The 57,671-nt window shown below is 66.4% G+C and carries 47 protein-coding genes and 1 pseudogene (1 of these 48 cut by a window edge); 29 read left to right on the forward strand and 19 right to left on the reverse strand.

The features are described 5' to 3' along the window. Nucleotides 1-3,970: DUF4011 domain-containing protein (locus W5W_RS14510; RefSeq protein ID WP_017194327.1), on the forward strand; the 3,970-nt coding region annotated here is incomplete at its 5' end. 148 nt (nucleotides 3,971-4,118) lie between these two features. On the opposite strand, the gene W5W_RS15990 is transcribed toward W5W_RS14510, so the two are convergent. Continuing rightward, complete coding sequence (locus W5W_RS15990) at nucleotides 4,119-4,601, reverse strand: hypothetical protein (RefSeq protein WP_017194328.1); 483 nt, start codon at nucleotides 4,599-4,601, stop codon at nucleotides 4,119-4,121. 472 nt (nucleotides 4,602-5,073) lie between these two features. On the opposite strand from W5W_RS15990, the gene W5W_RS14520 reads away from it, so the two are divergent. Both W5W_RS14520 and W5W_RS0103255 read left to right on the forward strand, forming a co-directional pair. Next, nucleotides 5,074-10,455: a DUF3320 domain-containing protein gene (locus W5W_RS14520; protein WP_017194329.1), complete on the forward strand. Its 5,382-nt coding sequence runs from the start codon at nucleotides 5,074-5,076 to the stop codon at nucleotides 10,453-10,455. 25 nt (nucleotides 10,456-10,480) lie between these two features. Further along, complete coding sequence (locus W5W_RS0103255; protein WP_154650228.1) at nucleotides 10,481-11,125, forward strand: SMI1/KNR4 family protein; 645 nt, start codon at nucleotides 10,481-10,483, stop codon at nucleotides 11,123-11,125. 392 nt (nucleotides 11,126-11,517) lie between these two features. Here W5W_RS0103255 and W5W_RS16855 read toward each other — a convergent pair whose 3' ends face one another. Together W5W_RS16855 and W5W_RS0103265 are read right to left on the reverse strand one after the other, a co-directional pair. Continuing rightward, nucleotides 11,518-11,868, reverse strand: coding sequence for an RloB domain-containing protein (locus W5W_RS16855; protein ID WP_017194331.1), 351 nt, complete (start codon nucleotides 11,866-11,868; stop codon nucleotides 11,518-11,520). A gap of 3 nt (nucleotides 11,869-11,871) precedes the next feature. Next, nucleotides 11,872-13,191, reverse strand: coding sequence for an AAA family ATPase (locus W5W_RS0103265; protein ID WP_017194332.1), 1,320 nt, complete (start codon nucleotides 13,189-13,191; stop codon nucleotides 11,872-11,874). A gap of 267 nt (nucleotides 13,192-13,458) precedes the next feature. Between W5W_RS0103265 and W5W_RS0103270 the strand changes: the two genes are divergently transcribed. After that, nucleotides 13,459-15,183, forward strand: a complete 1,725-nt coding sequence (locus tag W5W_RS0103270; RefSeq protein WP_017194333.1) for a cation:proton antiporter — start codon at nucleotides 13,459-13,461, stop codon at nucleotides 15,181-15,183. A 184-nt stretch (nucleotides 15,184-15,367) separates the two neighbouring features. Here W5W_RS0103270 and W5W_RS0103275 read toward each other — a convergent pair whose 3' ends face one another. The 3 genes from W5W_RS0103275 to W5W_RS0103285 are packed head-to-tail and all read right to left on the reverse strand — an operon-like array spanning nucleotide 15,368 to nucleotide 16,247. Beyond that, nucleotides 15,368-15,796 carry a HipA domain-containing protein gene (locus W5W_RS0103275; protein ID WP_081486189.1) on the reverse strand — a complete coding sequence of 143 codons (429 nt, stop codon included), beginning with the start codon at nucleotides 15,794-15,796 and terminating at the stop codon, nucleotides 15,368-15,370. Further along, nucleotides 15,739-15,963, reverse strand: coding sequence for a hypothetical protein (locus W5W_RS0103280; RefSeq protein WP_008730139.1), 225 nt, complete (start codon nucleotides 15,961-15,963; stop codon nucleotides 15,739-15,741). Before W5W_RS0103280 ends, W5W_RS0103275 begins: the two co-directional genes overlap by 58 nt. Continuing rightward, the gene (locus W5W_RS0103285) at nucleotides 15,960-16,247 is read right to left on the reverse strand and encodes a helix-turn-helix domain-containing protein (protein WP_008730136.1); all 288 of its coding nucleotides are present in this window, start codon (nucleotides 16,245-16,247) and stop codon (nucleotides 15,960-15,962) included. The genes W5W_RS0103280 and W5W_RS0103285 overlap by 4 nt, the downstream gene beginning before the upstream one ends. A gap of 356 nt (nucleotides 16,248-16,603) precedes the next feature. Between W5W_RS0103285 and W5W_RS0103290 the strand changes: the two genes are divergently transcribed. Genes W5W_RS0103290 through W5W_RS0103300 form a run of 3 tightly spaced genes read left to right on the forward strand, consistent with a single transcriptional unit; the run spans nucleotide 16,604 to nucleotide 17,655 of the window. Next, nucleotides 16,604-16,846, forward strand: coding sequence for a DUF4244 domain-containing protein (locus tag W5W_RS0103290; RefSeq protein WP_008730131.1), 243 nt, complete (start codon nucleotides 16,604-16,606; stop codon nucleotides 16,844-16,846). A 36-nt stretch (nucleotides 16,847-16,882) separates the two neighbouring features. Then, nucleotides 16,883-17,236, forward strand: a complete 354-nt coding sequence (locus W5W_RS0103295; protein ID WP_008730132.1) for a TadE family type IV pilus minor pilin — start codon at nucleotides 16,883-16,885, stop codon at nucleotides 17,234-17,236. A gap of 23 nt (nucleotides 17,237-17,259) precedes the next feature. After that, nucleotides 17,260-17,655: an Rv3654c family TadE-like protein gene (locus W5W_RS0103300; RefSeq protein WP_017194334.1), complete on the forward strand. Its 396-nt coding sequence runs from the start codon at nucleotides 17,260-17,262 to the stop codon at nucleotides 17,653-17,655. Between the two features lie 397 nt (nucleotides 17,656-18,052). Here W5W_RS0103300 and W5W_RS0103305 read toward each other — a convergent pair whose 3' ends face one another. The 3 genes from W5W_RS0103305 to W5W_RS0103315 form a co-directional block, all read right to left on the reverse strand. Next, nucleotides 18,053-18,925 (reverse strand): NAD(P)H-binding protein, encoded by an 873-nt coding sequence (locus W5W_RS0103305; protein ID WP_017194335.1) that lies wholly within the window; start codon nucleotides 18,923-18,925, stop codon nucleotides 18,053-18,055. Further along, on the reverse strand, nucleotides 18,922-19,581 hold the full coding sequence (locus W5W_RS0103310; RefSeq protein WP_050980368.1) for a TetR/AcrR family transcriptional regulator: 660 nt from the start codon (nucleotides 19,579-19,581) through the stop codon (nucleotides 18,922-18,924). Before W5W_RS0103310 ends, W5W_RS0103305 begins: the two co-directional genes overlap by 4 nt. A gap of 240 nt (nucleotides 19,582-19,821) precedes the next feature. After that, nucleotides 19,822-22,554 carry a DEAD/DEAH box helicase gene (locus W5W_RS0103315; RefSeq protein WP_017194337.1) on the reverse strand — a complete coding sequence of 911 codons (2,733 nt, stop codon included), beginning with the start codon at nucleotides 22,552-22,554 and terminating at the stop codon, nucleotides 19,822-19,824. A 190-nt stretch (nucleotides 22,555-22,744) separates the two neighbouring features. Here W5W_RS0103315 and W5W_RS0103320 point away from each other — a divergent pair, with 190 nt between their 5' ends. The 3 genes from W5W_RS0103320 to W5W_RS0103335 all read left to right on the forward strand — a co-directional run bounded on the left by W5W_RS0103320 (nucleotide 22,745) and on the right by W5W_RS0103335 (nucleotide 25,188). Further along, a complete protein-coding gene (locus W5W_RS0103320) occupies nucleotides 22,745-22,993 on the forward strand; it encodes a type II toxin-antitoxin system Phd/YefM family antitoxin (protein ID WP_008731023.1) in 249 nt (82 codons plus the stop codon). Further along, nucleotides 22,990-23,247, forward strand: coding sequence for a Txe/YoeB family addiction module toxin (locus W5W_RS0103325; RefSeq protein WP_008731027.1), 258 nt, complete (start codon nucleotides 22,990-22,992; stop codon nucleotides 23,245-23,247). Before W5W_RS0103320 ends, W5W_RS0103325 begins: the two co-directional genes overlap by 4 nt. Nucleotides 23,248-23,790: 543 nt before the next feature. After that, nucleotides 23,791-25,188 carry an MFS transporter gene (locus tag W5W_RS0103335; RefSeq protein WP_017194339.1) on the forward strand — a complete coding sequence of 466 codons (1,398 nt, stop codon included), beginning with the start codon at nucleotides 23,791-23,793 and terminating at the stop codon, nucleotides 25,186-25,188. Nucleotides 25,189-25,260: 72 nt separating this feature from the next. Here W5W_RS0103335 and W5W_RS15995 read toward each other — a convergent pair whose 3' ends face one another. Continuing rightward, nucleotides 25,261-25,497, reverse strand: coding sequence for a hypothetical protein (locus W5W_RS15995; protein WP_008731008.1), 237 nt, complete (start codon nucleotides 25,495-25,497; stop codon nucleotides 25,261-25,263). 85 nt (nucleotides 25,498-25,582) lie between these two features. After that, nucleotides 25,583-27,161: pseudogene (locus tag W5W_RS16900) on the reverse strand (IS1634 family transposase). A 309-nt stretch (nucleotides 27,162-27,470) separates the two neighbouring features. On the opposite strand from W5W_RS16900, the gene W5W_RS0103360 reads away from it, so the two are divergent. From W5W_RS0103360 to W5W_RS0103385, 7 genes are all read left to right on the forward strand, one after another. Next, complete coding sequence (locus W5W_RS0103360) at nucleotides 27,471-28,772, forward strand: AAA family ATPase (RefSeq protein WP_017194344.1); 1,302 nt, start codon at nucleotides 27,471-27,473, stop codon at nucleotides 28,770-28,772. A 61-nt stretch (nucleotides 28,773-28,833) separates the two neighbouring features. Next, a complete protein-coding gene (locus W5W_RS0103365) occupies nucleotides 28,834-29,376 on the forward strand; it encodes an RloB family protein (RefSeq protein WP_017194345.1) in 543 nt (180 codons plus the stop codon). 341 nt (nucleotides 29,377-29,717) lie between these two features. Beyond that, nucleotides 29,718-29,978: an AP endonuclease gene (locus tag W5W_RS0103370; protein WP_008731006.1), complete on the forward strand. Its 261-nt coding sequence runs from the start codon at nucleotides 29,718-29,720 to the stop codon at nucleotides 29,976-29,978. A gap of 10 nt (nucleotides 29,979-29,988) precedes the next feature. After that, entirely contained in the window at nucleotides 29,989-30,642 is a 654-nt protein-coding gene (locus tag W5W_RS0103375) for a TetR/AcrR family transcriptional regulator (RefSeq protein WP_238533240.1), read from the forward strand. Further along, nucleotides 30,639-31,013 carry an ATP-binding cassette domain-containing protein gene (locus tag W5W_RS16585; protein WP_274517136.1) on the forward strand — a complete coding sequence of 125 codons (375 nt, stop codon included), beginning with the start codon at nucleotides 30,639-30,641 and terminating at the stop codon, nucleotides 31,011-31,013. Before W5W_RS0103375 ends, W5W_RS16585 begins: the two co-directional genes overlap by 4 nt. Continuing rightward, on the forward strand, nucleotides 30,898-31,548 hold the full coding sequence (locus W5W_RS16590) for an ATP-binding cassette domain-containing protein (RefSeq protein ID WP_017194347.1): 651 nt from the start codon (nucleotides 30,898-30,900) through the stop codon (nucleotides 31,546-31,548). Before W5W_RS16585 ends, W5W_RS16590 begins: the two co-directional genes overlap by 116 nt. Beyond that, nucleotides 31,545-32,318, forward strand: coding sequence for an ABC transporter permease (locus W5W_RS0103385; protein WP_017194348.1), 774 nt, complete (start codon nucleotides 31,545-31,547; stop codon nucleotides 32,316-32,318). Before W5W_RS16590 ends, W5W_RS0103385 begins: the two co-directional genes overlap by 4 nt. 77 nt (nucleotides 32,319-32,395) lie before the next feature. Here the strand turns inward: W5W_RS0103385 and W5W_RS0103390 are convergent, their stop codons facing one another. Then, nucleotides 32,396-33,286: a hypothetical protein gene (locus W5W_RS0103390; protein ID WP_238533241.1), complete on the reverse strand. Its 891-nt coding sequence runs from the start codon at nucleotides 33,284-33,286 to the stop codon at nucleotides 32,396-32,398. Nucleotides 33,287-34,668: 1,382 nt separating this feature from the next. Between W5W_RS0103390 and W5W_RS16000 the strand changes: the two genes are divergently transcribed. The 3 genes from W5W_RS16000 to W5W_RS0103405 all read left to right on the forward strand — a co-directional run bounded on the left by W5W_RS16000 (nucleotide 34,669) and on the right by W5W_RS0103405 (nucleotide 38,739). Further along, the gene (locus W5W_RS16000; RefSeq protein ID WP_154650231.1) at nucleotides 34,669-35,406 is read left to right on the forward strand and encodes a hypothetical protein; all 738 of its coding nucleotides are present in this window, start codon (nucleotides 34,669-34,671) and stop codon (nucleotides 35,404-35,406) included. A 391-nt stretch (nucleotides 35,407-35,797) separates the two neighbouring features. After that, nucleotides 35,798-36,934, forward strand: a complete 1,137-nt coding sequence (locus W5W_RS0103400) for an ISAs1 family transposase (RefSeq protein WP_017194350.1) — start codon at nucleotides 35,798-35,800, stop codon at nucleotides 36,932-36,934. A gap of 200 nt (nucleotides 36,935-37,134) precedes the next feature. Next, entirely contained in the window at nucleotides 37,135-38,739 is a 1,605-nt protein-coding gene (locus W5W_RS0103405; RefSeq protein ID WP_017194351.1) for a hypothetical protein, read from the forward strand. A 72-nt stretch (nucleotides 38,740-38,811) separates the two neighbouring features. On the opposite strand, the gene W5W_RS0103410 is transcribed toward W5W_RS0103405, so the two are convergent. The 6 genes from W5W_RS0103410 to W5W_RS0103435 form a co-directional block, all read right to left on the reverse strand. Further along, nucleotides 38,812-39,312 carry a hypothetical protein gene (locus W5W_RS0103410; protein ID WP_008732003.1) on the reverse strand — a complete coding sequence of 167 codons (501 nt, stop codon included), beginning with the start codon at nucleotides 39,310-39,312 and terminating at the stop codon, nucleotides 38,812-38,814. Between the two features lie 268 nt (nucleotides 39,313-39,580). Next, on the reverse strand, nucleotides 39,581-41,278 hold the full coding sequence (locus W5W_RS0103415; protein WP_008732009.1) for an alpha/beta hydrolase: 1,698 nt from the start codon (nucleotides 41,276-41,278) through the stop codon (nucleotides 39,581-39,583). 378 nt (nucleotides 41,279-41,656) lie between these two features. Next, the gene (locus W5W_RS0103420) at nucleotides 41,657-43,231 is read right to left on the reverse strand and encodes a serine hydrolase domain-containing protein (RefSeq protein ID WP_008732005.1); all 1,575 of its coding nucleotides are present in this window, start codon (nucleotides 43,229-43,231) and stop codon (nucleotides 41,657-41,659) included. 171 nt (nucleotides 43,232-43,402) lie between these two features. Continuing rightward, nucleotides 43,403-43,786 (reverse strand): hypothetical protein, encoded by a 384-nt coding sequence (locus W5W_RS0103425; protein WP_008732007.1) that lies wholly within the window; start codon nucleotides 43,784-43,786, stop codon nucleotides 43,403-43,405. A gap of 171 nt (nucleotides 43,787-43,957) precedes the next feature. Continuing rightward, nucleotides 43,958-44,101, reverse strand: a complete 144-nt coding sequence (locus tag W5W_RS0103430) for a L+-tartrate dehydratase subunit beta domain protein (RefSeq protein WP_008732010.1) — start codon at nucleotides 44,099-44,101, stop codon at nucleotides 43,958-43,960. Nucleotides 44,102-44,595: 494 nt separating this feature from the next. Further along, nucleotides 44,596-45,222, reverse strand: a complete 627-nt coding sequence (locus W5W_RS0103435) for a helix-turn-helix domain-containing protein (RefSeq protein WP_008732014.1) — start codon at nucleotides 45,220-45,222, stop codon at nucleotides 44,596-44,598. A gap of 313 nt (nucleotides 45,223-45,535) precedes the next feature. On the opposite strand from W5W_RS0103435, the gene W5W_RS0103440 reads away from it, so the two are divergent. The 5 genes from W5W_RS0103440 (at nucleotide 45,536) to W5W_RS16905 (ending at nucleotide 49,799) form a co-directional block, all read left to right on the forward strand. Then, nucleotides 45,536-47,491: a ribonucleoside triphosphate reductase gene (locus W5W_RS0103440; RefSeq protein ID WP_017194352.1), complete on the forward strand. Its 1,956-nt coding sequence runs from the start codon at nucleotides 45,536-45,538 to the stop codon at nucleotides 47,489-47,491. A gap of 29 nt (nucleotides 47,492-47,520) precedes the next feature. Beyond that, nucleotides 47,521-47,790 (forward strand): type II toxin-antitoxin system RelE family toxin, encoded by a 270-nt coding sequence (locus W5W_RS0103445; protein WP_017194353.1) that lies wholly within the window; start codon nucleotides 47,521-47,523, stop codon nucleotides 47,788-47,790. A 149-nt stretch (nucleotides 47,791-47,939) separates the two neighbouring features. Next, nucleotides 47,940-48,176, forward strand: a complete 237-nt coding sequence (gene relB, locus W5W_RS0103450; RefSeq protein ID WP_008732106.1) for a type II toxin-antitoxin system RelB family antitoxin — start codon at nucleotides 47,940-47,942, stop codon at nucleotides 48,174-48,176. Next, on the forward strand, nucleotides 48,169-48,930 hold the full coding sequence (locus tag W5W_RS0103455) for an anaerobic ribonucleoside-triphosphate reductase activating protein (protein ID WP_017194354.1): 762 nt from the start codon (nucleotides 48,169-48,171) through the stop codon (nucleotides 48,928-48,930). Before relB ends, W5W_RS0103455 begins: the two co-directional genes overlap by 8 nt. 215 nt (nucleotides 48,931-49,145) lie before the next feature. Further along, entirely contained in the window at nucleotides 49,146-49,799 is a 654-nt protein-coding gene (locus W5W_RS16905; RefSeq protein WP_369423532.1) for a 4'-phosphopantetheinyl transferase family protein, read from the forward strand. On the opposite strand, the gene W5W_RS0103460 is transcribed toward W5W_RS16905, so the two are convergent. After that, the gene (locus W5W_RS0103460) at nucleotides 49,771-50,382 is read right to left on the reverse strand and encodes a TetR/AcrR family transcriptional regulator (RefSeq protein WP_008732095.1); all 612 of its coding nucleotides are present in this window, start codon (nucleotides 50,380-50,382) and stop codon (nucleotides 49,771-49,773) included. The genes W5W_RS16905 and W5W_RS0103460 overlap by 29 nt on opposite strands. A 120-nt stretch (nucleotides 50,383-50,502) precedes the next feature. On the opposite strand from W5W_RS0103460, the gene W5W_RS0103465 reads away from it, so the two are divergent. The 4 genes from W5W_RS0103465 to W5W_RS15535 form a co-directional block, all read left to right on the forward strand. Beyond that, complete coding sequence (locus tag W5W_RS0103465; RefSeq protein ID WP_008732097.1) at nucleotides 50,503-52,116, forward strand: MFS transporter; 1,614 nt, start codon at nucleotides 50,503-50,505, stop codon at nucleotides 52,114-52,116. 120 nt (nucleotides 52,117-52,236) lie between these two features. Then, nucleotides 52,237-53,274: an ACP S-malonyltransferase gene (locus tag W5W_RS15525; RefSeq protein WP_081486191.1), complete on the forward strand. Its 1,038-nt coding sequence runs from the start codon at nucleotides 52,237-52,239 to the stop codon at nucleotides 53,272-53,274. A 39-nt stretch (nucleotides 53,275-53,313) separates the two neighbouring features. After that, the gene (locus tag W5W_RS15530; RefSeq protein WP_008732094.1) at nucleotides 53,314-56,313 is read left to right on the forward strand and encodes an SDR family oxidoreductase; all 3,000 of its coding nucleotides are present in this window, start codon (nucleotides 53,314-53,316) and stop codon (nucleotides 56,311-56,313) included. Nucleotides 56,314-56,315: 2 nt separating this feature from the next. Next, nucleotides 56,316-57,671, forward strand: partial view of a beta-ketoacyl synthase N-terminal-like domain-containing protein gene (locus W5W_RS15535; RefSeq protein WP_008732089.1) — the 5' portion only. Its footprint extends 1,185 nt past the window's final position; only the first 1,356 of its 2,541 coding nucleotides appear in the window; the start codon lies at nucleotides 56,316-56,318; its stop codon lies beyond the right edge, outside the window.

Below are 57,671 nucleotides of genomic sequence, written 5' to 3' on the forward strand. Positions count from 1 at the left end.
CGCTTCGCCCGCCGCCCCGGCCGGCGCCGAGCTGGAGCCCGCCCCGGCCGCCGCCGAGCTGGAGCCCGCCCCGGCCGCCGCCGAGGCTCTTCCCGCCCCGCCCGCCGCCGTCGAGAACTGGAAGCGGAGCCTGCTCGACCTGTCCCGGCGCAACCCCCTCATCAGTCGTACCTCGCGCGACACGGTCAAGCTGTGGGTGCCGCCCGATCTCATCGGCCGGCTGGAGGACTTCGTCAACGACCGCAGCCTCGTGACCCTGCGCCCGGACCCCTATGGCGCTGCGAACCGCGCGTCTGTGAGTTCCGATGACCGGGCCGTGCTGCTGACCGAGCAGCGGACGGCCTACATCAACCTCTCCGGCAAGGAGTGCGCGCAGCGCCTGCAGACCATGGCGGCCTCCGCCCGCACAATCCTGGCGGAGACCGGGGCGAACAACCTCTACCTGGCCATCGGCACGCTCGCATGGCGTCTTGATGGCGTCCAGGTGCGCTCGCCGCTCATCCTCATCCCCGTCAATCTGGAGCAGGAGGGCGACACCTACGGGATCGTCCTGGATGAGGCCGGTGCCTCGACTCCCAACCACTCCCTACTGACACGTTTCAAGGCGGATACCGGCATTGATCTGGTCGAGTTGCGCGAGCCGGTGCGCGACGAGCACGGCATCGATGTCAAGGCCACCCTGCAGAGGGTGCGTCGTCGGCTGAGCAGGGCGGGCCGTTGTGATGTTGTCGAGCGCACCGTGCACTTGGGGCTGTTCGGTTTCTCCACCTACCGCATGTGGCAGGACTTGGAGGAGAACTGGCCGACCATCACCTCCAACCCGCTGGTCGGTCACCTCCTGGAGGCCCCGGGCGCCGCCCCGACGGCGTTCCCGGATCCGGTCGATCCGACCGGCCCGGTGGACGATCTTGACGAGGTTGTTGAGAACCTGCCGCTGGTCGCCGACTCCGATCAGGCGCGGGTGGTGGCCGACGCCGCGGCCGGGCGCAGCCTCGTGGTCGAGGGGCCTCCGGGGACGGGCAAGTCGCAGACCGTGGCGAACCTGATCTTCCGTGCCCTGGCGCAGGGGCGGACCGTCATGTTCGTGGCGGAGAAGGCCTCTGCCCTCGATGTCGTCGCCCGCCGACTGCGCGAGGAGGCGGGCATCGGCGACCTGCTGCTCAACCTTCACGACAACGGCATGAAGCCCGCCGAGGTCTGCGAGGCGCTGCGGCGCGCGCTCGACCTGCAGGCCCCCGACGTCGGCGCTGCCGAGGTGGACGAGCTGCGCGGGCGGTTGGCTCAGCTTCGCGGGCGTCTGGGGGAGTACCGGGAGGGGCTGCATGATCCGCGGGATGGTGCGTCCTATTACCGGGCGCGTCGGGAGTTGATCGAGGAGCGCGACGCCGAGAGCGGCGACGGGGCGACGCAGGCTCACCCCGCCGAGAGCGAGCAGGGCGAGCTCGAGCGGGCCCGCTCCGCTTTCGAGGCCCGGGCCCGGGAGACCGGGCTGGATGCCTTCGATGCGGTTACTCAGTCCCGGCTGCTCGAGGACTACCGCACCACCCTGGAGCAGCTGCGCGCCGCCTTAGCGCCCGAACTGCTGAGCAGCGTTCTGGCCCACCGCGATCGGGTGCTGCGGGAGGCCGGCTCACGTGCTGAGGAGCTGCGCCGCGAGGTCCGCCGTCGGCGTGGGAGCCTGAACGTCCGGGAGCTCATCGACTCCTACTGGGATCTCGTGGTTGCGATCACCCCTTGTCTGCTGGTTTCGCCGGATTCGGCGGCGCGTTTCTTCCCGGCCGATCGTCGTTATGTCGATGTGGTCATCTTCGATGAGGCCTCCCAGATCACGGTGGCCGGCGCGGTTGGCGCCATGGGGCGGGGCCGGTCGGTGGTCGTCGTCGGGGATCCCAAGCAGATGCCGCCCGCAGCCGCTCCCGGTACAGCCCGGGGAGGCGGTGACCTGGAGGGCGCGGGCCGTAGCGAGAGCGGCTCGATTCTGGACCGTTGCCTGGCCGGTGGTGTGCCGAGTCGTCGGTTGACGTGGCACTACCGCAGTCGGGTGGAGTCCCTGATCGCCTTCTCCAACCGCCACTACTACGACGGCGGTCTGCTGACCTTCCCCAGCCCGCTCACCCTGTCCGACCGCTCCGACGACGGCCCCGACGGGTACGGAGTCTCGCTGAGACGGGTGGACGGCACCTACTACCGGGAGAAGGCGCGAGCCGGGCGGCCGGGGGTCCGGCCCAGCACGAACCCGGTTGAGGCGCGTCAGGTCGTCGAGGAGGTGGTCCGGCGCTTCGAGGCGCACCCGAGCGTGCCGTCAGTGGGAGTCATCACGTTCAACGCTCGTCAGCGTGACCTGATCGAGGAGCTGTTGCGCAAGGAGCTCGGTTCGCAGCGGGTTGATGAGGCGCTGCGGGTGCGCGATGGCCTGTTCGTGCGGAATCTGGAGAATGCGCAGGGCGAGGAGCGGGATGCGATCCTGTTCTCGTTGACCTTCTCCGCCAATGAGCGCGGCGACGTGCCGCTCAGCTTCGGCTCGCTCGGTCATGCCGGTGGGGAGCGGCGGCTCAATGTGGCGATCACGCGGGCGCGGCGTCAGATCGTGCTGTTCGCGAGCTTCGACCCGGAGGACCTGCACGCCGAGCGCTCGGCCCATCAGGGGGTGAAGGACCTGCGGGCCTACTTGGAGCAGGCGCGCAGTGGCAGTGCGCCGCGGGCGCTGCCGGCCTCGCGCAGTGCGGTGGATCTGCACCGCAATGAGATCGCCGAGCGTCTGCGGGAGACGGGCCTGGAGGTCAGCGTCGGCGTGGGCCACTCCTCCTTCGAGATCGACCTCGTGCTCGGCGCCTCGGGGCGGCCCGGGGTGGCGGTGCTCCTGGACGGTCCCGGATGGGACAGGCGGGGAAGTACGACAGATCGCGACCTGCTGCCGATCGATGTCCTGCGGACCATGGGGTGGGAGCGGGTCGAGCGGGTCTGGATGCCCGAATGGGTCGCCGACCCCGACGCCGTCGTCACCCGGTTGGTCGAGGCCGCCGGCGGGAGCCTCGCAGCGATGGAGGACCAGGCGGAGCAACTGGAGGTCCCCGAGGCCGACGGGGGCGATGAGCCCGAAGCGATGCCGTCCGAGGATGAGGCAACGTCGTCGGATCCGGGCGCCGTGGCCGCTGTCGTGACTGCCGTGGACTCTCCAGTACCCGATGCGCCCAGCGCGCCGGACGGTACGGCGGTCCTCGTCGCACCGAGTGCCCCGAGTGCGCCAAGTTCCCCGAGCGAAGCGGGCGCACCCGCTGCACCTGCCGCCCCGGTCGCGTCCAGCGCCTCGACTGCTCCGTCCACGCCGGACGGCTCCGCGCCCGCCACCCCGACGGCACCCGCGACTCCGACCGACTACCGGGAGTGGCGGCTTGAGGGGACGCGTCCGCTGGACGTGCTCGACCGCGCTGAGAATGATCCGGAGGCCGAGGCCCGCGTCATCGAAGTGGCCCGGGCCATTTGCGACGTCGAGTCCCCACTGACCCGGCACCGACTCATCGTCAAGCTCTGCCGCACCTTCAACCTGTCGCGAACAGCCAGGTCCCGGGAGGAGAGGGTACGCCGCGTCCTGGGGGAGTCGTTCGCCTACATCGACGAGCACGACTTCGTGTGGCGCACTTACGACGCCTCGTTGCTTCCGGTGTCCTATCGGCGCGGCGCCCTGGACCATGTGGACTCCATCGAGGAGATCCACCCGCGCGAGCTGGTCGCGCTCATGGCCGATCTCCGGGCCAATAGCCCCGAGTGGCGGTCGCCCGACGATCTGTACCAGAAGGCACTGCGGCGGCTCAGCTCCAAGAAGCGCAGGCTGGGCGCGCGCGGCATCCTGCCCGCCCTTGAGGCCGCCCTCAAGGAGGCCGAGCGCGAGGGGGCCGAGGGCGAGGGGGCCGAGGGCGAGGGCTGCGAGGGCGCTGGCAGCGCAGACGAGCAGGAGGCGCCGCCCGCCTGAAACGCCGAGATCGGTCGAGTTCCGCGTCGAGATCGGTCGCAGTCCGCGTCGAGATCGGTCCAAGCGCCGGACCCGGCCGCCAGCCCCGCGAACGGGCCATGCCCGAGCCCGCCCCTGAGGGCGCGATCCGAGCCGCCCGGCGCGTTGCCTACCTGTCCTGACGAACCTGGCGGTCGCCGAGCTCCCGTTCGAGGGTGATGGTGCACTTCGACGTGATCGCCATCCCCTCGCACTCGGTGACGCCCGGCAGAGCGCCGACGCTCAGATTGATCGTGACGTCCTGATCGGTCTCGGTGACCTCTGCGGAAACGCCGTCGCATTTGTCCGGGCCACTCCAGAAGACAACGTCCACAGTGGTGGGGGAGGACAGCGACCAGGAGCCCCAGGTCACGGGATGCGTGTGCGTCAGGTCGTCGCGAATCTCGAGCGTTTTGGCATTCGATGGGTCACTGAGACGGTCATCGGTTGTTGTCTCTTCGGGGCTGCTGGTGGAGTCCGTGGCCTCCGCCGTCTTCGTATTCGACTTTGCAGTCGACGGCTCAATGGGAGGCACCGCAGTAGGCTTACCCGAGCCGGGGCGGTAGCGGCAGCCGCTTGCCGCAAGAGCGGCTGCCAGGAATGTCGCTTTCATGCTTGTGCGTCGTCTCATGCGTCACTTCCGGTCTCGTCTGCGGGCTTGCCGGGCTGGCCGCCGTCGGCGGCTTCTGTCGCTGTCCACCGCGGCGGTTTAGAGCCCCGGGCCGGACTCAGTGAGGCTCAGCGAGCGCCCGATATGGGCGTGACCGCGTGAGAGCCCTGCGCGTTGCCGTCGCCGGCGACGGTTCTAAACCGCCGCTATGGACAGGTTCCCGCCGCCCCCGCGATGCGATGGACAATCCCGGCTACAGCGGAGCGTTTGTGGGATACATTAAGCGCCATCCCAGCATTAACCAGACGAACCATCCAGACCAACTACCCGCCTATGGACTTGCCGTCGATGCTTCCGCTGCCCCCGACCGTGTCGTGGGGCGCCGCGGTCTGCGCATTTCGGCCTCATTCCGCCTGGTCGTGGCTGTCCTCCGACAGCGCCCCAGCCGATTCCCTACCTGAGCTATCTGAGCCTCATGAAACTCAATAATCGCGATCTTGCCCTTCGAGGACTCCTCGGTGTCCTCCCGCCCCATCTGGAGCGCTACCTCCGCAGCACCCTGGGTGACCGCTGCACGCCCGAGGGACTGCGCGCCCTCCTCGCGGACAGCGACGCCTCAGACCCTCCCGACCTGGCGGACCTGTCCACCCAGATCCGCGTCCTGACCGTCCACAGCGACGGCTCCGACGGACTGGACCTGTCGCCGGAGTTGAGGACTGCGCTGCGCGAGGTCGGCCGCCTGCGCGACGAGGTCGTCAGCGGCGGCGCCCTCAACGCCGACAGGACCCTGGCCGTCCTCGACGCGGTGGGCGAGACCCTTCGACTCATCGGTGCCGAGTCCGACCAGGCCGAGGTGCGCGAGCTCATCGCCGCCATCGACGGCGGTCAGGGCGCCGGCAGCGGCCCTCTGGACGCCGTCGGCGTCGAGGTGGTCTGCGTCCCGGTGCTCAGCTACGCCCACGCCGTGGCGGGGGCCGCGCCCGCGGTCTCGATCCGCCTGTCCCTGCCGGGGTATGCCTTCAGCTCGGGTGCGCACGCCTCCGGCCTGGACGCGTCCGGCGACGATCAGCAGCGGCGCACTCTGGTCTCCGAGGCGCGCGGCTCCCAGGAGCTGCCGCCGGGGCCCCTGGAGGTGACGCTCACGCTCATCGAGGACGACGGCGGACGCCAGATCGCCGAGCCCTGGCACCTGACCTGGGACACCTCCCAGCCGGTGCTGACCGAGACCCGCACGCTTGCGCTGGACCGGGCCAACCTGCTCCAGGTGGAGCCGGGGGCCGCCCATGTGCGGGTCGAGCTGCGCGCCGGTGATGGCGCCACCGCCGTGCGCAGGCTCCCGGGGCTGACCGTGCTGCCCCCGCGCCAGTGGCGGCTCGACGGCGGCGGGCGCTGGGCGGGCGCGGCGCTGGCGACCTTCGTCCAGCCCGACCAGGCCGCCATCGGCGCTCTCGCCGCTGAGGCGCTCCGCCTCGTCCGGCGCGACGAGAACGCTGAGAACGCCGATCCCGACGGCTCTCCCGGTCCCGATGCCCTGGCCGTGGCCGCGTGCGCCGCCCTGCGCGACCGCCGCGTGATGATCAAGGCCGCGAGCGATCCGTGGCAGGCCGGTTCGCACCCCATTCGCACCGCCTCCGGACTGCTGGAGGCCTGCACCGGCAGCGTCCTCGACATCGCGGTCCTGCTCGCCGGAGTCCTGGAACGGCTGGGCGTGGTCCCTGTCCTCCTGCTCGCCCCCAAGGCCGTCTTCCTCGGCTATCGCAGGCCGCAGGGGGATCAGGGAGATCAGGAGGACGCGGACGGGGAGCCGCACGTCAGCGCGCAGGATGCCGCCGATCTCATCCAGCGCGGCGTCATGGGCATGATCGACCCCGATCTGGCGGTGGGCGCGTCGATCGCCGTCCTTCACGAGCTGCCCGACACAGTGCGCAGCGTGGCGCTGGAGACCCTGCCCGACCTGACTCTCGCCGTCCCGTTGGACGTCGCCCGGGCCGACGGCGCGGAGCCGCAGCCCATGCTGGATCGCGACGAGCACGACGTCGTCATTGAGCTCGCCGCGTCGACCCGCCCGGGCTCGCCCGACGACGCATCCGTTCTCGCTCCGGATGCCCCGGATGCTCCGGAGGCCGACCGGTCGTCCGCCGAGGATGAGCCCGACTCTGAACCTGGACCCGATTCCGGTTCTGATGCGGGCTCCGACTCCGGGGCCGAGCCCGCTTCGGCCGCTGCCGAGGCTCTTCCCGCCCCGCCCGCCGTCGCGGAGTGGAAGCGGAACCTGCTCGACCTGTCCCGGCGCAACCCCCTCATCAACCGCCCGATGCACGATTCCATCGAGCTGATGGTGGAGCCCGACCTGCTCGGCCGGCTCGAGAGCCTCATCAACGCCGGAGACCTGGTGGTCCTGCGCTCGATGTACGACGCCGCGGACGACGCCTCCGCGGATGCCGGAGACCAGGGGGCGCTGCTGACCGAGCAGCGGACGGTGTGCATCGACCTGCCCGCCGAGGAGTGCGCGCGGCGCCTGCAGACCATGGCGGCCTCCGCCCGCACCACTCTGGTGGAGACCGGGGCGAACAACCTCTACCTGACCCTCGGCTCCCTCGTGTGGTGCATCGACGGCTACTGGGTGCGCTCGCCGCTCATCCTCATCCCCGTCAACCTGGAGCAGGAGGGCGACACCTACGGGATCGTCCTGGACGAGGCTGAGGCCTCGACCCCCAACCACTCCCTGCTCGCCCGCTTCAAGGTCGATACAGGCGTTGATCTGGTCGAGTTGCGCGAGCCGGTGCGCGACGAGCACGGCATCGACGTCAAGGCCACCTTGGACAGCCTGCGCCGCCGGCTGCGCAGGGCCGGGCGCCGCGGCGTCGTCGTCGAGCCCTCCGTGGGCCTGGGCATGTTCCGCTTCTCCACCTACCGCATGCGCCAGGACTTGGAGGAGAACTGGCCGACCATCACCTCCAACCCGCTGGTCGGCCACCTCCTGAAGGTCCAGGGCAGTGCCTTCGTGGAGCCGGCGAACGACGACCCTGTGGAGGACGACGACCAGGTGGTCGAGAACCTGCCGCTGGTCGCCGACTCCGATCAGGCGCGGGTGGTGGCCGACGCCCTGGCCGGGCGCAGCCTCGTGGTCGAGGGGCCGCCCGGAACCGGCAAGTCCCAGACCGTCGCCAACATCATCTTCCGGGCCCTGGCGCAGGGGCGCACCGTCATGTTCGTGGCGGAGAAGGCCACGACGCTCGACGTCGTCGCCCGGCGCCTGCGCGAGGAGGCGGGCATCGGCGACCTGCTGCTCAACCTTCACGACAACGGCATGAAGCCCGCCGAGATCTACCGGGACCTGCGGCGCGCGCTCGAGCTGCGGGCGCCCGAGTCCGGCCCGGCCGACGACGACCCCGATGCGCTGCGCCGGGAGCTGGCAGCCCTCCGCAAGCGCCTGGGCGAGTATCGGGAGGGGCTGCATGATCCGCGGGATGGTGCGTCCTATTACCGGGCGCGTCGGGAGTTGATCGAGGAGCGCGACGCCGAGGGCGACGGGCTGGAGCAGGCCCAGGCGACCTTTGAGGCCCGGGCTCGGCAGACCGGGCTGGATGCCTTCGATGCGGCCGTCCATGCTCAGCTGCTCGAGGATTACCGTGACACTCTGGGGAGGCTGCGCAAGGCGCTGACGCCCGAGCTGCTGAGCAGCGTTCTGGCCCACCGCGATCAGGTGCTGCAGGAGGCCGGTCCGCGCACCGAGGAGCTGCGCCGCGAGCTCAATCGCCGTCGGGGGACTCTGAATGTTCGGGGCCTGATCGATTCCTACTGGGATCTCGTGGTTGCGATCACTCCGTGCCTGCTGGTTTCGCCGGATTCGGCGGCGCGTTTCTTCCCGGCCGATCGTCGTTATGTTGATGTGGTCATCTTCGATGAGGCCTCCCAGATCACGGTGGCCGGCGCGGTTGGCGCCATGGGGCGAGGGCGGTCGGTGGTCGTCGTGGGCGACCCCAAGCAGATGCCGCCGGCCCCGGTGCCGGGCGCCTCCAAGCCCGGCGAGGACCTGGAGGGTGCGAACCGCCGCGAGAGCGGCTCGATTCTGGACCGCTGCCTGGCCGGTGGTGTGCCGAGTCGTCGGTTGACGTGGCACTACCGCAGTCGGGTGGAGTCTCTGATCGCCTTCTCCAACCGGCACTACTACGACGGCGGTCTGCTGACCTTCCCCAGCCCGCTGGCCATGGCCGGTCGGTCCGACGACGGCCCCGACGGCTACGGCGTCTGCCTGCGGCGGGTTGAGGATGGCGCGTATCACGAGGAGAAACCACGGGTCAGGCGGCCGGGGGTTCGGCCCGGCACGAACCCGGTTGAGGCGCGTCAGGTCGTCGAGGAGGTGGTCCGGCGCTTCGAGGCGCACCCGGAGGGCGTGCCATCCCTGGGGATCATCACCTTCAGCTCCCACCAGTGCGCCGCGATCGAGGAGCTGTTGCGCAAGGAGCTCGGTTCGCAGCGGGTCGATGAGGCGCTGGAGGCGACTGATGGCCTGTTCGTGCGGAGCCTGGAGAATGCGCAGGGCGAGGAGCGGGATGCGATTCTGTTCTCGTTGACGTTCTCCGCCAATGAGCGCGGCGATATCCCGCTCAGCTTCGGCTCGCTCGGTCATGCCGGTGGGGAGCGGCGGCTCAATGTGGCGATCACGCGGGCGCGGCGTCAGATCGTGCTGTTCGCGAGCTTCGACCCGGAGGATCTGCGCGTTGAGCAGTCGGCCCACCAGGGGCTCAGGGATTTGCGCGCCTATTTGGAGCAGGCGCGCAGTGGCAGTGCGCCGCGGGCGCTGCCGGCCTCGCGCAGTGCGGTGGATCTGCATCGCAACGAGATCGCCGAGCGTCTGCGGGAGACGGGTCTGGAGGTCAGCGTCGGTGTGGGCCACTCCTCCTTCGAGATCGATCTCGTGCTCGGTGCTTCCGGGCGGCCCGGAGTGGCGGTGCTCCTGGACGGTCCCGGATGGGACCGTCGCAAGAGCGTGATGGATCGTGATCTGCTGCCGGTCGATGTTCTGGGGACCATGGGGTGGGAGCGGGTCGAGCGGGTCTGGATGCCCGAGTGGGTCGCCGACCCCGACGCCGTCGTCACCCGGCTGGTCGAGGCCGCCGGCGGACCGCCCCCGCAGGAGCAGCCCGCGCAGGAGCCGGAGGAGCCGGCCTCATCGCAGGAGTCGGAGGAGCCGGGGCAGCCGGAGGAGCCGACGTCGTCGGATGCCGAGGCGGGCGCCGTCACGGCCGATGAGGGTCCGGATGAACCGCACGGCGCGCAGGAGGAGCCGGCCGGAGTCATGGGGTCTGCTGCTCCCGGCCCGATCGACTACCGTCAGTGGCGGCCTGCGGGCGAGCTTCCGGCGGAGATCCTGGATCGTGCTGCCCAGGACGGCGCGGCGCGAGCACAGGTCGTCGAGGTGGCGCGGAGCATCTGCGCCGTCGAGTCGCCGATCACCCGGCACCGGCTCATCGTCAAGGTCTGCCGTGCCTTCGGCCTGTCGCGGATCAATGCCGAGCGCGAGGCCCAGGTGCGCAACATCCTGGGGGAGTCCTTCGCCTACATCGACGAGCACGACTTCGTGTGGCGGAGCATGGACTCCATGCAGGTGGCGCCGCCCTACCGCCGCAGGGCTCTGGACCATGTGGACTCCATTGAGGAGATCCACCCGCGCGAACTGGTCGCGCTCTTGGCCGACGTCCGCGCGACGAGTCCCGAGTGGTCCTCTCCCGAGGAGCTGTATCAGCGGGCGCTGCGACGGCTCAGCACCAGATGGTGGAGGTGGAGGCTGGGCAGCCGCGGTGTTCTGCCGGCCCTCGGAGCAGCTTTGAGGGAGGCCGAGCGGGAGCAGTAGTGACGGGTTCGCGTAGCCTGTGCCCGTGAGCGTTGATGACGACCTTCGGCGCGTGACCGCCAAGCTGTCGATCCTGTTCTCCCGCGGAAGCTTGACGAGCACGTCCCGCAGAGCGATCGCATTGCAGCCCCCGCTGAATGAGGAGCGGGTGGCCGCCTACGAGCGCGAGCAGGGGATCGTGCTTCCGGCGGACTACCGCGCCTTCATCACCCGCGTCTTCGGCTGCGGCAACTGGCCCTTCTACGTGCTGCGCGAACTCGGCGTCCCGGATCGGGAGGACGACCTCAAAAATCTCGAGCCGAGCGCGCCCTTCCCCTACACCTTCACCCGTCCCTTGATCTGCGACCCCGCGGACCAGGATCCCTACTGGGAGGCTCTGGAGCGCGGTGAGTCCGACCGCGGCTGGATCCCCTTGTGCACGGAGGGCTGCGGCATGAACGCGATCCTGGTGGTGACGGCTGCTGACCCTCAGGTGGTCGGGACGGTGTGGTACTTCGACCTGGCCAACGACTGCGGCATACTCCCGCTCGTTCATCCCACGACTCGCGAGCCGCTGCGCTTCCTGAGCTGGCTTGAACTCTGCCTCGACACTCAGGCCGACGGAGGGGGCCGCCTCGCCCTGATCGAGCTGGTCCCCGCCGAGCTCTTCCCGACCTTCCCGGAGCCCTGAGCGGGCTGCGCCCCCGCCCTACCCCGCCCTGCCCATTCCACCCGTCGAGATCGACATCCTCGAACGAGATCGACGGTGCCACCGCCAACTTCGTTCGAAAAAGTCGACCTCGACGCGCGGGGCGAAAGGACAGAGCGGGTCGTTCACAGGAGCCCGAGGCGCTTCAGCAGGTGCGGCATCGTCGTCGACGGGCACGGCCCCTGTGCATTGAGTTCGGGCAGGGCGACGCCGGGCAGTCGAGAGTTCGAACGGGCCCGGGTGAAGGCATCGAACGGGAAGTCGTCAGGCAGGCTCTTCCCCTCCTTGGCGGGCAGCCCAGTCAGTTCGAGATAGTGGCGCTGGGCGTCCTCCTGGTTCTGGTAGTTGCGGACTCGTCCGTAATGCGCATTGAGTCAGACTTCAAAACAGGGCACGGAGACGACGCCGATAACCTTGGACTGTGTGATCCTGCGGCATGCGGCGAGGAACGGCCTGCGATCCGTCCCGTCGTGGTCGACGACGATCCACACCTCGTCGTACTCGTTGAGCTCGTGTCTTGCCCGTGGGTGCTGAAGTGCTTTGAGGATCGTCTTGGGCTCTTTGCCGTCGTGCCACGACGTCTTGATGCTCAGGCCCGAGTCTCGAGGCACCCGGTCCTTGAGCATCCCGAGGTAGGTCTTCTCCGTCTTCCCGCCGTTGGTGGCCAGGAGAATCGTGGTCTTTTGCGTCCGTTTCCTGCGCCCGCGCCTCAGATCTCGCCCCATGACTCATCCCTTCTGGGGGACGGCCGCACCCAGGACGTCGCGGGAGAGCAGCCGGAAGAGGTCGACATCGGGCAGCGCGCCGAATCTGCCGGCGAGGTAGCGCTTCTGCTCGTTGTTGCCCGGACGGGAGTCGAAGTCGGACAGCGGGAACACCTCACTGGAGCCGCCGTCCTTCTCGCAGAACCAGACCTCGCCGGGGTCGAGCAAGCGCGCCGGTGAGTTGCCCAGGAGCGTCGCGTCATGGGTGGAGAACAGGATCTGCGCTCCCGTGCGGTTGAGGTCCGGGTCCTTGAACATGGTGACGATTGCGGCGGTGAGCGCAGGGTGGAGGCTGGCGTCGAGCTCATCAAGGATGAGAAGACTGCCGCGAGCGAGCGTCTCGATCGCGGGGGCCGCCGTCGCGAGCCAGGTGATCGTGCCGGCGCTCTGAGCGCCCAGGCCGAGTTCGAAGGACGATCCGTCGCCATCGGTGTGGGTGAAGACGAGGGACCGCTGGACGGAGGGGACGGCATCCTTGGGGATCTCCCGCAGTTCGTCATCGCCCGCGCCCGCGGCGAGCATTGCTCGGACCCGTCTGAGGAGCTCTGGTGGGATCTCCTCCTCGCGGGCCTCGACGTCGGTGATGCCGAGGTCCGCGGTGCTCGCGAGGGCGCGGATGATCGCGCTCCACTTCGACGGATCCTCGACCATACGGGCCATCACCCACTGGAGCCAAAGTCTCTGATCGGACTCTTCCCGAAGAACTTTGACGACGGTGCTTCCGGCTCGGAGTCCCTGTGCGACCGGCCGGAGAGTCGCGTGGTCGTAGCGCGCCGCGACTGCGAGCATGAGGTCGGTGGGGGTGAGAAGGCGTTTCACCTCCGCGGTGGGGCCTTTGAGGGCAGGGCCGACCTTGACCTCGATAGGTGCTTCGGCGTCGGCCTGCGTCCGGGTGAACAGGTGGCGGGCGGTGCCCTTGGGGAAGGCGTGCAGGGACTCGGAGTGGATGCCCCAGACCGAGGCTTCGACCTCGTAGTGGTATCGCACGCCGTCGGCCACGAAGTTGACGTCGTAGGTGGTCGAGCGCTCCACCGCAGCCGTGGCGTGAGGGTGGTAGAGCAGCAGGCCGGGCTTGCTGATGGCTCCGCTCAGCATGCTCGCGGCGGAGAGAAGCGTCGACTTGCCCGAGGCATTCGCTCCGAAGACGGCGGCGATGCGGAAGGTGACGTCGGCCCACGTTTGAGGTGGCTTCGGGACTTGTGTCTTGAGGAACGGGCGCACGAAGGACAGCTGCGCCTCGTCCCTGAAGCACTGGAAGTTGGAGACCGTGAAGTCGAGCAACATAAGGAGAATATACCGCACGAAGCTCCTATAAGGGAATTTTTTCCGAAAACAGCGATTATTCTCGCGATTAGTCTTGGCCTCGGCGAGATCGACATCCTCGAACGAGATCGACGGTGCCACCGCCAACTTCGTTCGAAAAAGTCGACCTCGACGCGCGGGGACCGCGACGAGGACGGCTCCACGCCCCGGCGCCGTCCCTGGGTATCATCCCCACCGCTGGCCGCCACTGCGGTCGCCGGGTCCCTGTCACCGAGGAAAGGAGCGGATGTGAGCGCCGTCTTCGTCTCCCTGCTGTGCATTGTCGCGGTCTCCTTCGCCGCCCCACTCATCTCCTGGAGCGTCCCCAGGCGCCTGCTGCCCGAGACCGTGCTGCTCATCGCCGGGGGCGTCCTCATCGGCCCCAGCGGTCTGGGCATCGCCCACGGGGGGCAGGACATCGCCTTCCTCAAGGAGCTCGGCGTCGCCTTCCTCTTCCTCATGGCCGGCTACGAGATCGATGTCAACGAGCTCCGAGGCTCCGGCGGTCGCCACGCCATGGCCGCCTGGGCCGGATCGCTCGGCCTGGCCTTCGCGGCGGTCGCCGTCGTCGGCGTGTCCGGCGGCGCCTTCTCCGCCAACGGCATCGCCATCGCCATCGCCATGACCTCCACGGCCATCGGCACGATTCTGCCGATTCTGCGCGAGCGGGGGCTGCTGCCCACGGCGGTGGGCGCGGCGATCCTCAACCACGGCGCCGTCGGCGAAGTCGGTCCGATCATCCTCATGGCGCTTCTGCTGGGGTCGCGCTCGACCTGGGCCAGCCTGGCGATCCTCCTGGTCTTCCTGGCCGTCACCCTCCTCATCGTGCGCTTCACCGACCGGGTGCGCCGCGCCGGGCGGCGGTTCATCGAGGCGATCCGCCTGGGCGGCACGACGACGGCGCAGACCACGGTGCGCATCACGGTCCTGCTGCTGGTGGGCCTGTGCGCTCTCGCGGAGGTCTTCGACCTCGACGTCGTCCTGGGGGCCTTCGCCGCCGGTTTCATCCTGCGCTACGCTCTGCCCGACGGGAACCGCCAGTTCGAGGAGAAGCTCGACGGGCTCGCCTACGGCTTCTTCATACCGATCTTCTTCGTCGTCTCCGGGATGGGGATCGATCTGGGCATGTCGGAGCAGTCGCTGGCGACCATCGGCGCCTTCCTCCTCCTGCTCGTGCTCGTGCGAGGCCTGCCCGTGTGGGTCGCCTCCCGGTTGGAGCGGCGCCGCAACGGCTCGCGCGCCTACTCCATGCGCCAGTCCCTGCAGATCGCCGTCTACTCCACCACTGCTCTGCCCATCATCGTGGCCGTCACCCAGGTGGCGGTGAGCGCCGACGCCATGAGCGCGTCCTTCGCCTCCACGCTCGTGCTGGCCGGCGCAGTCAGCGTGCTCGTCATGCCGGCTCTGGGACTGGCCCTGTCCTCCGACGACGATCATGCCCCCGCGGTCGAGGCGCTCGCCGTCGTTCAGGGGCCGCGCGAGCAGCACGGGCACGGCCTGATCGAGGCCTCAGGCGATACCGGCGAGATGCTCGTCAGCGAGCCGCGGCGGCCCGCCGGTCTGGGGGCGTCGTCGCCCGACGACGGCGGTGACGCGGCGCCCGCCGGCTCCGCAGAGCCGCTTCCCGCCGATTCGCCGTTTCCCGCGTCTGCTGCGATTTCGACGCCTGTCAACGGCCTGCCGCGCCGCGGCCGTGATCTTCTCTTCCATCACCATGGTCTGTCGCAGACCGAGGCTCGCCGCTTGGCGGAGCGTCTGGAGCAGATCGAGGCCGAGCGGACGCACTGGCGCCAGCAGATGCGTCGCCAGCTCAGGCTCGAGCGCGAGGAAGCCCGCCAGCGCCGTGCCGTGCTGTGGGCGCAGGATCGAGCTCAGCGTCGTCGTGAGCGCGAGCAGTTGCGCGAGCTGCGTCAGGAGGCCCGCCGCAAGGGCGCGGGAGAGGACACGGGAGAGGACGAGGACTCCCGGCGCTGAGCTGTGCTGGGCGGGGCGCCCTTCTGCGTGCTTCCTGTCCGCCTCCGGCGCGCGTCCTTTTTGTCGAGGTCGACATTCTCGAACGAGGTTGGCGGTGGCGCCGTCGATCTCATTCCAGAATGTCGATCTCGACGGGGCTATGAGGCGCATCCACACCTGCCCCGTGCCTCCGGTTCCACGCGGCTCAACGGGCTCGGGCGGCTTTCCCCAGCGCTTCCAGGCGCGGAGCGATCGCCTCCGCCATCATGGTGATGTCGTGTTCTGAGAGCCGATTGCTCCGAGCGCACTCTCGCCATGGCGCCAGATGGTCGACGACGGCACCTATGCGCTCGCGTGCGGATTCCCGAGTGATGTCGCAGTCTTCCGCCAGGGCCAGCAGCCCTTCGGTCTCTTCGGGAAAGGTGTCGGCCCCCGCGATGGAGGTCGAGCGCCTGGCCATGGGATCGGGATTCGGATTCACGTCGAAGGCGGGGCTGAGGGTCCACGAGCCGCGGCTCGCCAGGAATCCGTGGTTGCGCAGGTGGTCGTCGGTGTTGCCCAGTGCCACAGAGGCGATCACGCGTCTGAAGAGCTCATGAAGATCGCGGCGTGGCGACAGGGAGAGATCGCGGATGGCCTCGGCGAGGGGTCGATGCCGGCTTCGCCTTCCGTGAGATAGCCGGAGTCATAGAGAAAGGTCGTGGACACCCGCCCGCGTAACCGGGTGATATGGGCGGTCCCGACTCTGCGCGGGGAGCCTGCAGTGTCGATGGGGTCGATGAAAACGTCGAGATCGGTCATCGTGCGCGTTTCCTCCCGAGGTTGCCGGCGCGGAGACGGCCGATGTCACTGGCGAGGGGGTCGGCGGCATCGACTACGTGATCGAGAATGCCGAGGGCTCGCAGCACCTGGGCGACATTGCCGAAGCTGACACCGGGACTTCCGGACTCGATCCGCCGCAAAGTATCCCGAGTGATGCCGGCGCGTTCGGAGACCTGTTGCGCGGTCAGACCGAGGACCATGCGCCAACCATGGATGTGCGCCCCGAGGTGCTCCATCTGACGATTGATTCTGTAAGCGGCCACGTTCACCCTCCTTATGGCGATCATTCTAGTCAATAAGAGTAATTATGGCGATTTTAGCCGTCATAATGAAGCACGTGGCGGCATCGCTCCGGCTGGTGCTGGGGCCGTGCCCGCGCTCGGCGCTGAGCTGGGCTGGGTGAGGCGCCCCCGCACCTGCCTCGCGCCCCGCGGGCATCCGGTTGCCGGGCTCCACACCTGTGCTCGAGCAAGTTCCCTCCACCGGGCTCGATAGGCCCGTATGCGCGCGACTGGGCCGGTGTTCGACCCTGGTGAGGCGGGCACCGCGCCCGCGAGGCTCGGCAGGCGGGCGTGCTCACCGTCGGCCCGTCGGGCCCCTCTACCTCGAGGAGAACATGATGAAGCTCATCTGGAACACCGTGCGCGATGCCTGGAGCCTTGCGCACGTCCGCGGCGAGGATCGCCTCGCTCGGGACGGGACGAAGGACGGCGACGCCGAGGCCGGCATGGCAACCGCCGAGTACGCCATCGGCACCCTCGCAGCCGCCGCTTTCGCCGGGCTCCTGCTCGCCATCATACGGTCGGGATCCTTGCAGGGCGTTCTGCAGGGGCTGATCGAGTCCGCCCTCTCAGCGGGCTGAGACGTCATGGCGCGGAGAGAGGGCCTTCTCCGTCCCATGGAGATGCGTTCGCGAACCGCCGCGCCCGGTGAGGCGGGCATGGTCACCGCGGAGATCGCCGTGGCCCTGCCCGCCGTCGTCCTGGTGCTGCTGCTCGTGTTGTCCGCAGTGTGCGCTGGTGTCACTCAGCTGCGCGTGACGGATGCCGCCCGGGTCGCGGCGAGGCAGGCCGCTATCGGCTCCGACGACGTCGAGGGCGCGGCCGTGCATGCCGGAGGAGCGGTGCGCGTCGACGTCGAGCGGGGCGAGCTGACCTGCGTGCACGTGAGCCGGCCGGTCCCGGGGCCGCTCGGCGGGCTCGGTCTGACGGCGCGCAGCACCGCCTGCGCCTATACCGAGCCGACCGGGTAGTGACGGCGATGAGGGTGCGGGGTATGCGGATGCTGTGCAGGGGCACTCCCGCGGCACGGGTCGTGATGGTGGATGAGCGCGGTTCCGGGACTGTTCTCGTTCTGGGGATCATTGCCGTGCTCCTGGCCATGGCGGTCTGCGCCGGTGGTCTCATCCAGGCGCAGGCCGCCGCGGGGAAGGCACGGAGCGCAGCCGATCTGGCGGCATTGGGCGGGGCGACGGCGCTGTCCTCGGTTGTCGCCCCGAGTGAACCGTGCGAGACGGCGGGGCGCGTGGCGCGGGCCAACGGCGCTGAGGTGACGGTGTGCACCGTGGTCGGGGAGGACGTCGTGGTGGAGGTGTCCGTCCGAACACGAGTGCTGGGAGTCGTTCGCGAGGCCGTCTCGGCCGCACGCGCCGGCCCTGCGGATGCCCCTTGATGCCGGCCTTCGCCGTGCCTGTTTGCGGTGTGGTAGGTCGGTGTGTGAGCGGGAGGTGGTGGGGCGCCGGCTTTTCTGGTGTCCGGGTTGTGTTGTCAGGGTTTTGTCAGGTGTGGTGGGGGTGAATCTCCAGGGTGGTGGGGTTATATGTGTGTTGCCGCCGGACGGGATGGGTCATGAGGGTTGGGGAACCTGTTGATGGGCTTGTTTCCGAGAGGTGCTTGGGTCCAAGGGAGCCCGGGTGGTTCGTTTCGGCTAAGGAGGCTTGTCTGCCGGGTGTGGGAACCCGGTGGGTGGTCTCGATGACTCAGGCCCGTGGGTCCGGAACGCCGCACCGGACCCACGGGCCATAGTCATGAGGCACATGAGGCATACGAGTTGGCGCGAGCGCCGGCCTTTATTTTTTGTCGGTGGCGTGGCTCTTGTAGAAGTCGATGAGTGTGTGGGTTCCGACGGGGTCTCCCACACAGTCGTTGAGCATGCTCCATGTGACGAACCGCAGTGTGTCTGCTCGCCGAGGGTTGACGACTCCGACGACCTTGATGAGGGGCGGCAGGATGGCGGGCGACACGGTCGTGGTTTTCGCAGGCCGCTCGAGAGCGCGGAATGCGCACTCAGCCAGGCTCTTCCAGGTGAAGACCTCCGGGCCTCCCACGTTCCATTCGCCCTCTTCGGAGTCAACCAGGCGGTCCACGCAGAATTCCGCAAGGTCGGCCCCATGAATGGGGTTGATCCGGGTGTTCGGACGGAAGAGGTAGGCTCGCCCTCGTTTGGCCATCGTCAGAATCTGGGCCATGTCGGAGAAGTACCCGGGTGGGTTGATGATTTGGCTTGAAATCGTTGAGGCGGCGAGCTTTTGAGCGAAAGTGGTCTTGGCCTTCGTCAGCTGGGCCGGGCACCGGTCGCCTCCAATGACGTTGACGAAGCAGAAACTCCGGGCGCCGTATTGCTCGGCAGAGCGGAGGATGGCGAGGTTGGCGCGGTAGTCGATATCCCAGGGGCTCGCCTTCTGCTTGGTGACGCCGAGCGCGGAGATGACCTTATCGACATCCTTGGCGACATCGGCGGTGAAGGCGGGGTCCGTCACGTCCCCGACCGCCCACTCGTCGACGAGGCCGTCGAGGGCGGGCGCCTCCCACGGACCTGGTGAGGCGGCCCGGCTGCGGCTGCGCGTGATGGCGCGGACCCGATGCCCGCGACGGTGCAGCTCGGCGACGATGAAGCGTCCGAGGTAGCCGGTCGATCCGGCGACAAGAGTAGTTGTGGTCATGAGTTGTCCTGTTTTTTTCCTGATACGGGTTGAGTGCGCTGGGTGTGTGACGTGTGGGTGCGCGGCGCGCCGAGCATTCGGGGAAGGATGGTGCAGACGATTTCCTGGGCTTTGTCGCGGTGGGCGGCGTCCTGGGTGGCCCAGCGGTCGATGCAGTTCACGACGGCATAGGCGAGTTCGGCATGCATCTGGGCGGGAATGAGCGGGTCGAGGAGTCCGAGTTCCAGGCCGCGCGAGACCAGGCTCATGTTCCAGTCGATGAGCGTTTCCTTGAACGCGTCGAGACTTCGGCACGGCGGGAGGTCGTCGAGGTGATATATGGCTCCGACGGCGACGAGATCCGGCCGCTCGGCCGCCGCAGAGAGGTCCGCGGTGAGCTCCGTCAGGGACGGCCAGAAGGAATCCGCGTCGAGGTCGGCGACCCTGGGGATGTGCACAAGGGCACCGAGTTCGTGCAGGCCGTCGGCGACTGCCTCGTCGAGGAGCCGCTCCTTGGTGCCGAAGAAGTAGTAGAAGGAGCTGCGCGGGAATGTCGCCTGCTCAAGGAGCGAGGTCAGGCGGGTCGCACTGAAGCCATTGGCGGCGAATGCGAGACGCGCCTGACGGAGAAGGCGCGATCGTCGTTCCGGATCGAGCGGCTGTGCGGTCCTGGCCACGGCCACCGCCCCCTTTTCTGTTCGGAGTGCTCGCGGGTGAACGGGATCAGGTTATAGTTTATGGACAGGGTTGTCCAGAAATTGATGAGGGCTTGATCCCGCAGCGGTCCAGGCGTGTTGTTTGTTCCCAAGGCTGATATGCGCTGATGCGCTGCGGCTGTCGGGGGGATGCGGCGTCTCTGAACCGATCTCGGCGCGGAACCGGACCGATCTCGACGCGGAGTACGACCGATCTCGCGATTAGAGCGGCTCGCCGTCGCTGTCGGCCTGGGCCTTCGGCGCCGCCTGCGTCAGCAGGCGCAGCAGTGTGATCGCCCCGGCCTTGTCCAGCGGTTCATTGTTGTTGCCGCATTTGGGGGATTGCACGCAGCTCGGGCACCCGGCGGTGCAGGCGCAGCTTTCGACGACGGCGAGTGTCGCTTCTAGCCACTGTGCGCCGACCCGGTAGCCGCGCTCGGCGAAACCGGCCCCGCCGGCATGACCGTCGTGGACGAAGACGGTGGGCGCTCCCGTCTGCGGGTGCGAGCTGATCGAGAGGCCGCCGATATCCCAGCGGTCGCAGGTCGCCAGTAGCGGCAGCATGCCGATCGAGGCGTGCTCGGCGGCGTGCAGCGCGCCGGGAAGGTCTCCGGGTGCGATGCCCGCCGCCTGGGTGAGGTCGGCCGGGATCGTCCACCACACCGCGGCGGTCGGCAGTACGTGCTCGGGCATGTCCAGCTCGTGCTGGGCGACCACTTCCATCGTGGGCAGGGTCAGCTCGGTGTAGCCGATCACCTGGCTGGTGACCTCCACCGACCCGAAGGACCAGCGGATCCCGTCACCCCACATCTGGGCGTCGCGTTCGCCGATGATGCGTACGCTGGAGTGCTCTCGCGCCCGGGTCCGATAGCCGATCGCCGCTTTCTCGGTGACGAGCGCGGCCTCCTCGGTGAGGTCGGTGACGACGTAGCTGCGGCCCTGGTGGATGTAGACGGCGCCCTCGTGCACGGTGGAGTCCGCGGCGGCGCCGTCGACCGTGCCGATCACTGCGCCTGTGGGGGAGTCGATCACCGGTACCTCCGGCGGCCCGTCCCCGCGCAGGGAGGTCAGGTCCTGGGGGCGCCCAGGCAGGCTCGTGTTCCAGAACCATCCGGTGGGGCGGCGGCGCAGCGCTCCGCGGGCGGCCAGGTCCGCCAGAAGGGATTCGTCCGGCAGCCCGAATAGCGCTAGATCAGCTTCCCGCAGGGGCGCCTCGCTCGCGGCCGAGCACAGGTGCGGGGCCAGCACGTAGGGGTTGGCCGGGTCGAAGACGGTGGCCTCCGGAGCGGCGAAGACCGTGTCGGGGTGGTGAACGAGGTAGGCGTCCAGCGGGTTGTCGCTGGCGATGAGGACGGCGAGTCCGCGGGTGCCGGCCCGCCCGGCGCGGCCCGCCTGCTGGCCCAGGCTCACGCGTGTGCCCGGCCAGCCGGCGATGAGGACGGCGTCCAACCCGGTCACGTCGATGCCGAGCTCGAGCGCGTTGGTGGTCGCTAGGGCGCGAAGGTGTCCGCGACGCAGGTCCTTCTCCAGTGCGCGGCGCTCCTCGGGCAGGTAGCCGCCCCGGTAGGCGGCGACGGCGCCGATGAGCTCGGGCTGGCTTCTGCCCAGGATTCGCCTGGCGTGTTCGGCCACGATCTCGGCGCTGCGCCGCGATCGCACGAAGACGAGGGCCCGCGCGCCCACGCTGAGCAGGTCCGCGAGCAGTTCCGCGGCCTCGACGACGGCGGAGCGCCGGGCCGAGGGGTCCTCGGTGGGGTCGAGCGTGTCGGGGCCGACGGGAACGGGTCCCGCGGGCTCCGGCCCGGTTCCCCCGGCCGGAGCGGTGGCGCCGGGCGCGTCCGATTCGCCGCTACGGGCGGCGGTCCCCGCCGTGAGACGGCCTGAGCCGTCGGCCCGTCCATCAGCGCCCGCGCCGGGGTCCCGGTTCGCGGCGGCGTCGTCGGGCCGGTCGGAACGCGGGCCCGACGCCGGGACGTCGGCGGCGGGCGCCGGTGCCGTCGCCGAGCTCTCCCGGAACAGCCACGGGTCGCGCAGCGCCGGCTGCCACAGGGCGAGGGCGCGCTCGCCGGCCGGAGCGCCGTCGTCGGTCACGGCGGTCACGGCCTCCGGGGGCACCCCGATGAGGCGCGCGGCCGTGAGGGCCGGCTCGGCCGCCGTCGCGGAGGCGCACAGCACCACCGGCCCCGGGCCGTCGGGGCGCAGCCGGTGCACCAGTCTCAGCAGGCGCCGCAGGACAAGGGCGACGTGCGCGCCCAGGATCCCGCGGTAGGCGTGGCACTCATCGACCACGATGTAGCGCAGCGCTCGCAGGAGGCGCGTCCACCGCTCGTGGCCCGGCAGGAGGGAGAAGTGCAGGAAGTCGGGGTTGGTCAGGACGACGTCGGCGTGGGCGCGGGCCCAGTCGCGCTCGGGCAGGGGGGTGTCGCCGTCGCAGGCGCCGGTGCGCACGGTGCGGACCGACCCGGCCTGCAGGCCGGCCTCCCGCTGGACGGACTCGACCTCGGCCGCGAGTCGCTCCAGGAATGCCGCCTGGTCGGCGGCCAGGGCCTTGGTGGGGGAGAGGTACAGCGCGGTCGGGCGGCGGCCGTGGGCGGAGATACGGGCGCGCCTGGTGGCGCCGACGCCGGGCCCGCCGTCCGCCCCGGCATCCTGGGCGGCCAGGACGCCGGACAGGGGCGGCAGCCACGCGGCCAGGGACTTGCCGGAACCCGTCCCGGTGGCGAGCACGGTGTGACGGCCGGAGTGGACGGCGTCGGCGGCCGCGACCTGATGCGTCCACGGGGACCCGATCCCGAGGCGCCCGTAGGCGGTCACGAGCACGGGATCGGCCCAGGCGGGCCACTGGCCATGACGGCCGGGGCGGGCCGGGGTGCGCTGAAGATGGACGAGCCTGCCGTCGCGCGCGCCGATGCTCGTCAGGAGCTCGGTGAGGTCGCGCGCGGGCCGGTCGGTCATGGGACCAGTGTGCCGCAGGGGTGAGACATGAATGGGCGCAGATCCTCACGACCATCTCATCGATGAAGGTCGCCCCGCGGCGCGGGGCGGGGCCGTGGAGCGCGGCTCCCCGGCATCCGTCTCGGCTCTTGACTCCACCGAGCACGCCGCGCATGATTGTACTGGATCTCGTACATGTGGAGGAGGGGTCATGTCCATCATGTCCGCCAGCGAGGCCCGGGCTAACCTGTTCGGGCTCATCGAGCAGGTCAATGAGGACGCGGCTCCCGTGGAGATCACCTCGCGGCGCGGGGACGCCGTCCTCATCTCGCGCAGCGAATTCGACGCGCTGGAGGAGACGGCTCACCTTCTGCGCGTGCCCGCCAACGCCGCGCACCTCCTGGGGAGCCTCGCCCAGGCGCGCGAGGGACGCATCGAGGAGCACGGGTTGCTGTCGTGAGGCTCGTCTTCACGTCGAACGGCTGGACGGACTACCGCTCCTGGCTGAGGGCGGACCGACGCATGCTGTTGCGGATCAACAGGCTCATCGAGGATGCCATGCGCCACCCCTTCGAGGGGGTGGGGAAGCCGGAGCCGCTGCGGCACGCGCTGTCCGGCGCCTGGTCCAGGCGGATCTCCGGCGAGCACCGGCTCGTGTACCTCGTCGACGGCGATGACCTTGTGATCCTCCAGGCGCGGTTCCACTATGAGTGAGTGCGGGCGCATGGGCGGGTGCGCGAGACTCCGCGACTCTCGGCCGTAAGGAGGCGCACGGCGACGGCCGGGCCGGTACCGAGCATGTCCGAGCGTGTGCCGTCTCCTGGGGAGCGGATCTGTTCATGGCCGGTCAGGCGACCTGGGCGGCATGAAGATCGGCGCGGCGGTTGCCCGGCTCGATGGCTCGGGCGACGTCGTCCCCCCCCCCCCCCCCAGATCCTCCCCGGCGGTCAGGCGTACGTCGACGACGGCGTCGTCGGGCAGGTCGGCGGCCAGGATGATGGCGTCGATGATCGCGTGACGCAGTGCGAGATGGGGCAGGGCTGAGGGCCCTGTCGTTGGTGTCGAACAGGGCCTGATCGGGAGGGAGTGGATGGTCGGGTCCCCGGCCCACCGGCGCCCGGTGGGTGCCTGGCGGCTGCCGCCGGGCCATGGCATGCGCCCTCCCCGCTCCAGACCATGACCGCGCGGACCTCGTCGGGAATCCGTGTGAGACCTCGCTCAGCGGGCGTGACAGTGCCTCCGATCGATTGTGGATGTATGACATCCACAATCGATCGGAGGCGCCTCCTCGGCACCGTCCTGATCGCGACCTTCATCGGACAGTTCGACTTCTTCGTCGTCAACGTGGCGGCCCCGGGCATCCAGACGAGTCTGGGCGCCGGCAACACCGCGCTGGAGCTGGTGGTCGCCGGTTATGCCTTCATGTACGCGGCGGGTCTGGTGACGGGCGGCCGCCTTGGTGATCTGCTCGGGCGCCGCCGGGTGTTCATCGCCGGGCTGACGGCCTTCGCGGTGACGTCGGCGCTGTGCGGGCCGGCTCCGAACGCCGGTGTTCTCATCGCCTGCCGGGTCATGCAGGGCCTGAGCGCGGCGGTCATGCTCCCCCAGGCGCTGGCGTTCATCAACACGGTCGTCGCGCCGGAACGACGAGGATGGGCGATGGGGTGGTTCGGCGTCGCCTCGGGCGTCGGCTCCATCGCCGGGCAGGGGCTGGGGGGCTTCCTCGTGCAGGCGAACCCCTGGGGCCTCGGGTGGCGGCTCGTCTTCCTGGTGAACGTGCCCATCATGCTGATCGCCATCATCGCGTCCCTCCGTTATCTGCCTTCTGTGTCGTCGCGGGGTGAGAACAGCGTCGATGGAATCGGGGCCCTGGCCGTCTTCGTCGGCGTGGCGGGACTGATGGGGACCGCACTTCTCGCTCAGTACCAACGCCCCAGGATCGCCATCGCCTCGGGAGTCCTCGGGCTGATCGTCCTCGCGGTCACCATCCGCAGTCAGGCGAGCCGCGTTGCGAAAGAGCTCCCCGTCACGTTGAATCCGAGACTGCTCCTGGTGCGATCGATGCGTCTGGGCAGCGTCGCCTCCGGGGCCTTCATGGCCTACTTCGCGAGCTTCATGTTCGTCCTGACCGTCGTGCTGCAGCGCTACTGCGACCTCACCCCGATCCAGGCCGGTCTGGTCTTCCTCCCCTCGGGCGCGACCTTCATGATCAGTTCGCTGGCCGGGTCCAGCCAGGTGCGCAAGCACCTTCGCGAAAGCCTCATGCTCGGGTGCGGGATCACCAGCATCGGGCTCGGCGTGATAGTAATCGCGATTCTGGCCGGTTCTTCTGCGAGCATTCTGCCGTGGTGGCTGGCGGCCGCCGTCAGCCTGACCGGGTTCGGCAACGGCTTGATCCTTCCGACGCTCACCGGACTCTCACTGTCGGAGGTCGCTCCCAAGCAGGCGGGAATGGCGAGCGGAGTCGTCACGATCCTTCAGCAATTCGGCGCGTCGCTCGGTGTGGTGATAGTAGGAGCCATCTTCTACGGTTTCGCAACGAAGAACATGATAAACGGGATGACCGCATCCACCATCATCCACATCCTGCTCGTCGCGCTGGTCGGATTCACGTGCTGGAGGGCCACGATCAAGCAGGAGGCGACGGCGCTTTAGAATATGAGACCTATTCGTGGGGTGTAGGCGAATATGAGTCCGAAGGCTGCTGATGATGGTTGCTGGAGCGACTCATACCTTTGATAGGAAGGCTGACGTTCTCGCCTTGAGGGAGTCCGGAAGAACCTCGACGAATGCGGCGACGGTACGCCCCGCCATCTCGGCGCGCCATGCGGCGTCGGCCTGGTCGACCAAGGAGTGGACAATGCACTTGTGCTGGCACTCCTCCGGCGTCGCGGCTCCTATTCCTTGTCGTCGAATCTCTTGACAGGTGAATGCCGGTGCCGAGCCCTCGATGGCCTCAAACACGCTCAGGGTGGTGATCTTCTCGGCGGGGCAGCCGGACGATACCCTCCGCGAGGGTCCGTTGTCGCCAGGCCTGACTCGTGACACCTTAGTGCCCTGGGGACTGTAGGGATTTGAGGATGCTGGTTGCGGTTGGGGTGATTTGGGGTTGGGCAGCGATCTTATGACCGTTGAGGTTGATGGTGACGTCCTGGAGAGGCTTGAGGGTACGGATGATGCGTTTGATGCTGATCCCAGTGACCTCCTGAAGATAGCGGGCGACGGCCAGGGCGGCCATGACCACGGTCAGGTGCGCCTCACTAGCATCGCACTGATGGTGGAAGACCGGCCGGGCTCTCAGGTCGTGCTTGCTCATCCGAAATGACTGCTCGACGTGCCACAGCTCGTGATACGAGGAGACCACCTCACCGGCATCCATCAAGCGTGCAGGAACGAAAGGTGACATACCCCTTGAGCCCCACCAGCGACCTGGCCCGGGCCAAGGACGCCTCATCGAGCACCTGATCGCCTTTATGGACGGTGACGAACCGCGTGCCCTTGGGACGCTTCTCGCCGGCGATGACGGCCCGGGCCCGGTTGGCCTGGGCGGTCAGGGCCTGAGCGTCCCTGGCGGCGCGCTTCTTGGAGTAGGCCCACACTGCTCTCCATGAGCCCGGGTGAGTGTCCGGGTCCCAGATGGGCTCACGACGCTTGCTGACGTCCCGCTCGCTCCTGGAGCCTTTCTTGGGGGTGATGGTGTCAATGAGCCGCCCATCGGTGAAGGCGTCCCCGCTCCAGCGGAAGTGGGCCTCAAGGTCACCTGGGGCCCGGACCTGGCGGGCCCCGACAATGAACCGCAGCCTCGCCTCATGCAGAGACTTGAGGTTGGTCGCTGAGAGCATGCCGGCATCAGCGACGATGACGAGCTCCTCGATACCGTGAGCGGCCTGGAAGGCCTCCACGATGGGGATGATCGTGGTGGTCTCGGCCTTGTTCCCTTCCCAGCACCCGATTCTCAGAGGGAAACCACGGCGGTCGACCAGCAGGCCGACGATGACCTGGGGATCGACCCGCCTCTCCTTGGAGTAACCCACCCGCCGCAGGTCGTCCTCCTTCTCGGCCTCGAAATAGAGCGTGGTGACGTCCTACAGGCACAGGGCCAGACCGGAGGTGCTGGTGACGTGCTCGAACAAGGCCTGAGAGATCGCCTCACGGTAGCCCCGCTCCTGAGCCCGGGCCAGGGAGCGGAACAAGGTCCGCACGGTGACCGGCTCCAGGCCCAGGTCACTCAGCACCCGGGGGACCTGGGCCTTGGAGGACGGCTCGACCAGACGCGCCAGAACCATCTGCTCAAAGGCCCGATCACCCCCGACCGCCTCACCCAGCCCCAGACGCCTGTAGGCGCCGTGCAGGACCTCCCACAACAACCTGGAGTGCTTGGACTCCACCGCGGTAGTAGCCAGGCCGGTGCGTCCCGGTGCCGGCTCCAGGGACTCCAGGTCCAGCAGCCCCTGGCCCTGCCAGGCGGCGATCTTCTGCCGACCGGCCTCCAGCAGGGCCTCCAGCTCCGTCTCGTCGTGGGCTGAGCCCAGGTGCTCCACGATCCGGCGCACACCACCGGACTTGGACACGATCTGAACGGCCGTGGCCCCTGAGGCTGTCTTGACCTTGCGCACAAACGGGCTCACACCAGCCCACCATACGGGCTCTTAGTGCCCCACCACCAGACCCCCAACACCGCAATACCAACGAAAACTCACGCCGAGTCACCGAAAACCCACCAAGGTGTCACGAGTCAGGCAGGACCGCTGACGCGTCCGTGCAGCACCCTCCTCCGGCAGGCCGGCGAGATTGAGCCGGATCGCCTCAGGCCCATAGCGCAAGGGGCCGGAGGTACCGACGCCGAGCCGCAACGACGACACTCTCTTATGCCAGCTCATGGAGACGATTCAGGAAATTTCTTCCCATTTGGACGCGCTCCCACGTAGCATGGATTCATGTTGCTCGACTTCACCGTGGCGAACTACCGCTGCTACGCCGAGGAGACGACCCTCGATCTCACCCGGGGCTCGCTCAAGACCCTGATGCCGCGCGCCGGCTCGTCGTGGAAGGAGCAGACATGGCGTGTGGCGGCGGTCTTCGGCGCCAACGCCTCCGGCAAGTCGACCCTCCTGGATGCGCTCGACTGCCTCCACCACGCCGTCGGCGGCCAGCGGAATATCCTGCACCAGCCCTTCAGCCTCGATCACGACCACGTGGCGCAGCCCTCCCGCTTCTCCATCGGTTTCACCCACGAGAATGAGCGCTACAGCTACAGCATCGAGGCGCACCACTGGGGCATCTCGCGTGAGGAGCTCTGGGCCGCGGGCCAGCGCTGGCGCAAGGTCTTCATACGCACGCAGGCCCCCGAGGATGACGAGCCCACGATCGAGGCCGGCACCACCCTCAAGGGAGCCACGAACGAGGTCCGTCGGATCACGACGCCGCAGGACCTCTTCCTCGCCGTGGCTCTTAAGTACAAGCACACCGCCCTCGCTCCGATCGCGCATAGCCTGCGAGACATGCGCTTCATCCACCACAGCGATGAGGAGCGCGGCTCGCGCCTGCAGTGGGTGATGAGCCGGCTCGCGGACGCCCCCAAGCAGTGGACGGGCATCGTGAACGCCATTGCCGGGGCCGCCGATCTCGGCATCGTCGGTCTTGAGCTCGAGGAGCGCGAGGTCCCTCCGAAGGTGCTTGATCTCCTGCGACGGTTTCCGTGGAGCGAGGACGAGGATGCCGAGGTTCCCGCCGAGGTGCTCAAGGAGCTCCAGCGTCACCTCGTCCTCCACCACCGCGGGGCTGACGGCGAGGAGTACCGGTTGGCTATCGGCCAGGAGAGTCAGGGCACTCTCACCTGGCTGGCAACGGTCGGTCCCGCCATCGACGCCCTGCGACTGGGTCAGATCCTGTGCATCGACGAGCTCGACGCGAGCCTCCACCCGACGCTGACCGCCACGCTGGTGGACATGTTCAAGGATCCGGACCTCAACGCCCGAGGCGCCCAGATCGTCTTCACAACCCATGACACCGCACTCCTGGACAACTCTCCCGTCCAGCTCCTGGAGGCGGGCGAGGTGTGGATGAGCGAGAAGTCGCTCTCCGGCGCCAGCGAGCTCTTCTCACTCGCCGACTTCCCCTCCAACCGCAAGGGCACGAACAAGCAGCGCCGCTACCTCGCCGGAGCCTTCGGCGCCATCCCCCGGGTGGACACCTCCACCCTCCGCCAGTACCTCTCGACGCCGGCGGAGGCGAGGTGAGATGACGCCACCGAGAAAGAAACGACGTGGTCAGCGAGCTGAGCGGCGCACCGTTCTCCTTGTGACCAACGGACGGGTCACCGAGAACGCCTACCTGCAGCAGCTGTGTCGACGCGTGGACCGCGACAGAGTCTCAGCCAAAGTGAAGGTCATCGGCGGTGACCCGCTCATGGTCGTCAAGGAGCTCAGCGGGCCTCGGTCAGATCTCAGTGACTACAAGGAGGTGTGGATCGTCGTCGACCACGACGGCCAGGACCGTCGCCCCTTCCTCGCCGCATGCCGAAAGCTGAGCAGCGAGCAGACGGTTGTCCACGGCGTCGTCTCCGTGCCCTGCTTCGAGGCCTGGCTCAACGCCCACTACGCGCCCGTGCAGAACTACCAGAGCCAGGCGGACGCGCAGGAGCACTACCTGAAACTGACAGGGCTCAGCAAGAAGAACGCCAAGACGCTCCCGGGTAGCTTCCCCTGGGATGCGGCCGCGCAGGCCGTGGACAGGTGCCACCTGCCGACGGACGAGCAGCCCGAGATCGACGCTCAGGGCACCTGCCCGTCGACGACGATGCCCCACCTGCTCCGCAGTCTCGGACTTCTCAACGATGCCTGACTCCCACCCGAACCCGCACCGCAGTCACTGACGGGCAGTCAGGCGCACCGGCCCCAGCCCGAGCCGAGCACGGTCCACCCCTTGGCGGTATCCCACACGAGGTCCTTCACCGCCCACCAACCTCATGCACACTGGTTTCACCTGCACCCGCCAGACGATCACCGAGCGCATCAGGGTAAGCCGTAGCACTGTCTCAGCCCCTGCGGGCGACGTCGTCGTCACCTTGGAGCGTTTCCTGAGCGTACGCGTCACGGACTCTGACGCCATTGTTTGCCGTTACGGGCGCACCGGACGTCTGTCCTCCCACCCGTCCTCAGCGTACGCGCCACGGCTGGATCCTCGTGCCCTCCGGGCTCGGCGACGCCGACCTCGACGGCTGCTTCCGCACGCTCAACCAGATCGGCTACGAGGACCCCATCTCCATCGAGTGGGAGGACTCCGGTATGGACCATCTGGCAAGCGTTCCCTTGGTGCTGACGTACGCACGCGAGCACGTCCACAACCTTCCCGCCGCCGCCTTCGACGTGCTCCTGAGAGTCCTCGACCGACGGAAGGGACCACCGGTCGAGAGTGTTATTGACTCACATAACGTTACTGACTAACATCGATTTCATGACTCCTCGCCCCTCGACGACCGACCTGCTCCGACGGACCGCACTGAGGATGTTCGCCGAGCAGGGGTACGACGCCGTCCCGGTCACCGCCATCGCCAAGGCCGCCGGAGTCTCCCACATGACCTTCTTCCGGCACTTCCCCGCCAAGGAGGCCGTGGTGGTGAGCGACCTGTTCGATCCGCTCATCGCCGAGGCGGTGCGCGCCCAGCCGCGGCGGTGGCGGCCCCTGACCCGGGCGGTGCGCGGCCTCATCGCGGCGATGGGCGACGAGGCGGCGCACGAGGAGATGTCCTCGTGGGAGTTCCACGAACGCGTTCGGCTGGCGGCTCGCACCCCGTCCCTGACGGCCGCCGTGCGGGCTGCGAGCCAGGAGACCGAGCGCGCCATTGCCGAAGCCCTCATCGTCCCGGGCACCGACGACGCGGCGGCGCGGGCCGCAGCCGGCGCCGTCATGGGGGCCGCGAGCAGCCTCCTGCTCGCCTGGGCGGAGGGAAGCAGTTTCCCCGCCAGAGCCACGACCGCTGCGCCCGACGCAGCAGCCGGCGCAGCGACCAACGCGCCCGACACAGCAAGTGGCACAGCAACCTGCGCAACCGGCGATGCGGCAACCGCCCTCAGCCGGGGCCTTCTTACCCTCCTGGGGGAATCATGAGGGGCGCGGCGGCGTCGGCCCTGGCGGTTGAGGGTATCCGCGTCGACCTGCGAGGGAAGCCCGTCCTGCGCGGCCTCGACCTCTCGGTCGCCGAGGGCGAGTGCCGCGCAGTCGTGGGTCTCAACGGCGCCGGGAAGACGACGACCTTGCGCGTCATCCTGGGCATGCTGCGCCCCGAGGCCGGGAGAGTCCTCCTGCACGGCCGCGACATCACCTCCTCCCCCCAGGGGCATATGGCGGCGGGTCGGCCACCTGGTGGAGACACCGCTGTCCTACCCCGAGCTCACCGCACGGCAGAACATCGAGGCATCCGCCCGCCTGCACGGAGCCGATCCCGAGCGCGCCGGGAGGGCCGCGTCGCGGATGAGTGAGACGCTGGCGCTGACCGACTGGCTCGATACACCCGTGCGCCGCCTGTCGCTGGGCGCTCGCCAGAAGGTGGGACTGGTCGGAGCCCTGGCGCATGAGCCGAGCCTCGTCGTCCTCGATGAGCCGACCAACGGACTGGACCCGCTCGCCGTCGTCGGATTCCGGGAGCTCCTGCGGGAGGTGACGCAGCGCGGCGGCTCCGTGCTCGTGACCGGGCACCACTTCGATGAGCTCACGCGGATCGCCGACCGGGTCGACGTCCTGCACCGGGGTCGGGTCATCGACACGCTGACGCCCGGCGGGCCCAGCGGCGCTGACAGACCCGGCAAGTCCTGCGAACCCGGCAGACTCAGCGAGCCCGGCGGCGCCGACCTCGAGCGCGTCTTCTTCGACGCTGTTCTGGCGGCGGATCGGGCGGCCCTGGAGCCCGACTCGGGGAGGCCCGTCCGAGCCGGGCGACCCACCGGGCGCTCGGCCCCGCGCGGGCGACTTCCCCGAGCCGGGCGGCCCGGGGAACGGCGGGAGACCTCACGATGATGACGGATCCCCGGACTCGCACGGTCATCATCGGTCTCGAGGCTCGCAAATTGGTTCGCGCCACGGTGACACGCGTGGCAACCGTCGCCTGCCTGGTTCTCGTCACGGTCACCACGGCCGGCGGTTACGCCGCCGCGATGCACGCCAGCGACACCGACATAGGCCGCAAGGCGGCCTCGCTGGTGACCTCGCCCGGCTGGGGCGGCTACACCGGTCTGGGGGCGACGAGCGTCAGCGTGACGATGCTCCTGGCGGCGGGCGTCGTGATGTCGTGGAGCGTGGGTCGGGAGTTCACCGATGGCACCATTGTGGGTCTGTTCTCCATCCCACCCGCCTTGCGCGCCATCGTCGCGGCGAAGATGGCGGCGACCCTGGGCTGGGCGGCACTGCTGGGAGTCGGCGAGGCGGTCCTGCTGACGACGACGGGGCTGATACTCGGCCTGGGGCCGGCGGGAGCCGCCAGCTGCTTCGCGGTGCTGGCGCTCGTCGCCGTCCTGCTCAGCGCGGGAGTCCTGCCGGTCATGTGGGCGGCGACCCACTGGCGTGGCTATCTGGCAGGGATCGGCTTCACGCTGGCGATCCTGGTCGCCACCAATCTGGCCGCCGGCTTCGGGCTGGGCGCCTGCACCCCGTGGTCGATCCCGGTTGTCTGGGCCGCGCGCCATGAGGAGGTCAGCACATTGCTGCTGGTGGCACCCGTGGTCGCCGGCGCGATCGGCGCCTGGCTCACACTCCGGTCCTGGGACCGGCTGCAACTGGGCGCGGACTGACCGCAAGGCCGCACGACACTCACTGTCGTATCGCACGCGGCCCGTCCGACGCCCCGTCACGACGAGGAGGCGGCCTCCTACTGCGCCGCCGCGAGAATGACTGCGCCCTTCTCCGGGGGCCGGCCCTCCCCCACAACGCTTCCGTCCTTCATATCGAAGCGAACCTCATCCGAACCGGACTCGTCCCAGGCTGTCGAGAGCTCAACACCCTGAAGGACTTGATTCCCGAGGACAACAGCCAGCACCCTCGCAGCGGCATCGGAGTCGAGGCCGTCCTCGTAGTTCCCGAAGGCGGCCACACGCAGTTGGACCTGAGCATGCACGAAGTCCATGTCATCCAATTCGATCGACGCCCCCTCCCTGTTTCTGTCGGCTGGAGACATCGCCTCGAAGACCCGCTCGAGCGGAACGGAGCTGAGATCAGCGTGCCCAGTATACCGGGTACTCACGCTCAGCCCGCCAATGCGAATATGCCGTTCGAAGTCCCGGTGACTGAGTGACAACGCATCGGAGGAAGGGGGAGCCATCCAGTTATCCGGGAAATTATCAACGGCGCGATACCGCACCAGGGTTCCACCCGAGCCGACCTCGATGCCGTCAACCGCGGGCGTGCAGAGCCCGGCGACCGTCTCGACCGCTTTCGTCGCATCCGTCGCCTTACTGCTCCACCTGACGTCGGTGGACCCTTGCACCCAGGCGACCTCCATATCCACCGTCTGAGATTCAGCGATTTCCGCAACCTTGTCGAATGATTCGCCCACCACGGTGATCAGAGCATCCTGGGGCGGATCGTCGCTCAGCCTCACGCGAACCGTCCAGCGATAGCCCTGGTCGCCGAGGAGCTCGACGTAGACCTCGACCGAGTCAACGCCCTTCAGGCCGAGAAGATACTCCCTCACCCTTCGCTCCTTATTGGAATTCGAAAGCCCACAACCGGGCACCGCGCTAACAGCAACAGCGCCGATCATCAGCGACAGCGCGCGCCGCCGATTGAGCCGATTGAAACGACTCGCAGAGCTCGCGGCACAGACGTTCAAAGGATCACCTCAGCAAAAACAGATGTCGCCCAAGAGCACGACATGGTAGGCCAGCACGCCGGCGATCAGCCAGGTTTTCTCACTGAGGCGGGGATGCGGGCGTCCTGTCGCACCCGCACCGCCCTCGACGTCCCCATCTCCACCGTTGCGGACCATCAGCGAGCCACGATGCCACCGTAGAATCTCAGCACGGCCCGCGGAACGGGGAGGACTGCCCGTGCCTCACCAGTTCCGACGCTACCGGTGCTCAGGCGCCGTCTCGTTCCGGCAGCACCCTCAAGGGATCGGCAAAGTCGATGGGTAAAGGCATCTGAGCCGGTTGGTCAGAGATGGTGTGTCGCTGAGACGGGGGGCGGGCCCCGTGGGGACGATGAATGATGCTTAGCCTCGATCTTTAGGCGAAGCGGCCCCGACCGCGACCTGGCACGGGGCTGTACAGACCGGCTTGAGGAATCTCACGATCGCGTCGTGGTGCTGCCCGCCAGCATAGCGCAAGGCTGCAGTAAATCAGGTGCACGACGCACTGCTGGACGACCGTCCGCCCCCACGCAGTGCTTGATCCGTCTCCGACAGGCCCTTTCGGTCACCCTTCTTCCGTGGTCCGGCTGATCGTGTCCCTGGCAGACCCCGAGCACCGCAGACCCCCTCGAAGTGCGCAACGATCCTCTCCCATGGTCAGACCGCGCACAGTCAATCGGAGAGCACGATCTAGTCGATGCCCTTGGCCAGCACTCCCGCTCGAGCACGACCACCGGCTCGAGCGCGCCATCCCGATCCCGCGCGACCTCGATCCCAACCAGCCCAATTTCGGTGGACGCGGTCCTCCTCGCACCCCATTACGCATGTCCGCATCCGCCGGGACGCCGCCGCGCTCAAGGCCGAGGCGCCTGATCATCTCCACCTCCAAGGCAATCCCGAGTACGTCCTCGATGAGCTGACTGAGCAGGCCTGCCGGACCTCGGCACACCAGGTTCATGCCCTGCTCCCCTGGCCCGAGCGAACAACCGCCCGGGCCGACTACTTCTGATCGACGATCCCCCCGGTCACAGAACCGATCAACGCCTCAGCCACCACCTCAGTCGCGTCAGACACAACCATCTCTCTCGGATTGGACCGCACCCACACCCCTCAAACAGACCCCCGGAATCCCCGAGTGCTACGTATCTCTTCTCTCGATGCCGGTGGGTGGAACTATCGACCCGGTGGTGCGCGCACCTAACGAGAGTTAAGAGGTCAGGATAGGTGTCGTACCCCCGCCGTACGGTGGCCCGCAGCCCCGAACGGCAGGGTTGTCGGGTGCGGAAGGAGCAATTATGGACATCGATCCAACCATGCGGGTACGCAATGAAGGCGCATTGAGAGTTATTGTGAGAATGGCCAAGTTCTGGAGGGCGTGGGTAGTTGCTGCGCTAGCTGTTATTTTTCTTTTAGGAATGTTAGAACATTATATTTTCCATACTTCTAGAACACTGCTCTGCGTCGGTGTTTTGTTTCTGATTTGCATGTTCGTTTCGACAGCAACCCTGTTGGCGGCTGGTTATTTGATCCCACCACCAAAGCCGCTCACTAAGCACCATTCCCTGGTTAATCGCTTACACCAGTATTTTCGTACGGTCCTAAGTGCCCTCATGCTCGGTGTTGCTGCTTTTTGGGGTGCCGTCGTGTCAATCGATGTCGACGATGCAATGAAGACCTCTGGCATTGAAGGAGCCATGGAGGTAGGTAAGACTTCGGTGCTGTATCCGACAGTAACGATAGCCGTAATTGGGTTATGGGTAATTTCAATGGGGGTGTTTGTGGATGTACACCGCACCGACCCCGAAATGGTCGTTTCCAAGTTCGAGGAAATAATAGAGAAATGTTTCAGCCTCGAGCGATGGCGTTTCTATAAGCAACACGAGGGCCGTAAGGCTGTGCGAGCATTCTTAAATCTCAGCACACGAGGCATATGGGCGTTTTTTGTCGTGTACTGTTTTCCGCTCCTCGTATTGTTGGCGATAACATTTGCATGGGGTTGGATTGAGAATTATTTCGCGTCGACTATTCGATGACTCCGGACGTTTGTAGAGAAATGCTGGCGTTCCACCATCCGACTCTTAGCATTTGCGAGCGTGGTAGGCGAGTTTTATTGATCTGTTTGGGGGCTCTTCGTATTTGAAGGCAGGGGTTCGGTAAAGTCTGTGGGTAAGGAGGCTGAGCCGCTTTGACGGGGATGGCGTGTCGCTGGGACAGGGGCGCGGGCCCCGTAGAGACGATGAGCGGTGTCTAGTTGTACTGATCGGGAGGGTTGGTTGAGGGGTGTGGTCTCAGGGGGTCGGCAAAGTCGGTGGGTGGTTGTCTGATCTCTAGTGGGTCTGGCGTGTTGGTGCGGGTGCGGCGTGACCCGCACGGTGACGATGAAGGCGTCTACTCAATCCCGTCACCAGCGAGGTCACGCCGCCGATGTCATCTTCCACCACGACTGCCCTGTCGCGCCAGCCCCTGGTCCAGGTTCTCAGGAACGTGGCCGATCCCAGGGACCGGCGCGGTGTGCGCCACGACCTGCCCACGGTCCTGTCCCTGGCCGTGGCGGGGGTGCTGGCCGGTGCCCGGAGCCTGACGGCGATATGGGAGCACACCACCGACCTGACCGGCGCAGACCTGCGCTCTCTGGGGCTGGAGGAGGGGCAGGCCCTTCCATCGGAGTCCACCATCCGACGGGTGCTCCAGGACCTGGAGCCCGCAGGCCTCGACGCCCACTTGGCGTCATGGTTGTGGACGCGTACCGCCACCATCAACGGCCGCAGGGTGATAGCGGTGGACGGCAAGACCATGCGTGGAGCGCGCGCCGGCGAGGATCCGGCGCCGCACCTCCTGGCCGCCTTGGACCACGCCACGGGCGCTGTGCTTACCCAGGAGCGGGTGGCCGGCAAGACCAACGAGATCCCAACCCTGCCCGAGCTGCTTGAGCCCCTCGATCTGGACGGGGTCGTGGTGACCGCCGACGCCATGCACACCCAGGTGGACACCGCCCAGTGGATCACCCAGCGCGGTGGCCACTACCTCCTGACGGTCAAGGACAACCAGAAGACCCTGCGCAAGACGCTCAAAGCCCTGCCCTGGAAGGACGTCCCGTCCATCTCCTCGGTCGACACCTCTCACGGTCGGCGGGTGCGGCGCACTGTCAAAGCCCTCGAGGCACCCCGGTGGGTGGACTTCCCCGCCGCCGCCCAGGTGCTCCAGGTCCGACGCACCCGCACCACCAAAGGCCGCAAGGCCTCGAGCAGGTCGGTGGAGGTGGTCTACCTGATCTGCTCCCTGCCCATGACCGACGCCCGGCCCGAGACCGTCGCCGTCTGGATCCGCAGGCACTGGGGCATCGAGAACCGCCTCCACTGGGTCCGCGACGTGGTCTTCGACGAAAACCGCCACCAGCTGCGCACCCGCAACGGACCCGAGATCATGGCCGCCCTAAGAAACCTGGCCATCAGCCTCATCCGCCTCTTCCTCGGGCCCGGCGTCTCCATCGCCTCAACTACCAGATCCCTGTCCAGACGCCCCAAACGAGCCATCAGACTACTGACCCAACCAACCCCCTAAAACCGACTTTGCCGACCCCCTGCTCCTGGACCCGGTTCCGGGGCCGTGAGGGCGCGGGTTGCGGGAGCGGCTGGCCGCGCCTGGAGCCGCTTCCATTCCTGCGCGGTCACGAATGTGTCGCACCCTGAGGCTACTGTTCCCTCCGTAAGCATCCTTCCGTAAACAGCCGACGACGACGTCCGCGGAAGTAAGGAGTAGTAATGAGTATGAATAATGGGAGTGGGTCCTCGCTGGAGGCGCGAGGCGCGGAGGCGACCCTTCTCGAAGTGGAGCCCGGCGTCGCCGTCCTCCTCGGCGATCACGTGCCAGCGGGATTGGAGGTCGAGCCCTTCGGGCTGGGGAGGCGTGGCGACCGCGAGGTCGTCCACGCGCTGAGCAACGCCGTTGGCGCCGCGAACCTTGCTGCACAGGGCATAGGAGGTCTCGCCTCCGTCCAGGGGCTGGTCAGGCTCGCGCCGGAGACGATCCGGAACCTCGGGACCATGCAGACCGTTGCGAAAGACGGCTACTACCTGGGTACCCTGACCCGGGGCGGCAAGTTCGCCGCATCCGTTCGCTGGGCGCCGGCGACGGGTGCCCAGATGGGCACCATCGTGGCGAGCCTGGGCCCCGCTCTCGCCCTCCTGACGATCGGCGCGCAGCTCACCGCGACCTCGAGCAAGGTCGATGAGAACATCGAGTTGACCCGTGATGTGCTCAGGGCCCTTCGTGAGGATCATTGGAACAGGCTCGGCGGGCTGTACGACACCATCGCCGGCGCCGTTGACGAGGCGCGCGAGGTCGGAACCGTCACGTCGCGAACCCTCGACCGCGTCAAGAGCCTTGAGGACTCGCTGCACAAGGAGCGCCGGGCCTTCGCCGGTTATCTCGACAAGCATCTGCAGTCGCTCGACGCCGGATACGCCGATCGGTGCGACTACCTGAGGGACAAGGCCGAGGAGATCGTCGCGGACGTCCAGGGCTTCGTCATGGCGGAGACCGCCTACTATCGCTACCAGACGCTCAGAGCCGCCGAGATCGCGGCCGACGACCATCGCTCCGCCGGGGACGACGAGCTCATGCGGCACCTCGCCAGGCAGATCCCGGCTGAGCGTCGTCGGTCGATGGAACTGATCGCCGGGGTTCTCGAGCAGCTCGACGCCCACTGCCATCTCGCCGCCGAGTCGAGCGGGCGGACCTGGAGCCTTCGCGACTTCAGATCCCGGCGTTCGTCCGGCGTCGACCGGGCGGTGAGCGCCATGATCGAGTACGTCGACCGTCTGCGCGGCACGGTCTATGAGGAGCCCCTCGTCCTGAGTCCGGGTATCAAGGTCGTCAAGGACGATGCGTCGAATCGCGCCCTCGGCATCCTCAGATGGGCGCTGCCCCGCGAGGAGCCCCTCCTCGCCCTGGCCGAGGTCTCCCAGTGGCGTTTGACGGGCGCCGCCAGTTACCTCGGTGTTACGCCAACACGGTTCTTCCTCACATCGCGGTCGGCCCTCACCGGGGACGGGAGCATCGAGCGGAGCGTTTCCCTGTCGGACCTGCGTTACGTCCGTCTTCGGATGGAGAAGAAGGAGGCGACTCTGGACATCATCACGAGGGAGGAGAACATCACCGTGAGCTTCGACGATTGGGCCGTGGATAACGCTCACGCCGAAGGGGTCCGCCGCGTGGCGGATCTGCTCATGGCCTCGGTGAACCTTCCCGAGAAGGAGCGGCGAACCGCGCCGGAGCTCCAAGGGATCACGAGCCGCGGCCAGATGGTGGTGATGGAGCCGTCGACGGTCGGGCACGGCGTGGAGTATCCAGTCACGACGCACTGATCCCATGCTCAGGATGACGACCATCAAGGTCGAGACCAGCGCCTGCGACGGCGTCCGTGCGCTCGCGGAGCATCAGGGCGTGACCATGGTGTCGCGGGTGTCGCGGGTCTCGCGATCCGTCGGATGACGGCGCTCGTCGACCGCGGTCCTGTCCTGCTGAGCCGCGTACCTCGCCCCTTCGCCCTGTGCTGTACACCTGGAAGGGTCGAAGCATTGGTCTAACAGGCGGGGGGCGAACATGGTCGGCAGGAGGACCTGGCCCATGCCCCGCCGCGCGAGGTCGATGGTGAGGCCGCAGCGCACCGCGAACAGATCCTCGCCCGCCGCTACGCGCTCGGCCGCCGCCTCGATGGGAGTGCGCCTGCTCGCGCCGTCGGTGATCCGGCCAGCGTGGAAGAGAGTCCCCTGAATGTCGCGGTGCTCGCGGATGACCCTTTGGGTGCGCCAGTACAGGTCCAGGCTTCGGGCGCACTCGCACTGCGGGTCGCGTACGACCGGATCATCAGTCGTCGATACGAAGGACGATGTCCGAATCTGCCGCAAAGGCCGCTGCGGGGCCCGAGCGGCCGGCATGAAACCGCATGATTCCGCGGTTCTATCGAGCGCGTTCGAGAGGCGTGAGCCTCTTTGCGGCAGATTTGGACACGGAGGCCTCCTGGCAGGGCCCGTTGGAGCCCGCCAGGGGCCCGGGAGCACGGATGCGGGCGGACGGGGGGCGCGGACGTCGGGGCTCCGGTCGATGTCACCCGGCAGCTCGCCGGGAGCGGCCCCGAGGCTCCGAAGCACCCCGCGCTCGCGGTTGCGTCGCCCTGCGTCATCGCGACAGCGGAGGTCTCGCCCCTCAGCCCGCGGCTCCGCCAGCGGCCGGTCGGGGTTCGGCGGCGCAGGTGGTGTCCTCTGCTGGGACGGTTCCGTTGACGAGGAAGTCGATTATGGCGGCGCCGGCACAGCTGCCGGAGGCGCCATGTCCGTAGCCCTCGACGGTGAGCAGGTGGCCGTTGTCCAGCTGGTCGGTGAGGCTCTGGGCCCAGGGGTAGAGGGTTCGGGAGTCTCTCGTGGTCCCGATGACGAGGATCGGGTCGGAGCCCTCGGCGCGAGTCTCCTGGGGTGGGGTCTGCCCCCGGTGTCCCCACCCGCGGCAGTAGGCCTCCATCGCGTTCGAGGTACCGCCGAAGAAGGGGTAGCTCTTCTTCTCGGCGGCTGCCTGAGCGTCCCAGTCGGAGACGGTGCCGGCCGTGTCCGGGTAGTCGTTGCAGATGACCGCGCCGAACATGATCTCGCTGTTGGCGCTGCTGACCACCTCCTCGACGGTCGTTGGCGGCGCCTCACCCGAGTTCTGCTTCGCTTTCACCATGAGGGTGCCGTCATGGTTGTTCATCGCCGGGGTGAGCATGGCGGTCAGCGCGTCCCAGTCCGGTTTCTCGACGGCGTACTGCTGGACGATGCCGATGGCGTCCTGCGTGTTGACGGTGATGCTGGAGTCCGGGGCGGTGAGGGGATCCTGGTCCAGGCCGTCGACGAAGGCCGTCAGCTGGGCGATCGCCTCGTCCGTGGAGCCGGTCAGGGGGCAGCCATCATGGGCCTGGCAGTGCTCGACGTACTGGCGCAGGGCACCTTCTTTGAAAGCTACTACCTCGGCGTCGCTGTCGGTCCGGTGCCGCGACGGATCCATGGCCGCGTTCAGGACAACGCGTCCGACGCGGTCAGGGAAGAAGTCGGCGTAGACGGCTCCGATATGGGTCCCGTAGGAGGTACCCAGGTAGTTCAGCTTCGCGTTGCCGTTCGTGGCGCGCAGGACGTCCAGGTCGCGGGCGACGTCGCGGGTGCCGACGTGGTCAAGCAGCTCGGGGACCTCCGAGTGCTGGGCGCACCTGGCGGCGTTGGCCGCGCCCCGGTCGATCTTCTCCTGGGCCGGAACGTTCTTGGATGTGACGCCCCTGAGCGGGTTCGTCGGGCTGATGTCGCCGTTGCCGGGATCCGTCAGGGACTGCCTGATCTCGTCGTCGGTCCAGCAGGTGATTGGGGTGGACTGTCCGACTCCCCGAGGGTCGAATCCGATGATGTCGTAGGCGCCTCGAAGCTCCTCGGGCATGGCAGCTGGGTCCTTCATCGACTCAACGCCGCTGTCGCCGGGGCCTCCTGGGTTGGTGAACAGGGAGCCGTGCTCGGCGTCGCCGTCGGAGGCAGGAAGCTTCTTCAGGGCGAGCGTGATGGTGCGGCCGTCCGGATGCTCGTAGTCCAGGGGGACGGTGACCGTCCCGCACTGGAAGGGAGAGGTGCCGTCCGAGCAGTCCTGCCAGTCGATGGTCTGGCTGTAGAAGCTCTCCAGTTCCTGGGGAACGTCGCTCTGGGAGGAGCCGGAGCTGCCGGTGGCGTTATCCGCCGGGGCGCTGGCCTGGGCGGTGGGTGCGGGCGCGGAAGCGGGTGTCGTGGCGCTGACGGCGGAGGCCTGTGGCTGGCAGGCCGTCAGGGCGGTCGACAGCATCAGTACTGCCAGGGCCGCGCCCGCCTTCCGCGCGGTGAGGGGTATCGGTCTCATGGGGTGTGCCCTCCTTGCGGTGTCTGGATCGTCGTCGGTCGTTCTCTGCTGCCTGCCGCGGGCCGGGTCGGTCGCAGGTGGCGCGACGCCTCATATCCGGCTCATGCCTGCTGACAGGCTCCGCCCGGGCCGCGCTCCCGCGGTGCCCGGACGTTCGCGACGTTAAAGGCGCGACGACGTCGGCTTCCTCGACCGTCGGGAGGATCTCGGAGGTGTCGGTTCTCGGCCTCCGGGTGGACGAGGTCGACGTCCCGGAGGAGGGGGGCGACGTCCGCTGTCCTTCTCCGGGAGGTTGCCGCGTCCGTACCTTCCGGCCCGCGCCCGGCTCCCTCACCTGGGGGACGAGAACGGCCGTGAAGGCTCCGGGCCCGGACCGGCTCAGGCCTTGGGCCAGGCGACGACCAGGCAGGCGCCGACGAAGGCGACGCTCAGCCCCACGTGCATCCAGCCGAGCCAGGCCCGGCGCCGGGGCAGGGCGGGCAGCTGCGTCCACAGCGTGATGCCCCGGACGACGCCGTACAGGCCGGGCAATGCAGCGACCGCCAGGATCCAGGTGGGCAGATAAATCCAGGGCCCGCTCGCCGCGGCCGCCATGAGGCAGGCGATGAGCGTGGCCGCGCGGCAGACCACCGCCATGCGACTGGGCGCGCTGGCCGCGCGGGCCATCGTGCACAGGCCCATGACGAGCGCCAGGATGGTGAAGGCGCCGAGGAGTACAATCTCTGCCAGCGTCTCGGCCGTCAGCGGCACACTCACCGTTGAGATCTTCTGGCCGTCGGTCAGGAGCGCCGCGGCGAGCGCGGAGGCGGTTCCATCCTTGCTCTGGTCGGTGTAGACCATGACGGCCGTGCCCGACTCCCTGTCGATGGCCAGGTGGGTCATGTACTCCATCGTCGTGCCGCCGTGGTTGATGATCGTGCGCCCGTCGACGACGTCGGTGTACCAGGTGTAGCCGATCCTCTCTCCCGGCAGCCGGATGCCGTCCATGAGGTCGGCGGGCCACCGCGGCTCCTGGGGGCTGTCGCCGCCGGGGACGGTGCCGGCCAGGATCGCCTGGGCGTAGCGGGTCATGTCCTCCGGGGTGCTCCACACGCCGGCGCCGGCTGGGTTGAAGCCCGTGCCGCTGACCGACTGGCCGCGGCGCCCGTTGGCCTGGACGCCGTGGATGGCGTCGTCGGGGATGTCCGCCTGGCCGATGGTGAGGGTCGTGCGCTCCATGTCCAGGGGCGTGAAGAGCCTCTCCGTGATGTAGGACCTCCAGGAGTCGGCGCCGGCGGCGCGTGTGAGGGCCTCGCCCAGGAGCGAGATTCCCAGGTTGGAGTAGGCGAACTCGCCGCGCTCACCCAGCTCGGTGGTACGGGTACTGTCGATGAGCTGGTCGATGCTGTCGGTGAAGGGGTTGAGCCCCAGGACGCTTCCTCGCAGCACCCACCTGCTCTCATCCTGGGTGGGGATGCTCGGGAGGCCGGAGTGGTGCGAGGCGATCTCCTCCAGGGTGGCCTCGCCCGCCGGGGTGCCGGCGAGCTCGGGCAGGTGGGCGGACAGCGGGTCGCCGGCCTTGACCTCGCCGCGCGCGATGGCGTCGGCCAGGAGCTGGCCGGTGAAGGTCTTGGTGATCGAGCCGATCTCCATGGGGGTGGTGGACGTGTACTGCTGGCCGGAGGCGGCGGTGCCGATGCCGGCGTGGCGGGCGCCGTCGGCCGTGATGACGGAGACGTGGATGCCGCGGGCCTGGTAGTCGTCGGGCAGGAGGCCGATGACCTGCTTGGCCAGGTCCTTGTCGCCGGCGATGGAGGAGGTGTCCGCCCTCGAGGTGTGCGGACCGGCGGCGAAGACGGCCAGGGCCAGGCAGGCCGCCAGGATCGCGCAGGCCCAGCGGGGGAGGAGGCCGCGCCGCGGCCGAGCCGGCGAGGTCGGATGGGAGTCAGGGGCGGGAGAGGCTGCGGTGCTCATGGAGCCAGGTTGCCACGGCACCCTCGCCGGGATGATCCAGCCACCCGGTTGACCCATGTCGGGCCAGCCCGACGCAAGGAATGCAGGGCTCCGGCCACGCTCATCATGACCGGGTGCACGTAGCCCGACCGCGCCGCGCTCGACGGGATCGCCGTGAGGTCACCAGGTCCGTCAGTCCCAGCTCATAGGCCAGAGCGAGGGTCGAGCTTCCGAGGACCCGCCCCTGACGAACGGGTGGACGAGCCGCTCGCCCAGTCCCGAGGAGATCGCCGCCCGGACGGTGAAGAAGGCGGAGACGATGAGCCGGATCGTGGAGCTGGAGAAGCCGGGCAGAACCGCCGGGGCCCTGTCCCCGGCATCGCCGACGGCGAGACGGGCGACCCGCGCCCACGGTCTGGTCTCGCGTCCTAGGCCCGGTTCCGGCCCACCTCTCGGCCGGGGAGCGCGAGCGTCGATGGCGATGGTGCCGGTGGAGAGCCGTTCGGCCGTGTCCGTGCCCGCCGCGCCCGCATCGGCGGCCTTCCGAACGATCGGGCGGGTGCCGTCGACGCTCATCCGATGTACCGAACCTTGCTCTCGAGTTTGGCCAGTGCGGCCTTCTTGCGCTCGTTGTAGACGATCTTCTGCCACTCGAACAGGTTGTTGCCGTGGGTGTCGATGGAGACGATGAGCGGGCCGAAATGCGTAATTCGGAAGGTCCGCAGCGTTAGGCATCCCCAGGTCGCGCTATTGGGTGTCCTCGACCTCCTCGACGGCGGTGGCGGCGATGACCGCGTTGCCGGTTGGGAAGATGCGGTGCAGGGCGCCGTGCGTCCGGCAGCCGGTCTCGGTGCCCGGGTCCATACCGACCTTGCCGACGATGAGGCGCACGCCGGTGCGGGCGAGGCGAGCCGCCGGGGGTCGGGCGCGTGTCAGTATCGAGGCTGACCTTGCGCGGGAACTGGGCCGCTTGTCCGACCGTGATAGGGCCCTTCGTGTGTGAGGGTGTGGTTGGGGGGCGGGTGCCGGTGGTTCGGTGTCTCAGGGTCCTTTATGGTCGTACCTGGCGTCGCGTGGTCGTACCCGGGGGCGCGCGGTCGTACCTTAGAGCCCCTCTAAGGTACGACCGCGCGACGCCAGGTACGACCGTGTGCGGTAGGGGTACGACTGCGCGGTTTTACGTACGACCGGGTGGGACTGCGTACGACCGCACGGGGCCGATGGCGCACGGTGATGAACCGGTGCGCGCTCCCGGGCGCTCCGGGCTCCGCAGGCCAGCGTCGCGCAGGTCGGCGGTGCGCGGTTGCGGGGCCTGTGGAATGCAGCAGGACTCATGCCGGTGCGCGTACCCGTTAGCAGCACGCGGCGAGCGCCCGGGCCTTGGCTCATTCGGGCGGGGCGTGCCCGAACCTGTTGCAAAGGAGTCGTCCGCCGGTATCGACGGCAGAGGAAAGCCCGTAATACCAACGACTTCTCCTGTGCGTTTCGACTGGATCCGATCCCCTGGTCATCGCGCAGGGGGCCGTCTCGTCGGTGGTGGCGCGTGCGGCCCAGGTGCGCGGGGCCCGCATGACCGTCTCGTCGTGGTGAGAGGCGTAGTGCTGCTGGTGGAAGACCGAGCCCGTGGCGGCGGCGTCGGCCGTCAACAGACGACGGAAGGCCGGGGCGTGCGCCCGAAGGTGCGGCCGGAAGGCCGTGTTGAGGGCCTTGACGTCCGGGACGCCGCTGTCGACGGCGATCTGCGCGATGCGGTGGCCGGTCCCGCCCAGGTCCCGGGTCTCCCGTCGCAGGCGGACGCGGGTGAGGTCCTCCGAGAAGGCCATGCCGACCTGCTGAGGGTAAGACCTGGGACAGGTAACGGGGGCGTGCCGCGCCAGGCGATCCAGGGCGACGCGTTCGTGGAAGGAGGCGTCGATGCGGGCCACGGCCCGGCGCAGCGCCCGATGGCTCTCGATCGCCGTCGGCGGCCCGGGGCGCCGGGCCGGGGACACATCGATGGTGCGGTGCGCCAACCGACGCCCGCGACACGCGCTCGGCGCCGTCCGACATTTCGTGATGTGATCTGCCACACATGCCGGATCGAGGGGCGGGGAGCCTTGCAATCATGCCGAAAGAGGTCGTCCATGAATCTTATCGAAGTCGCCTTGACCACAATATGTTGTGGTTACCAAAGGGGTTGGCACCTACATGATGTGTTGCACGAGTGTGGTTCGGTTGTAGGCTTCGGAACCAGCGTAGTTGCTCCAGGCACCCGCCCTGGGGGTCGGAGCGGCGCCTACCGTCGCCATGATGGCGTCGGTACTCGTTAACGGAAGCACTCTGGAGATGACCGTGTCAGACAGCAGCCAGATCCCCACCGCCGCGCATCTCGCCGCCGCTCACCCCGAGCTCGTGGCGCGCGGCTCCGCCGACTCGGCCGTCGCCCACGGCTCACGGCCCCAGGTCGATGCCGTCTCCACCATCACCGAGTACCTCGACCGCTCCGACTGGCGCGTCAACGCCAACGCCAACCAGGGCTACTCGCTCGGCGGGATGATCCTCAACACCTCCGGCAAGGTCATCGCCAACTACTGGCTGAGCCAGATCTACTCCCAGGAGGCGGGTGACGCCCACCGCGCCGGCGACTTCCACATCCACGACCTCGACATGTTCGCCGGCTACTGCGCCGGCTGGTCGCTCAAGAACCTCCTCCAGCAGGGCTTCAACGGGGTGCCCGGCAAGATCGCCTCCGCGCCGGCCAAGCACTTCTCCTCCGCCGTCGGGCAGATCGTCAACTTCCTGGGCACCTTGCAGAACGAGTGGGCCGGGGCCCAGGCCTTCTCCTCCTTCGACACCTACATGGCGCCCTTCGTCCGCCTGGACTCGATGACCTACGACCAGGTCCGACAGTGCATGCAGGAGCTCATCTTCAACCTCAACGTCCCCTCGCGCTGGGGCACCCAGACGCCCTTCACCAACCTCACCTTCGACTGGACCTGCCCCGCGGACCTGGCCGACGAGCACCCCCTCATCGGCGACGAGCTGTGCGACTTCACCTACGGCGACCTGGCCGACGAGATGGGCATGATCAACCGCGCCTTCATGGAGATCATGACCACCGGCGACGCCGAGGGCCGCGTCTTCACCTTCCCCATTCCCACCTACAACATCACCAAGGACTTCGACTGGGAGACGGAGAACTGCGAGCGCCTGTTCACCATGACCGCGAAGTACGGGCTGCCCTACTTCCAGAACTTCATCAACTCCGAGCTCGATCCCGGCATGATCCGCTCCATGTGCTGCCGCCTCCAACTCGACCTGCGCGAGCTGCTCAAGCGCGGCAACGGCCTGTTCGGGTCCGCCGAGCAGACCGGGAGCGTCGGCGTCGTCACCGTCAACATGGCGCGCCTGGGCTACCTGCACGCGGACGATGAGGCCGGCCTCGTGGCGGCCCTCGACCGTCTGCTGGAGATCGGCCGCGACACCCTCGAGCTCAAGCGCACCGTCATACAGCATCACATCGACGCCGGTCTGTTCCCCTTCACCAAGCGGTGGCTCGGCACGCTCGACAACCACTTCTCCACCCTGGGCGTCAACGGCATGAACGAGATGGTCCGCAACTTCACCCACGACGCCTACGACCTGACCGACCCGCGCGGTCACGCCATGTGCGTGCGGATCCTCGATCACGTGCGCGACAAGATGGTGGAGTTCCAGGAGGCCACCGGCCACCTCTACAACCTCGAGGCCACTCCCGCGGAGGGCACCACCTACCGCTTCGCCAAGGAGGACCGCAAGCGCTACCCGGACATCCTCCAGGCCGGCACCGAGACCAATCCCTATTACACGAACTCCTCGCAGGTTCCCGTGGCCTACACCGACGACCCCTTCGAGGCCCAGGAGATGCAGGAGGAGCTGCAGACCAAGTACACCGGCGGCACGGTCCTCCACCTGTACATGAACGAGCAGATCTCCTCGGCGCAGGCCTGCAAAGAGCTCGTGCGCCGCAGCCTGACGGCCTTCCGCACCCCCTACATCACCGTCACGCCGACCTTCTCGATCTGCCCCACCCACGGCTACCTGGTCGGGGAGCACCTGACCTGCGAGAAGTGCGCCGAGCTGCACCCGGACGCCGAGCCGGTCGAGTGCGAGGTGTGGACGCGCGTCATGGGCTACTTCCGCCCCGTGAAGTCCTTCAACATCGGCAAGAAGGGCGAGTACATGGAGCGGCAGATGTTCACCGAGGACGCCGCCGGTGGCCACGGCCCGGCCGTCTCGCGCCTGAGTGCGGTCAGCGCCTGAGGGGACCCGCAACGGAGAAGGAGGGGTAGGTGGCGGACTGGATCGTTGAGTTCACTCCTCGTGCCGAGAAGGCCGTGAAGCGACTTGATCGCAGTGTCAGGAAGCGTGTGTTCGACAAGCTGCGGGAAATCCAGGGGGCTGACGATCCGCGGGACTTCCTGAAGTCGATGACGGGACCACTCACGGGGATGTTCCGGCTCCGGGTCGGGGACTACCGGGTGATCGTCGACATCCAAGACGAGCGCTGTGTGATCCTCGCGCTCGATGTTGGCCATCGCTCGGTTGTCTATGGCCGGTGACATCTCGAGGCTTGCTCGTGAATGGGTCACCGAAGCGCCGGGGCGTCCTTCGTTTCTGTGGTGGACGCCCCGACGCCTTGTCTCGGGGATGTCTGGACTCCATGTCCGTGATAGTTGTGAAGAGAATGGCTGGCACTTATGCTGTAAACATGTCTACTGCAGTTCTGAGCGTACGGCTGCCAGAGGATCTCAAGCGTCGGCTCGATGACCTCGGGAGCCAGACTGGTCGTTCGGCAACGTTCTACGTGCGTGAGGCCGTCGAGTCCTACATCGATGACTTGGAGTACGCGTACGCGCTGAAGGCGGAAGCAGAGGCGGTGCGGCGCGGTGAGATCAAGACGCGCCGCCTTGATGAGATCGCGGCGGCTCTTGGCCTCGATGCCTGAGGCTGAGGAGACGAGATTCCGGTTGACCTGCCCTGCTGATGCTCTGGTGATCGCCGGGCTCGTCCCCATGAGCACGGTCGACTGGCCCGACCACCTGACCGCGACCGTCTTCCTGCAGGGCTGCCCCTGGAACTGCTTCTACTGCCACAACCAGGCCCTCATCCCCGCCCGCACGCCCGGCCAGGTGGCGTGGGAGGAGGTGCGCGCCCTGCTGCGCCGCCGGAGGGGACTGCTCGACGGCGTCGTCCTCACCGGCGGTGAGGCGCTGCGCCAGGACGCCCTGGCCGACGCCGCCCGCGAGGTCATCGACATGGGCTTCCAGGTGGGGCTGCACACGGCTGGGCCCTACCCGCGGCGGCTGTGGGACATGATCGCGTCCGGGCTAGTCGACTGGGTAGGGCTGGACATCAAGGCGCTGCCCGAGCACTACGGGCAGGTGGTCGGCCGGGCGAACGCGGCCGCGAAGGCCTGGGAGAGTCTGGAGGTGCTCATCGAGGCAGCCGGCCGCGGCGGGCCCGACTTCGAGGTGCGCACCACCGTGGTGCCCGGGGACGTGACGGCCGACGACGCCGTCGAGGTGGCCCGCCGGGTGCACGCGGCGGGGGCCCGGGTCTACGCCCTCCAGCAGGCCCGCTCCGAGGGGACGAGCGGGGAGTTCGACGTCGTGGCGCCCGGCTGGGACGGGATGTGCGAACGCATGGCTGAGCGCATCGAGGCTCTGGGCTGGGACCGTTTCACCTACCGCCCGGCGTAGGCTGGGGAGAATGATGACCTGGCCGAGCGTGACTGCCCCGCGTCGCTGGGTGACATCCAGAGGCTCACACGATGAGCCCGCTGATCGGGCCCGCGACAATCGCCGGTGTGGAGATCCCGGCTACGGCTACGCTGGCGCAGGTGCGCGGGGACTGGCGGTGTCGGGGCGCAGGTACGGGGCGGAGTTCCCGCAGGGCGATCGTCGAGAGTTCAGTAATGGTAGATAAGGACTTGCTCTTCGGTGATCTGTGCCCTCGAGGGGTGTCGTGCGCCGAGTCCCGGGGCGACGACGACTTCCCATCCGATCCGCGATTGACGCTTCTGCCCGGAGAAGCTGCTCGGGTTGCGCGCTCGTCCCCTACGAGAGCCGCGGAGTTCGCGACAGGGCGTCGACTGGCGCATGATGCGATGGAGCAGATTGGTTTTTCTGGGCCTGTACTCTCCGGGGCTCACGGAGAGCCGTGCTGGCCCGAGGGTGTGATCGGCTCTATTACTCACTGTCCGGGTCTGCGTGCCGCAGCCGTTGGGGTGAGGTCGCAGGTGAGCGCGCTGGGTATCGATGCGGAGCCCGATCGAGCGCTCAGTGCCGACGTCGCTCGGGCACTGGTCATGCCCGCTGATCGCTTGCCTGATGATGCGCATGCACTCGTGGCGCTTTTGTGTGCCAAGGAGGCGGCTGCAAAGGCCTTCGTCTCGATGGGGGCTCCCACGCGGGACTTCCGTCTCTCTACGGTGCGATTCTTTGACAAAGATGGATTCATGGTCCTTGGTCGGGACGGGCATCCCGCCATGAACGGGAAGTGGCGGCGCAGTGACGGACTCGTGCTCGCGGTGGTCGCCGTCACGTGCTGTGATCGTCCGAGGTTCTGACACCTCGTTCAATCAGGTCCAGGAGAGCGTCATAGTTGACCTGAGTGACCCGGTCCGAGGACGTGGATTCCGCTGCTCCGTGGAGGAACTCCACTGAGAACGCGCCTTGGACGCAGGCCCAGATCGCATTGGCGAGGGAGCGGGCATCGACATCGATGACGGCGCCGGCGGCTTGACCGTATCGGACGATCTCAATCAGCTGGGTGAAGGCGTTGCGGGCTTCAGGTCCTGGTTGGGTGGTCCACATGAACTGGTAGCAGCGCGGGTTGGCCTGCATGAGCTCGTGAACAATCGTGCCAGCCTTCCTGAGTCGGGCAAGGGGATCGTACTCGGAGATATCGCGCAGGGCACGCGTCATGATGGCGAAGCGTTCCTCGACGACGGCATGGAGCAGTCCTTGCTTGTCGCCGAAGTGGTTATAGACGCTCATGGGGGCGACCTGAGCGCGGGCGGCGACGGCGCGGATAGTGACAGCTTGCGGGCCGTTCTCCTCCAGCAGCTCCGTCGTGGCGTGAATCACTTTCGATGCCAATAGCTGGGTTGAGGTGCGCTTGTTGGGGTGTTTGCGCTGATCGGAGGCCATGTGTCCAACTTTCATCTCGGTATCTGGCGGTCGGTGGGTTGGGGTTGTGGAGCGAGTGTCCACTAGTGTAGAACAGTGTTACAACCTACTGGAACATCGTTCTACGAATCGAGGAACCTCATGACTTCAGTTGTTCCACCGCCGCCTACTGCCCTCCAGTCGACGGGCATGCCTCAGGCGCCGCTTGTGTCGCAGGCGCCCGTTAGGCGCGCGGACGCACCGAGTCGAGGGCGTGGCCTTCGTGCAGCAGCTCTGGCGGCGCTGTGCCTGGCCGAACTGCTGGTCGTCATCGACAACACCATCGTCAATGTCGCCATCCCTACCTTCGCTCGTGATCTCAATGCATCAACCACTGGGCTGCAGTGGATCGTTGATGCGTACACCTTGGCCTTCGCCTGCCTGCTCCTGCCTGCAGGCCACCTGGGTGACCGCATTGGGCGTCGGCGTGTTCTGGTCATCGGGCTGGCCGCGTTCGGTGTGGTGAGTGGTGCAACGGCGCTGTGCACCACCTTGGATGCGGTGACAACGTGCCGTGCGCTGCTTGGCGTATGCGCTGCACTCGTCTATCCCGCCACGCTCTCACTCATCATGACTACCTTTGAAGGTTCTTCACGAAAGGGCCTGGCAGTCGGACTATGGGCGGCAACTTCCGGGCTTGGGATCGCCCTGGGGCCAATCCTTGGCGGTCTTCTGTTGGAGCACTTTTCATGGGAGTCAATCTTCTGGGTTAATGTGCCCTTGGCTCTCATCACTGTTCCTGCCGTGCTTGTGGCGGTGCCCGAGTCCCGTTCCAGCGAAAAGGCCCGGTTTGATGTAGTGGGCGCTATTCTGTCCGCCATCGGAGTAGGGGCGCTGGTGTGGGGAATCATCGAGGGTCCTCATCGTGGCTGGACCTCAGGATCTGTGACAACGGCCTTCATTGTTGGCGCCATCTGTGTGTCTGCACTTGTGGCTTGGGAACTGTATTGGCCGCACCCCCTGATTGATGTCCGTCTATTCTTCCGCAGGGAGTTCTCCGCAGGTGCCGTGTCGATCGCCGCAGCATTTTTCGCCCTCTTTGGATTCATCTTCATCATCACGCAGTACTTCCAGGACGTGCGGGGTTACAGCGCTCTGATGGCCGGCGTGGCGACCTTGCCGTTTGCTATCGTGATGGCAGTCGTTTCGCCGATCGCTTCAGTCCTTTCACGTCGGCTGGGGCCGGGATGGGTCGTCGGAGTCGGTCTGGGAATTATGGGCCTGGGATTCTGGCGAGTTACAGTCCTGGAGGCTGATTCTGCGTACTGGCAGATGATCGTTCCTGCGATGGTGATCATGGCTGCTGGTCTTGCGCTAGTCCAAGCGCCTGCGACGAGTGCAATCATGGGCGTGGTACGTAAGGATCAAGTCGGGGCTGCTTCCGCCATGAATGACACCACCCGCGAAATCGGGGGAACTCTTGGAGTGGCTGTTCTGGGATCTATTGTCGCCTCTCAGTTCTCAGATTCCCTGAATTCGGCGGTGTCCGGGTTGATGCCGCAACAGGCTCTCGATCAGGCAGACAACTCGATCACTGCTGCGATGACAGTAGCGAAGTACATGCCGGAAACTGTTCAAGGCCTCTTTAAAGAGGCTGCTGTCAACGCCTTTATGGATACGGTTCATCAGGCAGGCTGGGTAGTGGCTTGTGTGGCGTGGGCTGGGGCGCTCATTGCAGTAATTGCCCTGCCCAGGGGGCGTCAGAATAGCGTCTGAAAGGAGATCGAAAAACATACTTGTGTTCATGGGCGAATATTCCTCGACTCGCCCAGTTGAGCCGCGCCAGGTCCGGCGTGAGTGAATAGAAGAACAGTACTACGCGCGAAAGGGCGTATCATGGAAGCCAACCTCCAGGCATATGAAAAAGACATGATCAGGGAATTAAGGCAGGCGGGAGTGCTTGTTAGTGACACGCAATCCGTTGTCGGCGGGCTTGGATTCCTCTTCCCGGGTCATGGGACTCATTCATCTACAATGTTTGACACCTATCTGAAGGGCTCGTCCTCCGCGGGAAAATTGATTGAAATGGCCGATGAGGTCGTTAATGAGCGCTGCGGTTATCGGCTCACCGACGCAGTGCGCGGCAATGCACGTTTTCCAATCGAGCATCCCTGTGTGACTCAGCCGGCGATCTTCACCGCCGCTTTAGGTGGGGCTCTGATGGCGGAGGAGTACTCGCTGCATCCCAGTCTTCTCGTGGGGCACAGTCTTGGTGAGTATGCAGCGTTGGTATGTTCGGGTGTTCTGACTGCGGAGACGGGCCTTCGAATGGTCATTGATCGCGCTGAATGCGTGGCAGATATCCCTCAAGATCGCCGTGGAGCCATGTTGGCAGTGCTTCTTGATGATGATTCGCAAATTGCCGTCGTGCGACGTGCTGTTGCCGCGCACGCGTCTCGTGGGGCGATTTCGGTGGGAGTGATCAACAGTCCCCGACAGGTCGTCGTATCCGGAGAGCACGAGTTGGTCATCTCCTGCCGTGAGGAATTGAAGCGCTCTGGTGTATCTTCAACACTGCTTCCTATCGGTGTTGGGTTCCATAGCGCGGTTCTTGCCGAGGCGGTCGCTCCTTTTGAGGAACGCCTTAAGCAGTACTCCTGGACTGCTCCGATGACGCCGGTCGTCTCATCGGTATTCGGAGGATATGTCGATTCTGATTCACTTGAGGCGCTTCCGAGTCTTCTTGCCGCTCAGCTGATCACTCAATTTGACTTCCGTAACAGTCTCAAGGTCGCTCAGGATGCCGGGGTCGACATGTATCTTGACTGTGGCCCGCGTTCTGTGCTGAGTAAACTTGTGTCTTCTCAAATGAATCTTGGTGATGTGTCCGTTATGCATCTCGACTACGGGCCTGCTCATGCTGATCGCACGTGAGATGTTCTCACAGCATTGTCCTGGGTTCGCTCTGGAAGTGTGGCGCCCACAGACGTCGAGGTTGTTGATGCTCAGGGTGAGGTGTTTGAGGCGCCGGGGTCTGGGGTCGTTGAGGAGACTCTGGATGGTGCCGGTGTTGACAAGGATGCGGTGTGTACCGCTTTGCGTGAGGCTTTTGCTGAGCGTACGGGTTATCCGCTTGAGCTGATTGAGGCCGATCTGGATCTGGAGGCGGATCTGGGGATTGACTCGGTCAAGCGTGTTGAGGTTGTGGGGCATGTCGGTGAGGTGCTCGGTGTGGACGTCAAGGAGCTGGACTTCAGTCAGGCCTTGAGCGTGTCTGACATCGCTGAGGTGCTGGTCGGCTCCCAGAACGTCGAGGTTGTTGACGCTCAGCGGACGGAAGCCGGAGCATCCGACGCCCAACTGGACTCAGTCACTATCGGGTATGAAGACGAATCCTCCCGAACTGCACATCGATACGTTCCTCAGTCGGTTCGGATCAAGTCTCTTGGAGCTGAGCGTACAATTCTCCCCGGTGACGCTATCCTAATAACGGCGGCAGATCAGTCTGTCAATGATGCCGTGAGAAAAGTTCTTGAAGAACTGAGCTTGACAGTCATCGAAATTCCCGGGGACGCGTCGGAAGCGACTATCAAACGCCTGACTTCCTCGGATCGTCTTCGCCGAGTGTCTACCGTCGTGGATCTATCCGTCCTGCGTCCGCACGCCGACGTACTGTCCAAGGGTGACGCCTGGTGGCAAGATGTTGAAGGCCAGTACACGACCGTATTCAGCGTTGCTCAAGCAACCTATGAGACCCTGCAATCATATGGAGAACATGCGTCATGGATCGCTGTAACGTCCAGTGGTGGTATGTCAGGGATGGACTTGCGAACCGTCGGCGATCCTATCGGCGGACTGACCGCAGGATTTGTCAAGACCTTGGCTCTCGAACTGAGGCAGATGCATACTCGAATTGTCGACTTTGACGTAGTTGAGCCTAGCTCATTGGCTGGTGCTCTCAGAACCGAGTTGACTCACGAGGCTGAGAATGAAGAAATCGAGATAGGCTATATCGAAGGAGATCGGTACACGGTACGCGTTCTTCCTGTGCCAGTGTCGAGTTCTGACCGCGCAGTACGGCAGTCCCTTTCGACAGACTCTTGCGTTGTGATGTCTGGTGGTTCCCGTGGCATCGTCCGTGAGTGTGCTCTGGCGTTGGCAGAGCAGCGAAACATTCCAGTTGTGCTCCTTGGACGCTCAGACCCCGACGATCCGGAGATGAAACCATGGTTGGCCTACAGTGACGAGGACTGGGCAAATGCCCGTGCTGAAGTGATGCGTCAGGGGCGAACTCGGCGTCCGGAGGCAAGCGTCGCCGACCTCTCCGACGAATACAGGAAAATCACTTACACTCGTCAGCTTGTCACCAATCTGGCCGACATTGACTCTCGCACTGACAAGATTCACTACCTTGTATGCGACGTGTCTGATCCAGATCAGGTTGACAAGGCGATGGCACAAGTTCGTAGCAGGTTCGGAAAGATCAGCGCCATTGTGCACGGAGCCGGCCTTGAGTCATTCGGTGCCATACCTCGTAAGTCTCTCAAAAAGACCGCCAAGGCTATTGCTGTGAAAGCCCGAGGTTTTCAGAACCTCCTGAGGTCCACAGCTGAGGATGATCTAAGCGCCTTTATATCCTTCGGATCTATTTCTGGGCGATTTGGTATGGACGGCCAGTCGGATTACACTGCCGGCGCCTCGCTACTGGCGCAGATGGCACACATCATGTCGCGGTCGCAGTCGCAAAATCCTCGCACCATCCCGTTCATTACCATGGAATGGACCGCTTGGGACGAGGTAGGAATGGCGACTAATCCTGAAGTCGTCTCAGTTCAGGCCAACGAGCGTGGTATGACATACATGTCTGTCGCCGATGGAGTTCGCCACTTTGTCGATGAAATAGAGCTTGGGACGGCGAATCCAGAGGTGCTCTACTTCGGGGAGCTTGGAAAAAATCGTCCTGCCGCTCAGGTGCCGGAACTGACTAAGAGTGGCACGCAACTGAGTGAGTTGATGGATAATTCTGGAATGATTGTCAATCGAAGTTCCTTCCCCATGGTTGACTATGCTGAGACTACTGAGTCGGGGCTTCAAACGACTCGAGTCCTGTGGACTGAGCGTGATCGCTATCTCCCTGATCACCTGGTTAAAGGAACCGCAACCTTTCCTGGGGTACTGCATTTCGAGACCCAGATTGAAACTGCGCTCCTGCTTGCTGGTGACCAATATGCCGGAATTGAGCTCGAGCAACTTGATCTCCAGACATTCCTTAAATGCAGAGATCGGGATCATGTGACAATCCATGTTGACGCTAAACGTGTGGATGAAAAACGGATCGACACGGAATTGACTTCTGTGTTCCGTACCCCGAACGGAGATGTGCTCGATCCAAGAAGACCGCAGTCGAGCGCTACATTCCGTCTCCTTGATGAGCCGGTATCAGCTAAAGAGCCCGTGCTTGACATTGAGCATATCTTCGACGATGTGATCGGTGAGTTTGACATTGATAAGTACTATGCTCTGACTGATAGCTTCATATCATTCGGGCCAACGTTCCGCTACCTGAATAGCGCCTTTCTTGTCGATGAGAACATAGTGGTTGGGGAACTTCAGATTCCGGGGATACCAGGACTGTTCTCTGATGTCGCCGATCCGAACTTCCGGTGCAACCCGATTCTCGTTGACAATGTTGGAAGGTTCGCCCTGATGCGGCAGCTGTGGCGCAATGGCCAGTATGTTGTTCCGACGCAAATGAAGAGTGCGCGAATGTATCGCTGCCCTCAGGTGCGCGAGCGTTGCTTCGGAAAGATGACTGTTCTGGAAGACTATGAGGATGGTTTTGACATGCGGCTCGATATCGTTGACGAAAACGGCTACCTGCTCTGCACTGGCGAGCATATTCGTCTGACTGCGATCGGCAGTATGCCTGAACCTGCGAATATTCTTAGCAACACTATTTCTTCAAGGATCTGATTATGTCTATGTCGTACTCTTCTCTTGCCGTTATTGGATTTGGTTGTAATCTCCCTGGTGGTTCTAATGGTGCGGAGTCGTACTGGGACACCATTATTCAGGGGCGTAGTGGCATTAAAAGCTCGCGCGATCAGCGATGGAACTACAGTGGGTATCTAGATGCCGACCGCACTGCACCAGAGCGCACGTATTGTGGACTTGGGGGGCTGCTAGACGACTTTACTGTACGTCGCGGTAGGTGGTGCTCCTACACAGCGGTTGAAAAACTCAATCGCACGCAAATGCTCATTCTAGATACAGCGATTCAGGCACTCGGCATGGCAGGGATGGCGCCGGGAGACAGCAGGCTGAAGGAAATTTCTCTCATTGTGGGAAACATGCTTGCCGATGAGGCGTACGATCATGAGGTTCTTGGCGAGATCGCCAGGCTGGCTCTCCAGGAGGCTGTTCCGGATCCTGGAGAACGTCGGCCCTACGAGGCCAGCCTCGATCATTCACTTCCGGTAGTTGATGATAATGCCGATTCTGCCAGAGTGGTCCCTTCTGCTCTTGCGCATCCGGTCGCCACGTTACTTGGTTTGCAAGATAGGGCTGTTGTTGTCGATGGAGCTTGTGCCTCCGGTTTGCTGGTCGTTGACGCGGCGGCTCGTTATCTACATGATCGTACGTCTCCTTTTGTTCTTGCCGTTGGGGCAATGGCGAACATGGCGATCACAGGAAACGTCAGCTTCTCCAAAATTGGTGGTCTCTCGGAAACTGACTCGACACCCTTGGATGAGAACGCTTCGGGGCTTGTTCCCGGTGAGGGTGCTGGAGCTGTGCTGCTGTGTCCGTTGGCCTATGCCCTAGAGCATGGGATGACGGTATATGGAGTGATCCGTGGTAGTGCGACTCGTACTGATGGTCGTGGTAGGGCAATATATGCCCCTAACATGCGAGGCCAGGTGTCGGCCATGAGGCAGGCAATGGCAGGCGGAAACTTCGTTGCTGATGATATCGATCATATCGAGACGCATGCAACTGGAACAAAGGCGGGAGATACAGAGGAGCTGCTTTCTGTAAAGGAAATCGCTTCCGGTCGTTGCTCAGGTCCAGTATCTTTAGGGTCGGTTAAGTCGCTTACGGGGCATGGTTTTCCGGCTGCAGGCATAGCCAATCTCGTTAAGGTTCTGCTATGCATGCAGCATGAGCGCTTCGCGCCTGTTCATGGCGTGAAGACACCTCACAAGCTCATCAGGGAGAATCCCGACATTTTTGCTCTTCATCGAGCGCCTGCAACGTGGCCTGTTAATGACTCCCGGCCTCGTAGAGCGCTGGTCAATGCATTCGGTTTTGGTGGAGTGAACTCGTCGGTCTGC

Origin of the sequence: Actinomyces massiliensis 4401292 (assembly GCF_000269805.1) — a bacterium.
Classification (GTDB): domain Bacteria; phylum Actinomycetota; class Actinomycetes; order Actinomycetales; family Actinomycetaceae; genus Actinomyces; species Actinomyces massiliensis.

Coding starts and splice junctions, on each gene's coding strand:
- relB (WP_008732106.1), top strand. CDS start 47,940: ATGTCTACTGCAGTTCTGAGCGTACGGCTGCCAGAGGATCTCAAGCGT.
- W5W_RS0103315 (WP_017194337.1), bottom strand. CDS start 22,554: ATGACCGACCGGCCCGCGCGCGACCTCACCGAGCTCCTGACGAGCATC.
- W5W_RS16585 (WP_274517136.1), top strand. CDS start 30,639: ATGAGGGGCGCGGCGGCGTCGGCCCTGGCGGTTGAGGGTATCCGCGTC.
- W5W_RS16905 (WP_369423532.1), top strand. CDS start 49,146: ATGGTAGATAAGGACTTGCTCTTCGGTGATCTGTGCCCTCGAGGGGTG.
- W5W_RS0103290 (WP_008730131.1), top strand. CDS start 16,604: ATGAAGCTCATCTGGAACACCGTGCGCGATGCCTGGAGCCTTGCGCAC.
- W5W_RS15525 (WP_081486191.1), top strand. CDS start 52,237: ATGGAAGCCAACCTCCAGGCATATGAAAAAGACATGATCAGGGAATTA.
- W5W_RS15990 (WP_017194328.1), bottom strand. CDS start 4,601: ATGAAAGCGACATTCCTGGCAGCCGCTCTTGCGGCAAGCGGCTGCCGC.
- W5W_RS0103405 (WP_017194351.1), top strand. CDS start 37,135: ATGAGTATGAATAATGGGAGTGGGTCCTCGCTGGAGGCGCGAGGCGCG.
- W5W_RS0103420 (WP_008732005.1), bottom strand. CDS start 43,231: ATGAGCACCGCAGCCTCTCCCGCCCCTGACTCCCATCCGACCTCGCCG.
- W5W_RS0103455 (WP_017194354.1), top strand. CDS start 48,169: ATGCCTGAGGCTGAGGAGACGAGATTCCGGTTGACCTGCCCTGCTGAT.
- W5W_RS0103440 (WP_017194352.1), top strand. CDS start 45,536: ATGACCGTGTCAGACAGCAGCCAGATCCCCACCGCCGCGCATCTCGCC.
- W5W_RS0103460 (WP_008732095.1), bottom strand. CDS start 50,382: ATGGCCTCCGATCAGCGCAAACACCCCAACAAGCGCACCTCAACCCAG.
- W5W_RS16000 (WP_154650231.1), top strand. CDS start 34,669: ATGGACATCGATCCAACCATGCGGGTACGCAATGAAGGCGCATTGAGA.
- W5W_RS0103400 (WP_017194350.1), top strand. CDS start 35,798: ATGTCATCTTCCACCACGACTGCCCTGTCGCGCCAGCCCCTGGTCCAG.
- W5W_RS14520 (WP_017194329.1), top strand. CDS start 5,074: ATGAAACTCAATAATCGCGATCTTGCCCTTCGAGGACTCCTCGGTGTC.
- W5W_RS0103375 (WP_238533240.1), top strand. CDS start 29,989: ATGACTCCTCGCCCCTCGACGACCGACCTGCTCCGACGGACCGCACTG.
- W5W_RS0103410 (WP_008732003.1), bottom strand. CDS start 39,312: ATGCCGGCCGCTCGGGCCCCGCAGCGGCCTTTGCGGCAGATTCGGACA.
- W5W_RS0103265 (WP_017194332.1), bottom strand. CDS start 13,191: ATGTTGCTCGACTTCACGGTCTCCAACTTCCAGTGCTTCAGGGACGAG.
- W5W_RS0103425 (WP_008732007.1), bottom strand. CDS start 43,786: ATGAGCGTCGACGGCACCCGCCCGATCGTTCGGAAGGCCGCCGATGCG.
- W5W_RS0103295 (WP_008730132.1), top strand. CDS start 16,883: ATGGAGATGCGTTCGCGAACCGCCGCGCCCGGTGAGGCGGGCATGGTC.
- W5W_RS0103280 (WP_008730139.1), bottom strand. CDS start 15,963: ATGACCGATCTCGACGTTTTCATCGACCCCATCGACACTGCAGGCTCC.
- W5W_RS0103305 (WP_017194335.1), bottom strand. CDS start 18,925: ATGACCACAACTACTCTTGTCGCCGGATCGACCGGCTACCTCGGACGC.
- W5W_RS0103385 (WP_017194348.1), top strand. CDS start 31,545: ATGATGACGGATCCCCGGACTCGCACGGTCATCATCGGTCTCGAGGCT.
- W5W_RS0103320 (WP_008731023.1), top strand. CDS start 22,745: ATGTCCATCATGTCCGCCAGCGAGGCCCGGGCTAACCTGTTCGGGCTC.
- W5W_RS0103415 (WP_008732009.1), bottom strand. CDS start 41,278: ATGAGACCGATACCCCTCACCGCGCGGAAGGCGGGCGCGGCCCTGGCA.
- W5W_RS0103360 (WP_017194344.1), top strand. CDS start 27,471: ATGTTGCTCGACTTCACCGTGGCGAACTACCGCTGCTACGCCGAGGAG.
- W5W_RS0103300 (WP_017194334.1), top strand. CDS start 17,260: ATGCGGATGCTGTGCAGGGGCACTCCCGCGGCACGGGTCGTGATGGTG.
- W5W_RS0103335 (WP_017194339.1), top strand. CDS start 23,791: ATGACATCCACAATCGATCGGAGGCGCCTCCTCGGCACCGTCCTGATC.
- W5W_RS0103390 (WP_238533241.1), bottom strand. CDS start 33,286: ATGATCGGCGCTGTTGCTGTTAGCGCGGTGCCCGGTTGTGGGCTTTCG.
- W5W_RS0103465 (WP_008732097.1), top strand. CDS start 50,503: ATGACTTCAGTTGTTCCACCGCCGCCTACTGCCCTCCAGTCGACGGGC.
- W5W_RS16855 (WP_017194331.1), bottom strand. CDS start 11,868: ATGGGGCGAGATCTGAGGCGCGGGCGCAGGAAACGGACGCAAAAGACC.